Origin of the sequence: Rhizobium sp. R693, assembly GCF_002211315.1 — a bacterium.
Lineage (GTDB): Bacteria > Pseudomonadota > Alphaproteobacteria > Rhizobiales > Rhizobiaceae > Rhizobium.
Genome location: NZ_LOKY01000012.1, coordinates 280266 through 336304, shown reverse-complemented (window position 1 = coordinate 336304; position 56039 = coordinate 280266). Strand labels below are relative to the sequence as shown.

54 protein-coding genes, 1 tRNA gene and 3 pseudogenes (2 of these 58 cut by a window edge) are annotated in these 56039 nt (G+C 61.3%); 27 read left to right on the top strand and 31 right to left on the bottom strand.

Annotated elements, in window-relative coordinates; all coding sequences use genetic code 11:
• The 11 genes from ATY79_RS13570 to ATY79_RS13520 all read right to left on the bottom strand — a co-directional run.
• Positions 1 to 107, bottom strand: the beginning of a protein-coding gene (locus ATY79_RS13570; RefSeq protein ID WP_088704130.1) for an ABC transporter permease. Its footprint begins 2146 nt before the window's first position; only the first 107 of its 2253 coding nucleotides appear in the window; its start codon is at positions 105 to 107; its stop codon lies off the left edge, out of view.
• A gap of 78 nt (positions 108 to 185) precedes the next feature.
• Positions 186 to 1268 (bottom strand): substrate-binding domain-containing protein, encoded by a 1083-nt coding sequence (locus tag ATY79_RS13565; RefSeq protein ID WP_088690980.1) that lies wholly within the window; start codon positions 1266 to 1268, stop codon positions 186 to 188.
• Positions 1269 to 1568: 300 nt separating this feature from the next.
• Positions 1569 to 2894 (bottom strand): thymidine phosphorylase, encoded by a 1326-nt coding sequence (gene deoA / locus ATY79_RS13560; protein WP_088704129.1) that lies wholly within the window; start codon positions 2892 to 2894, stop codon positions 1569 to 1571.
• Position 2895: 1 nt separating this feature from the next.
• Complete coding sequence (deoC, locus tag ATY79_RS13555; RefSeq protein ID WP_088690982.1) at positions 2896 to 3672, bottom strand: deoxyribose-phosphate aldolase; 777 nt, start codon at positions 3670 to 3672, stop codon at positions 2896 to 2898.
• The gene (locus ATY79_RS13550; protein ID WP_088704128.1) at positions 3669 to 4472 is read right to left on the bottom strand and encodes a purine-nucleoside phosphorylase; all 804 of its coding nucleotides are present in this window, start codon (positions 4470 to 4472) and stop codon (positions 3669 to 3671) included. Before ATY79_RS13550 ends, deoC begins: the two co-directional genes overlap by 4 nt.
• Positions 4472 to 4858 (bottom strand): cytidine deaminase, encoded by a 387-nt coding sequence (locus ATY79_RS13545; RefSeq protein ID WP_088690984.1) that lies wholly within the window; start codon positions 4856 to 4858, stop codon positions 4472 to 4474. Before ATY79_RS13545 ends, ATY79_RS13550 begins: the two co-directional genes overlap by 1 nt.
• Before the next feature lie 4 nt (positions 4859 to 4862).
• Positions 4863 to 5834 (bottom strand): ABC transporter permease, encoded by a 972-nt coding sequence (locus ATY79_RS13540; RefSeq protein WP_088690985.1) that lies wholly within the window; start codon positions 5832 to 5834, stop codon positions 4863 to 4865.
• Positions 5835 to 5846: 12 nt separating this feature from the next.
• On the bottom strand, positions 5847 to 6950 hold the full coding sequence (locus ATY79_RS13535) for an ABC transporter permease (RefSeq protein ID WP_088704127.1): 1104 nt from the start codon (positions 6948 to 6950) through the stop codon (positions 5847 to 5849).
• Between the two features lie 7 nt (positions 6951 to 6957).
• Positions 6958 to 8469, bottom strand: a complete 1512-nt coding sequence (locus tag ATY79_RS13530) for an ABC transporter ATP-binding protein (protein WP_189637071.1) — start codon at positions 8467 to 8469, stop codon at positions 6958 to 6960.
• A 68-nt stretch (positions 8470 to 8537) separates the two neighbouring features.
• Entirely contained in the window at positions 8538 to 9530 is a 993-nt protein-coding gene (locus ATY79_RS13525) for a BMP family ABC transporter substrate-binding protein (RefSeq protein WP_088690988.1), read from the bottom strand.
• 305 nt (positions 9531 to 9835) lie between these two features.
• Positions 9836 to 10153: a hypothetical protein gene (locus ATY79_RS13520; RefSeq protein ID WP_088690989.1), complete on the bottom strand. Its 318-nt coding sequence runs from the start codon at positions 10151 to 10153 to the stop codon at positions 9836 to 9838.
• A 229-nt stretch (positions 10154 to 10382) separates the two neighbouring features.
• Between ATY79_RS13520 and ATY79_RS13515 the strand changes: the two genes are divergently transcribed.
• Positions 10383 to 10472 (top strand) — tRNA-Ser (locus ATY79_RS13515).
• 9 nt (positions 10473 to 10481) lie between these two features.
• On the opposite strand, the pseudogene ATY79_RS13510 reads toward ATY79_RS13515, so the two are convergent.
• From ATY79_RS13510 to ATY79_RS31535, 4 genes and pseudogenes are all read right to left on the bottom strand, one after another.
• A pseudogene (locus tag ATY79_RS13510) lies at positions 10482 to 11153 on the bottom strand (recombinase family protein); the annotation flags it as partial.
• Positions 11150 to 11665, bottom strand: a complete 516-nt coding sequence (locus ATY79_RS13505; protein WP_088690990.1) for a GNAT family N-acetyltransferase — start codon at positions 11663 to 11665, stop codon at positions 11150 to 11152. The gene ATY79_RS13505 and the pseudogene ATY79_RS13510, both read right to left, overlap by 4 nt.
• Positions 11662 to 11952, bottom strand: a complete 291-nt coding sequence (locus ATY79_RS13500) for a DUF1778 domain-containing protein (RefSeq protein WP_189637072.1) — start codon at positions 11950 to 11952, stop codon at positions 11662 to 11664. The genes ATY79_RS13505 and ATY79_RS13500 overlap by 4 nt, the downstream gene beginning before the upstream one ends.
• A 212-nt stretch (positions 11953 to 12164) precedes the next feature.
• Positions 12165 to 12329, bottom strand: a pseudogene (locus ATY79_RS31535) (IS481 family transposase); the annotation flags it as partial.
• A 485-nt stretch (positions 12330 to 12814) separates the two neighbouring features.
• Between ATY79_RS31535 and ATY79_RS13485 the strand changes: the two are divergent.
• Complete coding sequence (locus ATY79_RS13485) at positions 12815 to 13204, top strand: hypothetical protein (RefSeq protein ID WP_088690991.1); 390 nt, start codon at positions 12815 to 12817, stop codon at positions 13202 to 13204.
• Between the two features lie 58 nt (positions 13205 to 13262).
• On the opposite strand, the pseudogene ATY79_RS13480 reads toward ATY79_RS13485, so the two are convergent.
• The 10 genes and pseudogenes from ATY79_RS13480 to ATY79_RS13435 form a co-directional block, all read right to left on the bottom strand.
• Positions 13263 to 13543: pseudogene (locus ATY79_RS13480) on the bottom strand (recombinase family protein); the annotation flags it as partial.
• A gap of 166 nt (positions 13544 to 13709) precedes the next feature.
• Positions 13710 to 14231 carry a peptide-methionine (S)-S-oxide reductase MsrA gene (gene msrA / locus ATY79_RS13475; RefSeq protein ID WP_088690992.1) on the bottom strand — a complete coding sequence of 174 codons (522 nt, stop codon included), beginning with the start codon at positions 14229 to 14231 and terminating at the stop codon, positions 13710 to 13712.
• Between the two features lie 139 nt (positions 14232 to 14370).
• A complete protein-coding gene (gene pncB, locus ATY79_RS13470) occupies positions 14371 to 15675 on the bottom strand; it encodes a nicotinate phosphoribosyltransferase (RefSeq protein ID WP_088690993.1) in 1305 nt (434 codons plus the stop codon).
• Between the two features lie 171 nt (positions 15676 to 15846).
• Complete coding sequence (locus tag ATY79_RS13465) at positions 15847 to 16116, bottom strand: hypothetical protein (RefSeq protein WP_088690994.1); 270 nt, start codon at positions 16114 to 16116, stop codon at positions 15847 to 15849.
• A gap of 83 nt (positions 16117 to 16199) precedes the next feature.
• The gene (locus ATY79_RS13460) at positions 16200 to 17159 is read right to left on the bottom strand and encodes a glyoxylate/hydroxypyruvate reductase A (RefSeq protein ID WP_088690995.1); all 960 of its coding nucleotides are present in this window, start codon (positions 17157 to 17159) and stop codon (positions 16200 to 16202) included.
• Positions 17160 to 17167: 8 nt separating this feature from the next.
• Entirely contained in the window at positions 17168 to 18805 is a 1638-nt protein-coding gene (locus ATY79_RS13455; protein ID WP_088690996.1) for an ABC transporter ATP-binding protein, read from the bottom strand.
• On the bottom strand, positions 18802 to 19950 hold the full coding sequence (locus ATY79_RS13450; RefSeq protein WP_088690997.1) for an ABC transporter permease: 1149 nt from the start codon (positions 19948 to 19950) through the stop codon (positions 18802 to 18804). Before ATY79_RS13450 ends, ATY79_RS13455 begins: the two co-directional genes overlap by 4 nt.
• The gene (locus ATY79_RS13445; RefSeq protein ID WP_088704126.1) at positions 19950 to 21044 is read right to left on the bottom strand and encodes a microcin C ABC transporter permease YejB; all 1095 of its coding nucleotides are present in this window, start codon (positions 21042 to 21044) and stop codon (positions 19950 to 19952) included. The genes ATY79_RS13450 and ATY79_RS13445 overlap by 1 nt, the downstream gene beginning before the upstream one ends.
• A gap of 168 nt (positions 21045 to 21212) precedes the next feature.
• Positions 21213 to 23051, bottom strand: coding sequence for an extracellular solute-binding protein (locus tag ATY79_RS13440; protein ID WP_088704125.1), 1839 nt, complete (start codon positions 23049 to 23051; stop codon positions 21213 to 21215).
• A 113-nt stretch (positions 23052 to 23164) separates the two neighbouring features.
• Positions 23165 to 23779 (bottom strand): TetR/AcrR family transcriptional regulator, encoded by a 615-nt coding sequence (locus ATY79_RS13435; RefSeq protein WP_088704124.1) that lies wholly within the window; start codon positions 23777 to 23779, stop codon positions 23165 to 23167.
• 51 nt (positions 23780 to 23830) lie between these two features.
• Here ATY79_RS13435 and ATY79_RS13430 point away from each other — a divergent pair, with 51 nt between their 5' ends.
• From ATY79_RS13430 to ATY79_RS13400, 7 genes are all read left to right on the top strand, one after another.
• Complete coding sequence (locus ATY79_RS13430; protein ID WP_088704200.1) at positions 23831 to 24403, top strand: hydrolase; 573 nt, start codon at positions 23831 to 23833, stop codon at positions 24401 to 24403.
• Positions 24404 to 24520: 117 nt separating this feature from the next.
• The gene (gene mepA, locus ATY79_RS13425) at positions 24521 to 25591 is read left to right on the top strand and encodes a penicillin-insensitive murein endopeptidase (protein WP_088704199.1); all 1071 of its coding nucleotides are present in this window, start codon (positions 24521 to 24523) and stop codon (positions 25589 to 25591) included.
• Positions 25592 to 25683: 92 nt separating this feature from the next.
• Entirely contained in the window at positions 25684 to 26064 is a 381-nt protein-coding gene (locus ATY79_RS13420; RefSeq protein ID WP_088704123.1) for a methylglyoxal synthase, read from the top strand.
• A gap of 35 nt (positions 26065 to 26099) precedes the next feature.
• Positions 26100 to 27125, top strand: coding sequence for a glucokinase (locus ATY79_RS13415; RefSeq protein ID WP_088704122.1), 1026 nt, complete (start codon positions 26100 to 26102; stop codon positions 27123 to 27125).
• Positions 27126 to 27221: 96 nt separating this feature from the next.
• Positions 27222 to 29009 (top strand): ABC transporter ATP-binding protein, encoded by a 1788-nt coding sequence (locus ATY79_RS13410; protein ID WP_088691003.1) that lies wholly within the window; start codon positions 27222 to 27224, stop codon positions 29007 to 29009.
• Positions 29010 to 29026: 17 nt separating this feature from the next.
• A complete protein-coding gene (dapB, locus tag ATY79_RS13405) occupies positions 29027 to 29851 on the top strand; it encodes a 4-hydroxy-tetrahydrodipicolinate reductase (protein ID WP_088691004.1) in 825 nt (274 codons plus the stop codon).
• A gap of 21 nt (positions 29852 to 29872) precedes the next feature.
• A complete protein-coding gene (locus ATY79_RS13400) occupies positions 29873 to 30508 on the top strand; it encodes a 2,3-bisphosphoglycerate-dependent phosphoglycerate mutase (protein ID WP_088691005.1) in 636 nt (211 codons plus the stop codon).
• Between the two features lie 62 nt (positions 30509 to 30570).
• Here ATY79_RS13400 and ATY79_RS13395 read toward each other — a convergent pair whose 3' ends face one another.
• Complete coding sequence (locus tag ATY79_RS13395) at positions 30571 to 30984, bottom strand: helix-turn-helix domain-containing protein (RefSeq protein WP_088704121.1); 414 nt, start codon at positions 30982 to 30984, stop codon at positions 30571 to 30573.
• A gap of 87 nt (positions 30985 to 31071) precedes the next feature.
• Between ATY79_RS13395 and ATY79_RS13390 the strand changes: the two genes are divergently transcribed.
• A complete protein-coding gene (locus ATY79_RS13390) occupies positions 31072 to 31941 on the top strand; it encodes an oxidoreductase (protein ID WP_088691007.1) in 870 nt (289 codons plus the stop codon).
• A gap of 52 nt (positions 31942 to 31993) precedes the next feature.
• On the opposite strand, the gene phnF is transcribed toward ATY79_RS13390, so the two are convergent.
• Positions 31994 to 32725, bottom strand: coding sequence for a phosphonate metabolism transcriptional regulator PhnF (phnF, locus tag ATY79_RS13385; protein WP_088691008.1), 732 nt, complete (start codon positions 32723 to 32725; stop codon positions 31994 to 31996).
• 97 nt (positions 32726 to 32822) lie between these two features.
• Here phnF and phnG point away from each other — a divergent pair, with 97 nt between their 5' ends.
• The 7 genes from phnG to ATY79_RS13350 all read left to right on the top strand — a co-directional run bounded on the left by phnG (position 32823) and on the right by ATY79_RS13350 (position 38066).
• Positions 32823 to 33290, top strand: a complete 468-nt coding sequence (gene phnG / locus ATY79_RS13380; protein ID WP_088704120.1) for a phosphonate C-P lyase system protein PhnG — start codon at positions 32823 to 32825, stop codon at positions 33288 to 33290.
• Positions 33290 to 33913, top strand: coding sequence for a phosphonate C-P lyase system protein PhnH (gene phnH, locus ATY79_RS13375; protein WP_088704119.1), 624 nt, complete (start codon positions 33290 to 33292; stop codon positions 33911 to 33913). Before phnG ends, phnH begins: the two co-directional genes overlap by 1 nt.
• A 3-nt stretch (positions 33914 to 33916) precedes the next feature.
• Positions 33917 to 35026: a carbon-phosphorus lyase complex subunit PhnI gene (locus tag ATY79_RS13370; protein WP_088704118.1), complete on the top strand. Its 1110-nt coding sequence runs from the start codon at positions 33917 to 33919 to the stop codon at positions 35024 to 35026.
• Positions 35023 to 35904 carry an alpha-D-ribose 1-methylphosphonate 5-phosphate C-P-lyase PhnJ gene (locus ATY79_RS13365; protein WP_088691012.1) on the top strand — a complete coding sequence of 294 codons (882 nt, stop codon included), beginning with the start codon at positions 35023 to 35025 and terminating at the stop codon, positions 35902 to 35904. Before ATY79_RS13370 ends, ATY79_RS13365 begins: the two co-directional genes overlap by 4 nt.
• Positions 35901 to 36677: a phosphonate C-P lyase system protein PhnK gene (gene phnK / locus ATY79_RS13360; protein WP_088691013.1), complete on the top strand. Its 777-nt coding sequence runs from the start codon at positions 35901 to 35903 to the stop codon at positions 36675 to 36677. The genes ATY79_RS13365 and phnK overlap by 4 nt, the downstream gene beginning before the upstream one ends.
• A gap of 64 nt (positions 36678 to 36741) precedes the next feature.
• Positions 36742 to 37452 (top strand): phosphonate C-P lyase system protein PhnL, encoded by a 711-nt coding sequence (gene phnL / locus ATY79_RS13355; protein WP_088704117.1) that lies wholly within the window; start codon positions 36742 to 36744, stop codon positions 37450 to 37452.
• On the top strand, positions 37449 to 38066 hold the full coding sequence (locus tag ATY79_RS13350) for a DapH/DapD/GlmU-related protein (protein ID WP_088691015.1): 618 nt from the start codon (positions 37449 to 37451) through the stop codon (positions 38064 to 38066). The genes phnL and ATY79_RS13350 overlap by 4 nt, the downstream gene beginning before the upstream one ends.
• A 78-nt stretch (positions 38067 to 38144) precedes the next feature.
• On the opposite strand, the gene ATY79_RS13345 is transcribed toward ATY79_RS13350, so the two are convergent.
• A complete protein-coding gene (locus tag ATY79_RS13345) occupies positions 38145 to 38357 on the bottom strand; it encodes a hypothetical protein (protein WP_088691016.1) in 213 nt (70 codons plus the stop codon).
• 290 nt (positions 38358 to 38647) lie between these two features.
• Between ATY79_RS13345 and phnC the strand changes: the two genes are divergently transcribed.
• The 8 genes from phnC to ATY79_RS13305 all read left to right on the top strand — a co-directional run bounded on the left by phnC (position 38648) and on the right by ATY79_RS13305 (position 45977).
• A complete protein-coding gene (gene phnC / locus ATY79_RS13340) occupies positions 38648 to 39493 on the top strand; it encodes a phosphonate ABC transporter ATP-binding protein (protein ID WP_189638018.1) in 846 nt (281 codons plus the stop codon).
• 90 nt (positions 39494 to 39583) lie between these two features.
• Positions 39584 to 40489, top strand: coding sequence for a phosphonate ABC transporter substrate-binding protein (gene phnD / locus ATY79_RS13335; RefSeq protein ID WP_088704115.1), 906 nt, complete (start codon positions 39584 to 39586; stop codon positions 40487 to 40489).
• A 70-nt stretch (positions 40490 to 40559) separates the two neighbouring features.
• On the top strand, positions 40560 to 41528 hold the full coding sequence (gene phnE / locus ATY79_RS13330; protein WP_088704114.1) for a phosphonate ABC transporter, permease protein PhnE: 969 nt from the start codon (positions 40560 to 40562) through the stop codon (positions 41526 to 41528).
• An 8-nt stretch (positions 41529 to 41536) separates the two neighbouring features.
• Positions 41537 to 42877 carry a phosphonate ABC transporter, permease protein PhnE gene (gene phnE / locus ATY79_RS13325; RefSeq protein ID WP_088704113.1) on the top strand — a complete coding sequence of 447 codons (1341 nt, stop codon included), beginning with the start codon at positions 41537 to 41539 and terminating at the stop codon, positions 42875 to 42877.
• 131 nt (positions 42878 to 43008) lie between these two features.
• Positions 43009 to 43704 (top strand): DUF1045 domain-containing protein, encoded by a 696-nt coding sequence (locus tag ATY79_RS13320; protein WP_088704112.1) that lies wholly within the window; start codon positions 43009 to 43011, stop codon positions 43702 to 43704.
• Between the two features lie 13 nt (positions 43705 to 43717).
• The gene (locus ATY79_RS13315; RefSeq protein ID WP_088691022.1) at positions 43718 to 44857 is read left to right on the top strand and encodes an alpha-D-ribose 1-methylphosphonate 5-triphosphate diphosphatase; all 1140 of its coding nucleotides are present in this window, start codon (positions 43718 to 43720) and stop codon (positions 44855 to 44857) included.
• Entirely contained in the window at positions 44854 to 45453 is a 600-nt protein-coding gene (gene phnN, locus ATY79_RS13310; RefSeq protein ID WP_088691023.1) for a phosphonate metabolism protein/1,5-bisphosphokinase (PRPP-forming) PhnN, read from the top strand. The genes ATY79_RS13315 and phnN overlap by 4 nt, the downstream gene beginning before the upstream one ends.
• Positions 45454 to 45467: 14 nt before the next feature.
• Positions 45468 to 45977: a GrpB family protein gene (locus tag ATY79_RS13305; RefSeq protein ID WP_088704111.1), complete on the top strand. Its 510-nt coding sequence runs from the start codon at positions 45468 to 45470 to the stop codon at positions 45975 to 45977.
• Between the two features lie 431 nt (positions 45978 to 46408).
• Here the strand turns inward: ATY79_RS13305 and ATY79_RS13300 are convergent, their stop codons facing one another.
• Positions 46409 to 48757, bottom strand: coding sequence for a DNA translocase FtsK (locus ATY79_RS13300; protein WP_088704110.1), 2349 nt, complete (start codon positions 48755 to 48757; stop codon positions 46409 to 46411).
• 172 nt (positions 48758 to 48929) lie between these two features.
• Positions 48930 to 51929 carry a DNA polymerase I gene (polA, locus tag ATY79_RS13295; protein ID WP_088704109.1) on the bottom strand — a complete coding sequence of 1000 codons (3000 nt, stop codon included), beginning with the start codon at positions 51927 to 51929 and terminating at the stop codon, positions 48930 to 48932.
• Between the two features lie 422 nt (positions 51930 to 52351).
• Here polA and ATY79_RS13290 point away from each other — a divergent pair, with 422 nt between their 5' ends.
• Positions 52352 to 52768, top strand: a complete 417-nt coding sequence (locus ATY79_RS13290) for a MarR family transcriptional regulator (protein WP_088691027.1) — start codon at positions 52352 to 52354, stop codon at positions 52766 to 52768.
• 3 nt (positions 52769 to 52771) lie between these two features.
• Here the strand turns inward: ATY79_RS13290 and ATY79_RS13285 are convergent, their stop codons facing one another.
• A complete protein-coding gene (locus ATY79_RS13285) occupies positions 52772 to 55156 on the bottom strand; it encodes an EAL domain-containing protein (protein ID WP_088704108.1) in 2385 nt (794 codons plus the stop codon).
• Positions 55157 to 55357: 201 nt separating this feature from the next.
• On the opposite strand from ATY79_RS13285, the gene ATY79_RS13280 reads away from it, so the two are divergent.
• Positions 55358 to 56039, top strand: partial view of a M20/M25/M40 family metallo-hydrolase gene (locus tag ATY79_RS13280; protein WP_088691477.1) — the beginning only. The gene runs 707 nt beyond the window's last position; the window shows 682 of its 1389 coding nt (coding positions 1-682); its start codon is at positions 55358 to 55360; the stop codon falls past the right edge of the window.

The window sequence follows — 56039 nt, the reverse complement described above, 5'->3', positions numbered from 1 at the left end:
AGAGCCCCGCCGAGGTAGAGCAGAGCGAGAAATATCAGTAGCCCAGCCTCCCAGCCGCCGACGAGCTGAGGCGGTGCATGGCCTAGCGATGTCGTCGTTGGCGCCATGGTTTCTACCGATCAATCTTGCCGTCGCGATGCGGGAGGCTTTAGTGATCCCGCATCGATCTCAGGCGTTTCGAACCGTTAGTTCTCGAAGCGCTTGCCAACTTTTGCGACGTTCTCCTTCGTCACCAATTGGGCACGCGTGTCCAGGTTGGCGGCGGAAATGCCGCGATCGATCTGGAGATAAAGCTGCATGACAGGCCAGAAGCCCTGCAGGAAGGGCTGCTGTCCCAGCGATCCGGTCAGGTTTCCAGCGGCGATCCCCTCCTGCTGTGCCGGGCCGAGGTCGAAACCAAAGGCGCAGAACTTACCGGTCTTGCCCATCTGTGCGACTGCCTTAACGAGCGGTGGCGTGAAGACGTTGTTGGCCGTGAAGGCGCCGACTGCATCGCCGCGGGACTCAAAGAGCGAAACAAGCGCGTTGACGGGATCATTCGGATTCGTATCGATGCCGACATTCTCCGGCCCGGCATCGACCTTGAAGGCGTCGAGCTTGCCGGCATCCTTCAGCGTCTTGACGATGGCGTTAAAGGCGGCCGTCACGCGATTGTTGACCTCGATGTTGCCCATCGCGGTCGACGACGGCAGGAGGATCGAGCCGCTGGTCGCACCGCTGTCCAGCACGCACTTGGCAAGCGCCTCGCCGCCGATTGCCGCAGCTGACGCGTCCTGGCCGGTATGACTTATGCCACTGCGGTGCAGTATGGTCGCATCGAACGAGTTGGTTGTGGCGATCGGTATGCCGGCTTTCTCGGCAGCCTTGACGATGTCGTTGTAGGCGCCGACCTGCGGCGTCGTCATGATGATGCCGTCGATTGTCGGGTCCTGAACGATCTGGTTCAGGATCTCGATCTCGCGCGCCGGATCGTCGACCGGTGATTCCGAGCCGAGCAACAAAATCTTGGCACCGATCATGTTGCCGGCGACGGTTGCACCGACATAGACGGGGTCAAAAAAGCCATTGCCGGCCGTATGCGTCACGATCGCGAAGGTCAAATGACCATCAGCCGAATGGAAGTTTTTCGTCTCGGGCGCTTCCTTGGCAGCTGCGGCAAAATCGTAGCCGCCAACAGCTTTCTCAACGCCGCCCGACTGCGCAAATGCATGCGTAGCGCTCAGCGACAGTACCGCAGCCGACGCCGCGTACAGCAAAGTCCGCCTCATGATTAGTCCTCCCTTTGAGCAAAGGGAGGAAGCCGTTCGGGCGCAATTTATAGAGAGCAAAGGCCCGAAGGCTTCCTCCCATGCGCTAATATTCTGCGCAATTCCGATGCAAGTAAACGGCGAACTCATCGTAGAGGTGAATTTGTTCGCCTCGTAAGCACCTCAAGGTTGTTTTTGTTGGGAAATAGCCGCCGAAGTCGTGTTTGGCGCCTCCAAAGCGCCATAGGTGTAACTCCGGCACTGCCGTCTTGCTTTCCTGTTGAAGGAGGATGCTCTCGTTCACGCTTGCCAAGGAGGCTCTCAGCCTCGGGCAATAGCCACGATGCGCTCGCAAACGACAGCCGGGATTGCAGGCTCCTCTTCGCCGATCCTGTAGTTGGCAGAAAGGACAGCGATTGCCGCATCTGCCGCGTCCTCGCTGGCGGCATGCACCAACGCAATCGGATCACCTTTTTCGACGCGGGTGCCGAGCGGCAGGATGTCGGATACACCAACGCGGTGATCGATCCTGTCGTCGGGATGGCGTCGTCCGCCGCCGAGATCGACGACGGTCATGCCGATTTCCCGTACGTCGCAGCCGGAAAGCCAACCGGACTGAGGTGCCAGAACCGCTTTCGTTACTGGCGCTTTGACGAGGTATTTATCCGGCTCTTCTAAAAGATCCGAGGGGCCGCCGAGCAGGTGAACCATGCTGGCGAAATTTTCGGCCGCCTTGCCTGTGGAAATGGCATCCGCGGCCTTCGTTTCACCTTCCTGAAGCGACGAAACGACACCTGATTTCATCAGCATCTCGGCCGCGAAAGCCAGAACGGCTGCCTCGAGCCGCGTATTCTTTTTCCTGCCAGCCAGAAATTCCAGACAATTGCGGATCTCGACGGTGTTTCCCGCGGCATCGGCGAGTGGCTGGTTCATGTCCGTGATCAGCGCCGAGGTTTTCATGCCTGCGCTATTGGCGACATCGACGAGTGCCCGTGCCAGCATCTCTGCGTCTTTCGGCTCGGCCATGAATGCGCCCGTGCCGACCTTGACGTCGAGCACCAGGGTCTGCAACCCGGCCGCCAGCTTCTTCGAAAGAATGGAGGCGGTGATGAGAGGGATGGAATCGACTGTCGCCGTGACATCCCGAACCGCGTAGAGCTTGCCGTCCGCAGGCGCAAGGGCTCCGGTCTGGCCGATGATGGCGCAGCCCACATCCTTCACGACCTTGCGGAAGAGCATGGCGTCAGGGGTGATGGTATAGCCGGGAATAGCCTCGAGCTTGTCCAGTGTCCCGCCGGTATGGCCAAGACCACGACCTGATATCATCGGAACGGCCAGTCCGCAGGCTGCCGCGATCGGTGCCAGCATCAGCGAGACATTGTCGCCGACGCCACCTGTCGAGTGCTTGTCGGCGATCGGTCGGTCGGTGTCTGCCCAGCTCAGCATGTCGCCCGAGTGCGCCATCGCAAGCGTCAGAGCCACGACCTCGTCGCGCGACATGCCCTTGAACCAGACCGCCATGGCGAAGGCGCCGATCTGCCCCTCGGAGAGCTGACCGGACGCAAGCGCGGCAATGAACGATTGGATATCCTCTTTGGAAAGCGTTCCGCCGTTTCGTTTCTGGCGGATGATCTCCTGCGGGATCATCTCAATAGCTCGAAGCGACGGCGGCTGCGGATTGCGTGCCGCTGAGAACGGCAAGAATGTCGTCGAGCAACCCCGATGCGCCGAAACGGAAGGTGGATGGCATCGGCCAGTCGGGTGCCATGATCGTTTCTGCAAGGCTCAGATAAAGCGCTGCATCTGCCACCGAACCGATACCGCCTGCCGGCTTGAAGCCGACCTTTCGGCCACTCTGGCGGATGACCCGCAACATGATGTCGGCCGCTTCCAGGGTCGCATTGGTGGAGACCTTGCCCGTGGAGGTCTTAATGAAGTCGGCACCCGCCTCGATCGCGAGTTCGGAGGCGCGACGGATCAGCGCCGCGTCCTTGATTTCGCCGGTCTCGAGAATGACCTTCAGCACGATCGGATCCTTGCACTCGGCACGGACGGCGGCAACCATGTCGGTGACGGCCTTGCCGCTACCGGTCATGAACTTGCGATAGGGGATGACGAGGTCGATTTCATCGGCGCCATCGGCAATCGCCTCGCGGGTTTCGGCGGCAACGTCGGCCACCTCCATCTCGCCCGACGGGAAGTTGACCACCGTCGCAATCCGCACCGGATGGCCTGTGCCGAGTACGGCGCGAGCGCGAGCGACGAAGCGCGGCCAGATGCAGATCGCTGCCGTGTTGCCATAGGGGGTCTGGGCCCGGGCGCACAGCGCGTCGATCTGCGCCTCGGTGCAATCGTCCTTGAGGTTCGTGAGATCGAGGAGGGAGAGGGCGACGGCGGCCGTTTCCTTGCTGGAATGGTTGGTCATTGTTCGCGTTCTCCTGCAATCATTTCTTTCAGTATGGCGGCGAGGCGAGCTCCGCCGATCGGAGCCATATCCTTGGTCTCCTCATGGCTCAGTTCGCCGCCGGTCATGCCCGCTCCATAGTTGGTGATTACCGACGCTGCTGCAACCCTTAAGCCCAGCATTCGTGCGATAATGACCTCCGGTACCGTCGACATCCCGACCGCGTCTGCACCGAGGATGCGGGCCATGCGGATTTCGGCCGGTGTTTCGAAGCTCGGGCCGGAGAACCACATATAGACGCCTTGCGACAAGGGGATGCCAAGCGTCTCGGCGGCCTTGCGCATCCTGTCGGCAAGGTCCGTATCGTAGGCACTGGTCATTCCGACAAAGCGGCGGTCGCTCTCCTCGCCGATCAGCGGATTCATGCCGGAATAGTTTATGTGGTCGGTGATCTGCATCACCGAGCCGGGCGGCATGTCGTCCCGCAGCGAACCCGCGGAATTGGTCAGGATCAGGGTCCCGATACCGAGTTCCTTCAGGACTTCGATCGGCAGTCGCATCGCGCCTGCGTCACCTTTCTCGTAGAAATGAACTCGGCCGGACAACATCACCACAGGTACACCGCCAAGCGAACCGGCGACGACTTCTCCGGCATGGCCGGAGACAGCGCTGACCGGGAAGCCCGGCACGTCATGATAAGGGATGCGGTGCGCGTCCTTCAGCTCGCCGACCAGCGAACCGAGGCCCGAACCAAGCACGATGCCCACCCGAGGCGAAAGACCGCCGAGCTTGCCTGCAAGGACATCGAGAGCGACACTCATCAAAGTTCGGTCTCGAAGCTGAAGGGCAGTAGCTCTTCCATAGTCATCGTCTTCTTCACGCCGACCTCATCGCAAAGATAGATCTTCGTGTCCTTGGAAGCGAACTCCGAGATCTTCTGCCGGCAGCCGCCGCAGGGCGGGCAAAGCGGCAGTTTCTCGGCGATGACAGCCATTTCGACGATCTTCTTGGCGCCACCCATGATCATGGCACTGATGGCGGTCGGCTCCGCGCACCAACCCTGCGGGAAGGACAGGTTTTCGATGTTGGCGCCGGTATAAACCTTGCCGTCCTCGGCGCGGATCGCCGCGCCGACGGGGAACTTCGAGTAGGGAGCATGAGCGAAGGCCATGGCTCCGCGAGCGGCCTCGAAAAGATCGTGGGACATGTTCTCAACGCTCCTTCGTATAGGGGACACCACCCGCCTTCGGCGGGATCGCCACGCCGATGAAGCCGGCGAGCAGGACGCAGGTCAGGATATAGGGCAGTGCCTGGAAGATCTGCACCGGAACTTCGCCGATCAGAGGAACGTGCTTGCCTTGCATGAAGTTTGCCAGCGCATCGAGGAAGCCGAAGAGCAGGCAGGCGAACATGACGGGCACCGGCTTCCATTTCGCGAAGACCAGCGCCGCAAGTGCGATGTAGCCTTTACCGGCCGACATGTCCTTGATGAAGGCCGCCGACTGCGCGATCGCCAGATAGGTTCCGGAGAAGCCGCAGAGGATACCTGCGCACATGACAGCGCGATAGCGCAGCCAGCTTACCGAAATGCCCGCCGTATCGACCGCGCCCGGATTCTCGCCGACGGCGCGCAGTCGCAGGCCGAAGCGCGTGCGATAGAGAATCCACCAGGAAAGCGGGACCGCGAGGAAGGCGAGATAGGTCAGGATGTTGTTGCCCGAGATCACGTTGGCGTAAAGCGGACCGATGATCGGAACTTCGCGGATGGCATCGGCGCCAGGTAGCGCGATCGGCACAAAGCGAGCCTCGGGAAGCAGCTGCGGCGTGCGGCCGCCCTGGCCGAACCATGCGCCGCCGAGAACGATCGTGATACCGGCGACGAAGAAGTTGATCGCCACACCCGAGATGATCTGGTTGCCGCGGTTGGTGATCGAGGCGAAGCCGTGCACGAGGCTGAGCGCCACGGAGCAGACGATGCCGGCGCCGAGGCCGAGCCATGGCGAACCGGTCAGATAAGCGACGCAGGCCGCTGCAAATGCCGAGCCGAGCATCTTGCCCTCGAGGCCGATATCGAAGATGCCGGCCCGCTCGGAAAACAGCCCTGCCAGCGCCGTGAAGATCAGCGGGATCGACAGGCGGATCGTGGAGCTCAGGACGCTGATGAAGATGTCATAATAATCCATCGTCCGTTCCCCTCACGCGGCTTTGAACTGTTGGTAGACGCGAACCATCGCGGGGCGGAACATATATTCGAGCGCGCCGGCAAAGAGGATGACGAGCCCCTGGATCACCAGGATCATTTCGCGCGTGATGTTGGGCATCTCGAAGGAGATCCAGTCACCACCCTGGTAGAGGATGCCGAAGAGGATCGCGGAGAAGATGATCCCGACCGGGTGATTTCTCCCCATCAACGACACGGCAATGCCGACGAAGCCGGCGCCGCCGACGAACTCCACCTGCAGACGTGCAGAAGATCCCATGACCGGGTTCAGCGCCATCATGCCGGCCAGCGCGCCGGACAGCAGCATGGCGATCATGACGATACGGGCGTAGGGGATGCCGGCATAGGCCGCAGCGCTCTGGCTGACGCCGAGTGTGCGCATCTCGAAGCCGAGCTTGGTGCGCCAGATCAGCAGCCAGACGAAATAGGCGGCAGCAAGCGCGATGAGGAACGAGACGTTGAAGGGGGCTGCGCCAAGCTTGGCGCCGAACAGGTTCATCAGCCAGCCGAGCTTCGGCAACTGCCCGCCTTCGAGGAAGGTCCGGGTTTCCGGAGCCATTTTGCCGGGCACGATCAGCACATGCACCAGCAAATACACCATCAGCGCCGCGCCGATGTAGTTGAACATGATCGTGGTGATGACGATGTGGCTGCCGCGCTTTGCCTGCAGGAAGGCGGGGATGAAGGCCCAGGCGGCGCCGAAGAGGCCGGCACCCACCACGGCAACCGGCATTGTCACGTACCACGGGACATAGTGGTCGAGCGCCAGCGCCACCAGTGCGCAGCCGAGACCGCCAAGATAGGCCTGGCCTTCCGAACCGATGTTGAACAGGCCAGCATGAATGGCAACAGCAACGGAGAGGCCGGTGAAGATGAAGCTCGTCGCGTAGTAGAGCGTAAAGCCGATGCCTTCGCCGCTGCCGAGCGCGCCCTCGATCAGCAGTGACAGGGCCGCTAGCGGGCTCTCCCCGATCAGCCAGACGACGAAGCCGGAGATCAGGAAGGCGACGAGCAGGTTCAACAGCGGGATGAGCCCGTAGTTGATCCAATTTGGAAGTGGAACGGAAGCAGTGCTCATCAAGGCCTCACGCGGCAATGCCGGCCATCATCAGGCCGAGGGTCTGTTCACCGGCATCGGGCGTCTTCTCGCCGACGACGTGGCCGGCAAACATGACAAGGATACGGTCTGAAAGGGCGCGGATTTCATCGAGTTCGACAGAGACGAGCAGGATCGCCTTGCCAGCGTCGCGCATCTCGATGATCCGGCGGTGAATGAATTCGATGGCGCCAATATCGACGCCGCGGGTCGGCTGGCCGATGATCAGCGCCGTCGGATCGCGCTCGATTTCGCGCGCTACGACGATCTTCTGCTGGTTGCCGCCGGAGAAGTTAGCGGTCTTCAGCCGAGGATTCGGCGGACGGATGTCGTATTTTTCGATCTTCTCCATCGCGTCCTTGCGGATCGCGTCGAGGTCGAGCAGCGGACCCTTGCTGTAGCCGGGATTGCGATGGTAGCCGAGAACGGAATTCTCGTATTCCTCGAATTTCAGCACCAGCCCCATGTGATGCCGGTCTTCCGGAATGTGGGCAAGACCAAGCTCGCGCAGCCGCGCCGGATCGGCCTTGTCGATCGGATGACCGTCGAGGAAAATCTCGCCGGAATGCGGCTTGCGGATACCTGATATCGCCTCCAGTAGCTCGGACTGCCCATTGCCGGCGACGCCGGCAATGCCGACAATCTCGCCGGCGCGGACATCGAAGGACACGTTGTCGACCATGGTAACGCCGCGATTGTCCTTAACGGTCAGGTTACGGGCCGACAGGATCACCTTGCCCGGATTGGCTTCACCCTTCTGTACGCGCAAAAGCACGCGGCGGCCGACCATCAGTTCGGCAAGCTCCTCGACCGTCGTCTCGGATGTCTTGCGGGTTGCGACCATCTCGCCGCGGCGCATGACCGATACCGTGTCGGTGATCGCCATGATCTCGCGCAGCTTGTGGGTGATCAGAATGACGGTCTTGCCCTGGTCGCGAAGGACGCGAAGGATCTTGAAAAGATGGTCAGCTTCAGCAGGAGTGAGCACACCCGTCGGCTCGTCGAGGATCAGGATCTCGGCGCCGCGGTACATGGCCTTCAGGATTTCGACGCGTTGCTGCAGCCCGACCGGAAGCTCTTCGATCAACGCATCGGGATTGACTTCGAGGCCGTAGTCCTTCTCCAGGCGTCGCAATTCGGCGCGCGCGGAAGAAACGCCCCTGGCGAGCAGCGCGCCGCCCTCGGCGCCGAGCATGACGTTCTCTAGCACCGTGAAATTGTCGACCAGCATGAAGTGCTGGTGCACCATCCCGATCCCGGCCGCGATCGCAGCCTGGCTGTCCTTGATGGTGACGGGATTGCCGTTGACGCGGATTTCGCCGGCGTCGGCATGATAGAATCCGTAGATGATCGACATCAAGGTCGATTTGCCGGCACCGTTTTCCCCGATGATGCCGTGAATCGTGCCCTTGGCGACGGTAAGATTGATGTCCTTGTTGGCGTGAACGGCACCGAATTTCTTGTCGATGCCCACAAGTTCGATAGCGGGCGTGTCTGTCACAGCAGGCTCCAAATACGAAAAGGGCGTATGGCGAAAAAACTCCGCCATACGCCCGTCTCAGTCACGGATCACTTCGGGCAAGCGTTGTCCGTCGTGTAGTCGTGAACCTTGACGGTTCCCGCGATGATGCCTTCCTTGGCCTTGTCGAGCGCAGCCTGCATTTCAGGCGTGATCAGGGCCTTGTTGTTCTCGTCCACGGCGGCGGCGACGCCGTCTTCCTTGACGCCGAGCGCCAGGACGCCAGCCGTGAACTTGTCAGCCTTGACGTCGCTGAAGCCGTTGTAGACGGCGAGGTCGACGCGCTTGACCATCGAGGTGAGGACGGAGCCCGGGTGAAGGTGGTTCTGGTTGCTGTCGACGCCGATCGAGAGCTTCTTGTTGTCGGCAGCCGTCTGCAGGACGCCGAGGCCGGTGGCACCTGCTGCAGCGTAGATGACGTCAGCGCCCTGATCGATCTGGTTCTTGGTGAGCTCGCCACCACGGACCGGGTCATTCCAGGCAGCCCCCGTCGTGCCGGTCATGTTCTGGAACACCTCGATATCGGACTTGACGGAGCGTGCGCCCTGCTCATAGCCACATTCGAACTTGCGGATCAGCGGAATGTCCATGCCGCCGACGAAGCCGACCTTGCCGGTCTTCGAAGCGAGGCCTGCGAGAGTACCAACGAGGAAGGAACCTTCTTCTTCCTTGTAGACGACAGAACGGACGTTCGGCTTGTCGACAACGGCGTCAACGATGACAAATTTGGTGTCGGGGAATTCAGCTGCGACCTTCTCGATGGCCGAGGTCCACGCAAAGGAGACAGCGATAACTGGGTTGAAGCCGCGGCTCGCGAAGTTGCGGATCGCCTGCTCGCCCTGGGTGTCGCCGGTCGGCTCGAAGTCGCGATAAGCGATCCCGGTTTCTTTCTTGAATTTCTCAGCGCCATTGAAGGCTGCTTCGTTAAAAGACTTATCGAACTTCCCGCCGGTGCCGTAAACGAGCGCCGGCTTGACATCGGCGGCCAGCGCCGTCGTGGACATTGCAGCCACGCCCAGGAGAGTCAGAAGGGATTTTTTCATGAGTTGCAGCCCTATTGTTTCTATTTGTTTGGGTCCTCCCGCAAGCCTGTTTCAGGCGTGTCTGCGGAACCACCGACCTCCCCCCGGAGGCCTGGCTGGGCGCATCCTTGCATGGCTCAAAAAAAAATTCACGAGAAATTTTTCGGCTGGTAAAAATTTGCCGCAATTGCCAAAAATCAGCTCAGGCGGGCTGATTTTTGAACAAAATCATCGTTGGGTTGCGGTTTTTGTAGTCAGTCGGGCAGTCAAAATTGGTCTGATGCTGAGCCGAAGTCTTCGTTCAAATTCCGGGCCAAGGCCATTTGTTATGCCGCAAAGCGGCCGGCCACCGGCGACTTCTTGTAACCCGCCATCCACAACAGCAGCGACAGAACCAGAAACACGGCGAAGGCGGGCTGGAGCATCAGCCACTGGAAGGCAAGCGTGTAAAAGCGCGGATGGATATAGTAGGCGATGGTCGATTGCAGCGTTTCCAGCGAGGAAGGGCTGAGGTCCTGCCACGCGTCGCCCATCGGCGTGACGACAACGGAAGATGCGGCAACGGACTGGATGGAATCGATCGTTCCGGCAATGACGGCAACGGCCAGCGCAACAAGACTTGCCAAACGCAAAAGGAAACGCATCGATCTCTCCGGCTACCAAACGCGCCGAGCATTTTGCCCGACCAGCCGCGCCATTTGCACCTACAACAAATCATAGTAGCTGGCGGGTGGGACTGCAATGGAGGGCTTGGCCGCACTTTTACTGGAAGAAGTCAAAAAACTGTTAGATTTGGGTTGATCGGCAAAAATTCATCGGTATATATCGCGGCCGTTCCGACGATTTGCATCTTCGCAGATGCAGACCGCCAAAGGACAGGTGGCCGAGTGGTTGAAGGCGCACGCCTGGAACGCGTGTGTACGTGAAAGCGTACCGAGGGTTCGAATCCCTCTCTGTCCGCCATTACAATCAGACGATGTTCTTGACACCCATCTGGCCAGTGGTGCCGTCACCATGCACGGCCAGCCGGTTGATCAGCCGCACCGTGTCGCCGTGCAGCGGGTCTATCTCCAGCTTTTTCTTGGTTTTCGCTCCGCGCTGTTCTGCGGCGACGGTGCGATAGCCGATAGGCGGAAGCGAGCCGTTCCAGAAGCCTTGCCGGGCATTCTCTTTCAAGGCCCGGATGACGTGCTTGGCGTTTTCCTTGGACTGGTACTCATCGAACAGCGCCATGATCTGCCGCATCATGACGTGCATGGGGTCATCCCCCATTTCCTGCGTGATCGAAACCAGCTTCACGCCATTCTTCGCCAGCTTGCGGACATAGAACTCAAGCTCGAAGTGATCGCGGAAGAAGCGGCTGAACGAATGGACCACGACGACATCGAACGGCGCGGGCTTAGACGTGCCCGCCTCGATCATGCGCTGGAACTCGGGGCGGCGATCATTGGTCGCGGACGCGCCGGGTTCGATGAAGGTCTAGGCCAGTTGCAGGCCGCGCGCCTCGCAATAGGCTTCGCCCTGCCGCTTCTGGTCGGGAATGGAGACATCACGCTCGGCCTGCCGCGCCGTCGAGACGCGCAGGTAAAGGGCGGCGCGCAGCGCCACATGAGGTAGAGATTTGCCCTCGCTCGGAGATGTCATGGCGTTTCTCCCGACAATAATCGCTGCGCTGTCCCAACCGGCAGATAAAGCGTATTGGGTCGATCAATCAGCGCGGTGAACCCGAAGGCCGCGTAGAAGGCTGCGGCCTTCTCATCGATGGCATCGGCGAAGATGGCATGAGCGCCTATCGGTGCTTCGGCGACTGTCTTGATAGCGTCGAACAACAGGGCTTCGCCGAGTCCAAGCCCCGCATAGGACTGATCGCGGCCAAGCCAGCCGATCAGCACGGCCGGAACGGTAGGGTAGCGCGGCAATCGGCTCGCTAGCGGTTCCGGCACGGCCATGAGCGGCACGTTGCTCGATGAGAGCGTGTAGAAGCCCGCAACCCGGTCGGTCTCAAGGTCGCGGGCAACGAAGCAGGTTGCGTATCGACGTTTGATGTCCTGCGTGACGACCTCGCGGAAATAGCGGTCGATCCGTTCATTGCCACACGAGAACGCCTTACGCTGGTGAGCTTTGGCAAGCGGCTCTATAGCAAACCTTGCACTCACCGGGGCGCGATCAGATCAGCATGACGCTTTGCGGCGCGGGCGAGACGGGCGTTGGGCGCGGGCGGATCGATCAGGGCCTTGGCAAAACGCACCTGATCCTCGGCAGCCAGACGCAGCACGTCGGCTTCCTCGACAGTGCGGCGGGCATCCTCACCTGCCGTCGCGATAAGATAGCCGGTCAGGGTCATGCCGCGCAGCCGTGCGGCGCGCTGCATCTGCTCATAGACGTTGACGGGCACCCGCGCCTCAAGGCGGGCGGTTTCGACTTCACTCGTGGGTCTGGGCATGGCTGATCTCCTTGCCTTGATTATATACGGCATATTGCCGCATTTATCAAGGATCAGATGCGCCAAAGAGTTCATCGAACAGGTCCCGAACAATCGCTCGAACACCTCGATCTCGGCTTCCGTGACAGGAACTGGATCGGGCCAGTCATCGGTGACGGTCCATGTGCTGAGGTCGTGCTTGGGCGGTCTGTCGGGGAACGGCCACGAATAGCCAGGCCGTTGTCACTGCGGATTGCGTTCGGCAGGCCATGCTTGGCGAACAATCGGCCGAACGCCTCGAACACACCCACCTCCTTTGGCGATTCAAAGGCCTCGCAGGCAAGCAGGTGGCGTGACATCTGGTCGGTGACTGTCAGCGGGTAACAGCATCGGCCGTCAGGTCAGAACATCGGGGTGCGGCTGCCCTGCTGGCGTCGATGTGCGCTTACGGGATCGAATTGTTGGCGGACAACACATCTCGCATCAATGGGAATGCAGAATACAATCGGTTTCGAGGATGTGGAGCGCTTCGGTCAGCTTGACCCCGGTATGCCGCCGCCACCACTTTCCAGTATGCCGCATCCACTGGATGTCGAAGCGTCCGGTCCCGTCCGGTCGAGACGGGCGAAGGGCACATCTGAATATCAATCGCATAGTTCCACTCGGCCGGTCGGATCTCGGGCAGGAAGCGCGGCTTCAGGATGTCACGAATGAAGGTCTCGCGGGCCGTGACAATCGCTTGCTTCTCCAGGTCGTCGACCGCCGCCGGCTTTCCGGGCCGATGCCGCTTTCCGTGGGCCATGTCCTTGATCCATGCGCGCCGCTCTGGAACTCTATATACTGGATGGCGCAGATTCGTGAAGCGCGGAAAGGAGCAGCCGCTATGAAACTGGGCTGGCAGCCAAGGAAATGGCTCGAGAAAAAGGCCAAGCGAGGCGTCGGGGGTTATCCTGTTGGTACGATCGCCTTCTATGGTCCCGACAACCGCCGCGCCACCAAGGCGGCCGCCAGCATCATCCCGGCACCGCAATCCGATCCGTCCGAACTGCGCCGATGGTTCGTCGATTTCGGCGATGTGCGGACGAACGAAACGATCCTTGTCGAGATCGCAACGTTCCTGCGCGGTCACGAGGTGCGATCGGTGGCGATGACGGAGCAAATCCTGGGTTGCCCCCATGAGGAGGGGATCGACTATCCGAGCGGCGGGGCTTGCCCGAATTGTCCATACTGGGCAGGACGAAACCGTTGGACCGGCCAGCTTGAATCGGGCTGATGCGCCGCGGGTCGCGTTTCAATAATCTCGATCAGAGGGCTATGGCGAAAACGAATTGCCCGCTTTCATCGCTAGCGGTCCGCCATTTCGGAGGAAGCGAGCCGTTCCAGAAGCCTTGCCGTGCGTTCTCCTTCAAGGCGCGCATGATGTGCACGGGGTCATCGCCCATTTCCTGTGTGATCGAGACCAGCTTCACGCCGTGTTGGCGAGCTTGCGAGCGTAGAATTCCAGCTCGAAATGGTCACGGAAGAACCGGCTGAACGAATGGACCACGACGACATCGCAGGGCGTGGGCTTCGATGTTCCCGCTTCAATCATGCACTGGAACTCGGGGCGGCGGCCGGAGGAAAGGCCTTCGCAATACCATTCGGACCACCAAGACCATTACGGCGGACGCACCCGTGCAAGCTGCAGCCGCTGCAAAATGCCTTTGCCCGGAGGTAAGGCCTCTGTCAGTCAGATCCAATCCGGCGTTGAGAAAGGAGCGACGGAAGGATCGCCGGTCCTAGCCGCCAGCAGCTGCGCTCTGCTCGCGCTTCGGTAGCTTCCACCCCGGTCGGACAAAGTGACAGGTGTAGCCGTTCGGAATGCGCTCCAGATAGTCCTGGTGCTCCGGTTCGGCCTCCCAGAAATCGCTTACCGGAACCACTTGGGTAACGACCTTGCCGGGCCACAGGCCTGATGCGTTCACATCAGCGATGGTGTCTTCGGCGGTTAGCCGCTGTTCGTCGTTGGCGTAGAATATCGCCGATCTGTAGCTGGCGCCGAGATCATTGCCTTGCCGGTTGAGTGTCGTGGGATCGTGTATCTGGAAGAAGAACTCGAGAATGTCGCGGTAGCTGATCTTCGCGGGATCGAACATGATCTCGATCGCCTCGGCGTGGTTTCCGTGATTCCGGTAAGTAGCGTTCGCTACTTCACCACCGGTGTAGCCTACGCGAGTGGAGACGACGCCCGGATAGCGCCTGATGAGATCCTGCATGCCCCAAAAGCAACCGCCCGCCAGTACCGCACGCTCTACAGTCATTGGATCGTCCTTTCAGCGAAATGATGCGCGTGAACCATCGGCAGCCCGCGCCTTGCCTCCTAGATGGGGACCGTGACCGCGTTTTGCCAGCTTGTATCTCGCTCCCGGCTCGGCTCTGAAGAGATTGCGCAGGCAGCGCCTAGACAAGCACCGCCTGATCGACGCGATCTTCGGATCCGAAGAACTTCAGGTACCGCTGAACCTCGGCCGGGTCGCCGGTCGCCTTCTGCGGATTGTCTGACAGTTTGACGGCGGGGCGGCCGTTGGCGTCGATGACCTTGCAGACGACAGAGATGGGATTGAGCCCGGAGATCTCGGTCGGCGCGCAGCCGGCAAAATCGTTGGTGAGGTTGGTGCCCCAGCCGAAGCTCATGCGCACCTTGCCTTCGAAGTGCTTGTAGGTGTCGATGATGGCATCCACATCAAGCCCGTCCGAGAAGATCAGCAGCTTCTGGCGCGGATCGCGGCCCATCTTCTTCCACCATTCGATAATCTTCTCACCGCCTTCGATAGGCGGCGCGCTATCCGGGCGGAAACCCGTCCAATCAGCGACCCATTCGGGCGCATCGCGCAGGAAGGCGGTGGTGCCGAAGGCATCCGGAAGGACGATCAGCAGGTTTCCGCCGTAGAGCTTGTTCCAGTCTCGCAACACCTTATAGGGCGAACGACGCAGTTCCTCGTCGGTTTGGGCAAGTGCCGCGGCCACCATCGGCAGCTCGTGGGCGTTCGTGCCCACGGCTTCGAGATCGGAATCCATGGCGAGCAGGACGTTGCTGGTGCCCGTGAAGGCGGGACCAATGCCTTCCTTCAGCGCCTCGACACACCAGCGCTGCCACAGGAAGCTGTGGCGGCGGCGCGTGCCGAAATCGGAGATGCGTAGCCCCGGCAATGCGCGCAGGCGCTCCACCTTTTCCCACATCCGTGCCTTGGCACGGGCATAGAGCACATCGAGCGTAAACGGCCCGAGCGCCTTCATGGCGGAGCGCGACCGAAGCTCGTTGACAATCGCGAGTGCTGGAATTTCCCACATGGTCGTGTCCTTCCACGAGCCGTGGAAGTCGAGTACATATTGGCCATCGCGCTTCGACAATTCGTATTCGGGCAGCTGGAAATGCGAAAGCCAGGCCAGGAATTCGGGCTCGAAGATCTGCGCGCGCCCGTAGAAGCTGTTACCCGCGAGCCAGATCATCTCTTTCTTGGAAAGGCGCAACGAACGCGCATGATCAAGTTGCTCGCGCAGCTCGCCCTCATCGATCTCTTCGGCCAAAAGCACGCGTTTGGTGCGGTTGATCAGCGTGAATGTGGCGTTGACGTCAGGATAGAGCTTCCAGATCATCTGCAGCATGAGCAGCTTGTAGAAATCTGTGTCGATCAGGCTGCGAACAATCGGATCGAGCTTCCAGGTGTGATTGTAAACGCGCCTTGCGATATCGGTCTTGGCCATGAACTCCGCCCATTCCCAAACCGGACACATCGCGTCATAAGCCGACGCACGAAGACCGGCTCGTGCGCTTTCTTATCGAAAAATCAGCCGGTAAAGTCCAGAGCAATCAGAAAAGCATCCCGCCGGCCGTCCGGCAGGATGCCTTTTGTGACCGCCTGACCCGCCCCGTTCCTATTGCGCGGGGGCATTCGGCGTAGCCGGTGCCGGCTGTTGCGATTGAATCTGCTGTCCAGGTTGCTGCGAAACGACCTCCGCGGCCTCCTTCTTGCCCCAGATTTCAACGGGGATCCATACGATGAAGGCAAGCGCCAACGCGACGATCAGAACCATGAGAACTCGGGTGCCCATGCGACCTTGCCTTGCCTTGACTGGCGAAATCGTCTCTTCGGCGTGGAGCTTGCCGTCGGGCTTTTCCCAGCGCGCTTCCGTCTGCTGAGCCATGCCTTCCTCCTTCCGCGTGAGCTTTATCAGCCCTGCGCTTCATCTCGGAGGAAAACGAACGGCACGCGGCATGGTTCCTGCCGTCAGTAACCTCTCTGCCGGTCGACGACGAATTGCAGAGGCTCACCGCTCTCGTAGCGGGCGATTTGGCGCTCGACGTGCCGGAAGAGTGCTGTCTCATCGGATACCGCCGCATCGTGCGGCGTGATGAACACATTCTCCAGCCCCCAGAGCGGATCATCGGAGGGCAGCGGCTCGACGGCGAAGACGTCGATCGAGGCGCCACCGAGCACGCCGCCCTGAACCGCGGCGACAATGTCGCTCTGCACCTGGCTCTTGCCGCGGCCGGCATTGATGAACACCGGTTTGCCGAGCGCGCCGCCCTGCCGCAGCTTTGAAAACAGCGCCGCATTATAGAAGCAACTGGTCTCGGGCGTTAGCGGCAGAAGGCCGACGAGAACATCCGTCCTGGACAGGAAATCGTCGAGCTGACCGAAATCGAATGTCTCGACGCCGTCGATCTCCTTGCGGCTGCGCGACCAGCCGATGACGTTGAAACCCATCACCTTCAGCTTGTAGGCCGCATCCTGTCCGAGCACGCCGAGGCCCATGATGCCGACGGTGATCTCGGCAGCTTCCGGCGGAACCAGCTTGCCCCAGATGCGCGCGCGCTGATCTTTGTCGTGCTGATGCTGCTGCCGGAGATGCATGAGGCACTGCATCACCACCCATTCGCTCATTCGTGTCGTCAGGCTGCGGTCGGAGAAGCGAACGATCGGGACGTCAGGCAAGCCCGGCAGGTTCATGAAGCTGTCGACCCCGGCGCCACCCGAAAAGATGACCTTGAGATTGGGGGCGCGGCTGAAAAGATCCGCGTCCGGCTTCCAGAGAAGCGCATAGTCGATGTCGGTCAGATCGCGATCCCTGTTTGTGGGATCGGCGAGATTGATGCTGCCGCGATCCAAAAAGGACGTCTTGAGGATGCGGGCAACGGTGTCGGGGTCGAACTTCAGATCGACGAGAATGGGTGGTTTTGCGGACATGATAGTCTTTACTGTTGGACGGCGGGTGTCGGAACCGCCTCGATGTTGAAGGCAGCAGCCATCAGCGCCTTGGTATAGTCGTCCTTGGGCGCACTGAAGATCTTGGCGGAAGGTCCTTGTTCGACGACCTTGCCGAAGCGCATGACGATGACGTCGTTCGCCAGCGCCTTCACCACCTTCAGATCGTGGCTGATGAAGAGGTAGGCGAGATCATGCTTCTTCTGCAGGTCGCGCAAGAGGTCGACGACCTGCGCCTGGACGCTCATGTCGAGCGCGGACGTCGGCTCATCCAGCATCACGAAGCGGGGTTTCAGCACCATGGCGCGGGCAATGGCGATGCGCTGGCGCTGTCCGCCGGAAAACTCGTGCGGATACCGCCAGCGGGTCAGCGGATCGAGCCCGACTTCCTCCAGCGCCCAGCAGACCCGCTGGTCGCGTTCCTCGTAAGAGAGCGACCGCTCATGCACCTTGAGCCCCTCGGCGATAATGTCGCCGACGGACATGCGCGGGCTGAGCGAGCCATAGGGATCCTGGAAGACGACCTGCAGCTGGTTGCGGAGAGGCCGCATTTCCGTAAACGAATAGCTGGCTATATCCTTGCCGACGAAGCTGATCCGGCCCTGTGACGAAATCAGCCGTGTCAGCGCAAGGCCGAGCGTTGTCTTGCCGGATCCGGACTCGCCGACGACGCCGAGCGTTTGGCCGGCGCGCAGCTGAAGGTCGATGCCGTCGACGGCCTTTACATGATCGACGACCTTCCGCATGAGCCCGGCCTTGATCGGAAACCAGACGCGGATATCCGATCCCTGCATCACGATGGGCTTCGAGGGATCGGTACGCGGCGGCTCGCCACGCGGCTCGGAGGCCAGGAGATGCCGGGTGTACTCGTGCTGCGGATTGCGGAAGACCTCTTCCACCGTGCCGGTCTCGACGATCTTGCCCTTGGTCATCACGCAGACCCGATCGGCGAACTTGCGCACGATGCCGAGATCGTGAGTGATGAACAGCATGGACATGCCATGCTGGCCCTTGAGCTGTCGCAGCAGTTCGAGGATCTGCGCCTGCACGGTGACGTCGAGCGCCGTCGTCGGCTCATCCGCGATCAAAAGCTCCGGCCGGTTGGCGAGCGCCATGGCGATCATCACGCGTTGCCGCTGGCCGCCGGAAAGCTCGTGAGGATAGGCCTTCAGCCGCTTTTCCGGCTCGCGAATGCCGACCTGATTGAGGAGTTCGAGAATCCGCGTGCGTGCGGCCTGTCCTGTCACGCCCTGATGCAGCTCGAGAATCTCGGCGATCTGCTTCTCGATCGTGTGCAGCGGGTTGAGCGAAGTCATCGGCTCCTGAAAGATCATCGTGATGTCGTTGCCGCGCACCTCGCGCAACGCCTTGTCGGATGCCTTCAGGAGGTCCTTGCCCTTGAACAGGATTTCGCCAGAGGGATGGCTGGCCGCGGGGTAGGGGAGCAGCCGCAGGATCGAGTTGGCGGAGACCGACTTGCCCGACCCGGATTCGCCCACCAGCGCCACGACCTCGCCCTTTCGGATATCGAAGGAGACGTGATCGACAGCAATCGATGTATCGCCGCCCTGGTGGAATGCTACCGAGAGATCGCGAACGGACAGCAGTGTTTCGGCAGCGTCACTCATTGAAACGTCTTCCTGGGATCGAATGCATCACGAACCGCCTCGCCGATGAAGATCAAGAGCGACAGCATGATCGACATGGTGAAGAACGCCGTCAGCCCGAGCCACGGCGCCTGCAGGTTGGCCTTGCCCTGCGCGATCATCTCGCCGAGCGAAGGGGAGCCCGGCGGCATGCCGAAGCCGAGGAAGTCGAGCGAGGTCAGCGTCGTGATCGAGCCCGACAGGATGAACGGCAGGAAGGTCAGCGTCGCCACCATCGCGTTCGGTAGCAGGTGGCGCCACATGATCGTCCGGTTGCCGACGCCCAGCGCTCGCGCCGCCCTGACATATTCGAAATTGCGGGCCCGCAGGAATTCGGCGCGCACCACACCGACGAAGCCGACCCAAGAAAAGAGCAGCATGATACCAAGCAGCACGAAGAATCCGGGTGGCAGGATCGCCGCGATGATCAGGAGAATGTAGAGCACCGGCATCGACGACCAGATCTCGATGAAACGCTGCAGCAAGAGGTCCGTCCAGCCGCCGAAATAGCCCTGGATCGCGCCGGCGGTGACGCCGATGACGGCCGAGCAGATCGTCAGCACCAGGCCGAACAGCACGGAGATGCGGAAGCCGTAGATGACGCGGGCAAGCACATCACGCGCCTGATCGTCCGTGCCGAGCCAGTTGAGATTGCCGAAGTTGCAGCCTGGATCGGCCGTGCCCTGCGGATATCCGGAGCAGCGCTTTTCCTTGCTCATCAGCCAGAAGGGCGCGGTCGGCGCAGAATGCGGGATATTCGAGTTGACGGAGCGATAGGAGTAGTGGATCGGCGGCCAGATCATCCAGCCATTGGCGTTGATCTCGTCCGTGATGACGTCGGAGCGGTAATCGGTCTCGGCCAGGAAGCCACCAAACTTCTCTTCCGGATAGTTGACCAGGACAGGGAAGAGGATCTCGCCCTTGTAGGAAGCGATGATCGGCCGGTCGTTGGCGATGAACTCGGCAAACAGGCTGAGCACGAATAGGACAAGGAACAGCCACAAGGACCAGTAGCCACGGCGGTTCGCCTTGAAGTTCTTCCAGCGGCGGACGTTGGTCGGCGACAGCAGTCCCTTGCGCGGCGGCTTGGCCGGCGTTGCGGTCGTCGGATTGGCGGCGGTGTCCATCAGACGTCCCTCCGCTCGAAGTCGATGCGCGGATCGATCCAGGTGTAGATCAGGTCGGAAATCAGGCTGACGAACAGGCCAAGCAGCGAGAAGATGTAGAGCGTCGCAAACACGATTGGATAGTCGCGGTTGACCACCGACAGATAACCGAGCCGCCCCAGGCCATCGAGCGAGAAGATGTTCTCGATCAGCAGCGAGCCGGTGAAGAAGGCGGAGATGAAGGCGCCGGGGAAACCGGCGATGATGATCAGCATGGCGTTGCGGAACACGTGGCCATAGAGGACCTGCCGTTCGTTCAGCCCCTTCGCGCGGGCCGTCACCACATATTGCTTCTTGATTTCTTCGATGAAGGAATTCTTGGTGAGCAGCGTCGTCGTTGCAAAGGCGGCAAGCGAAAGCGAGATCAGCGGCAGCGTCAGGTGCCAGAAATAATCGAGCGGCTTCTGCCACCAGGCGAGCTGGCCGAAATTGTCGGAGACGAGGCCGCGTAGCGGGAACCAGTCGTAGAAGGATCCGCCGGCAAAGAGCACGATCAGCAGGATACCGAACAGGAAACTCGGGACCGCATAGCCGATGATGATGACGCCCGAGGTCCAGACGTCGAAAGTCGAGCCGTCCTTGACAGCCTTGCGGATGCCGAGCGGGATCGAGATGCCGTAGGAGAAGATCATGATCCAGACGCCGAGCGAGGCCGAAACCGGCAGCTTCTCCTTGATCAGGTTCAGCACCGAGGTGTTGCGGAAGAAGCTTTCGCCGAAATCGAAGCGGATGTAGTTCCACATCATTTCGCCGAAGCGCGTCAGCGGCGGCTTGTCGAAGCCGAACTGCTTTTCGAGCTTGGCGATCAATTCAGGATCGAGCCCCTGGGCGCCGCGGTATTTCGAGCCGCCTTCATCAAGGCCTCCGCCGCCGAGAAGATCGCCGCCGCCACCCGAAAGCCGCGAGTCCGCACCCTGCGCATCGCCGGTCAGCTGCGCAATTACCTGCTCGACCGGACCGCCGGGGGCGAACTGGATGACGGTAAAGGAGATGGCCATGATGCCGATGATCGTCGGGATCATCAAAAGCAGGCGGCGAAGGATATAGGCACCCATCAGTAAAGGCCCTTCCGGGAGAGCTTGCGTCTTGCGCTGTCCAGTCTATCGCCGTTCAATCCGTGCGGTCTCCTTGTCGTGTGGCCAGGCGCGCTACGCCTTGCCCTGATTCGCATCGTTCATTTGGAGCCCACTCACACCGGCAATGCAAGCCTGCTCGCCGGCCGCCTATTTCGCGTCTTTCGACCACCAGACATCAGGGAAGCCGGTCGCGTAGGTCGGATATTCGGTCGGCCGCGTGATGGTGTCCCAATAGGCGATCGACTGCGTGCCGCGATAAAACAGTGGCACCACATAGTGCCCCGCCAGGAGCACGCGGTCGAGCGCCTTGATCGCCGCCACCTGTTCGTCGCGGTTGGGGGCGAAGATCACCATGCGGATCAGCGCATCGATCGCCGGATCGGCGATGCCCGCATAGTTGCGTGAGCCCTGCTGGTTGGCCGATCCCGATCCCCAGTAGTCGGCCTGCTCGTTGCCGGGGTTCATCGTCTCCGCCCACACGTTCCAGATCATGTCGTAGTCGAAGCTGCGCACCCGGTTGGTGTATTGCGAGGCATCCACGGTCCGCACACGCGCATCGATGCCGATCTTCTTCAGATTGTTGGTATAAGGCACTGCCCAGCGTTCCAGCATCGGGCTGGACAGCAGGATCTCGAAGCTCATTGGCTTGCCGGTCTTGGTGTTGACCATACGGTTGCCCTTGATCTCCCAGCCGGCTTCCTTGAAGAGCCCGATCGCCTTGCGCAGGTTGTCGCGGCTCTTTTGCGGATCACCGCCGACCGGATTGGTATAGGGCGTGGTGAAGACCGCAGGCGACAGCCTGTCCTTCAGACTTTCAAGGATTTCAAGCTCGCGGCCTTGGGGCAAGCCGGAGGAGGCGAGCTCGGTGTTCCAGAAATAGCTGTCGATGCGCTTGTAGGTGTTGAATGCAACGGTGCGGTTCAGTTCCTCGAAGTCGAAGCCGTAGTTCAGCGCCTCGCGAACCTTTTCATCCTTGAAGATATCGCGGCGCGTGTTCGGTACCAGGGCTTGCATGATGCCGGTGGCGCGCAGTGCGTTGGGGACGTCTTCCTTCTTCACGCGCCCGTCCTTGACGGCCGGGAAATCATAGCCGGTCGCCCAGCGTGCCGCCTGCGTTTCCTGCCAATAGTCGCTATTGCCGGCCCTAAAAGCCTCGAACTCCACGTCCCGGTCGCCGTAATAGGTGTAGGTGATCGAGCCGAAATTGTTCTGGCCGACATTCACGTTGAGATCCTTGCCCCAATAGTCGTCGCGCAACTCGTAGCGGATCGTCGCGCCCGGCGCGAAGGCAGCGATCTTGTAGGGGCCGGATCCCATCACAGGCTCGAGCGTCGTCTTGGAAATGTCACGCGGCTTGCCGTCCGGCCCCGCGCCCTCCCACCACCAGTGCTTAGGCACGACGGTCAGCTGTCCCAAAATATTGGGAAGCTCCTTGTTGTTTTTCTCGTCGAAGGTGAAGGTCACGTCGCGTTCGCCCGTCTTCTCGGCCTTTGCGACATGCTTGTAGTAGTTGGACAGGAGCGGATTGAGCTCCTTCGATTTGTCGAAACTGAAGACGACGTCATCAGGCGTCACCGGGCTTCCATCGGCCCACTTGGCTTCCTTGCGCAGCCGGAAGGTCGCGCTCGATACGTCCTCGGGAAAAGAAACGCCTTCCGCCAATAGCCCGTAGGAGGCGAGCAACTCGTCGTCGGCCGATTTCATCAGCGTTTCGAAAGGCAGCGTCAGGCCGACCGCCGCTTCCCCCTTCGCAAGCAGCGGATTGAAGGTGTCGTAGGTGCCGGAAGCGGAAAGCCGCAGATTACCGCCCTTCGGCGCATCCGGATTGACGTAGTCGAAATGCTTGAAGCCCGGCTTGTATTTCAGCTCGCTGATGACCGAACTGCCGATCTGGAAATTTGGCTCCTGGGCGACAGCCTGCAAGGGCAGGGCCATTGCGCCGAGAAGAGAAAGGACCACACCAAGTTTCGACCACGTAAGCGCCATTCGCCAACCCCGATTGTTTTTCTGCTTTCGCCGACAATAGGCGAAAAGCAGGCGAAAAACAGGTGAGCCAACAGTTTTTGTCCGGCTCGCGGGATCGTGACCAATGCTCCCCGTCAGGTCGTCGTTTCCTCCAGCCTTTTGCGCAGCATTCCGCGCAGTTCCGCCACCATGCGTGGGTCGCCTCCGATATCCGGATCGTGCGCGGCAGTCACGATGATCCGAAGGAGTTCGAGCACCAGCGCCGCCAGCAGGTCCACGTCGTCGCCAATCGACGGCACGGCCTTCCTCAGCAGTGCCGTGATATTGCCGCGCAGTTCAGCCCGCGATTGCACCTTGCGTTCCTTGGGAATGTCCCTGCGCGCCGCCAGCACCGGAAATTCGCGATGCTCCTCCAGAAAGGCGCCAAGTCGGGCGAATATCGCGTCGCCGATCTCCGCCGCGCATTTGCCGTCCACCTTTGCATGCAGATCCACCAGCGCCGCATTGAGCTGCCGCAGCCGTTCGAGATGCAGCGCTTCCGCCAGAAGCATCTTGGTCGGGAAGAACTGGTAGAGCGAGCCGATCGAGGATTTCGCCTCAGCGGCGATCTCGGTCATCGTCGCGGCTTCGTAGCCTCTATCGAGAAACACCTTGGCCGCCGCCTCGGTCAGAACGGCGACGCGTTCCCGCCCGCGCTTCTGTTTCGGCGAACGGCTCATCGGATCGGGGCTTGATTTTTGTGAGGTCATCCTCATATTTCCAATTGTGAGGATTTCCTCATGTTTATTCCGGAGTCTTTCATGTCCCTCTACGATCCCAAGACCACGGCCCTGATCTCCATCGATCTGCAGGGCTTTATCATTTCCAGGCCCGTGACACCCCATTCCGCCCAGCAGGTGATCGAAAATACGGCCGCAATCGCGAAGTCGCTGAAATCCGCCGGCGGCACCACGATTTTCGTGACGGTCGGATTTTCCGCAGACTATGCCGATGCTGTCAACCAGCCGACCGACGAGCCGGCGGCCTTCCCACAGGGTGGACTGCCGGCCGAAGCCCTGCGCGAGCCGCCCGAGATCGCGGCCCTTGCGCCCGACGTGCGCATCACCAAGCATCAATGGAGCGCCTTCTACGGGACTGAAATGGACCTGCAACTGCGCCGGCGCGGCATCAAGACCGTTATTCTCACCGGCATCGCCACCAATTTCGGTGTTGAAGCCACCATCCGCGATGCCTTCGCGCATAACTATGCGGTCATCGCCGTCGAGGATGCGATGACGACGTTCTCAGGTGAGATGCAGACCTTTGCCTGTGAGCGCATCTTCCCGCGCCTTGCCCGGGTGCGCAAAACCGCCGACATTCTCGCGAACGCCTGAGCCTCACACGCTGCCCGAGCTGGCATGGGTGAAAACATCGATTCACCAAAATTGCTTTTCACGATAGATTCGATCGCAAATCACTCGGCCGCGCGCCGCAGACGCTCAGGACATGGCATGGCTCTCCATACCACCAGGACTTTTCAGACATTTTTGAAATTGGCATTTGCCGGCATGCTCGGTGCAAGTCTCGTCGCCGGCGATGCCGGCGCCGAAGATAAGCAGCCGAGTCCCGGGAGCGCCAAGGCCATTTTCGGCTCCGTCTCTCTGCCGAGCCAGGGCGCAGCTCAGCCTTATGGCTTCTACGCGAAAGGTTGCATGTCCGGCGCCGTGGCGCTGCCGATCGATGGACCCACATGGCAGACCATGCGGCTTTCGCGCAATCGCCGTTGGGGCAATCCCGCCATGATCTCGCTGCTGGAACGGCTGTCCCGTGACGCGGCAAAGTATGACGGATGGCCGGGCCTGCTCGTCGGCGACATCTCGCAGCCGCGCGGCGGGCCAATGTTTAACGGCCATGCGTCGCACCAGATCGGACTTGATGCCGACATTTGGCTGACGCCAATGCCCGCTCATCCGCTGAGCGTCGAGGAACGCGAAACGCTGCCCTTCACGACGATGCTGCAGAAGAATGCGTTCCTGACCATCAATCCCAATGTCTGGACCGAATCGCGTGCCAGGCTGTTGATGCGTGCGGCGAGCTATCCCCAGGTGGAACGGATCTTCGTCAATCCTGCCATCAAGAAGAAGATGTGTGACACCTGGACGGGCGATCGCACCAATCTCGGCAAGCTGCGCCCGATCTACGGCCACGACTCGCACTTCCACATCCGCATCAAGTGCCCGCCGGGCGCAACCGCCTGCAAGCCGCAAGCGCCAGTGTCCGCCGACGATGGATGCGGCAAATCGCTGGCATGGTGGTTCACGAAGGAACCATGGGCTCCGCCGAAGCCACCAAAGCCCGGCACGAAGCCCGTCAAGCCGCGCGAAGTGATGGTCTCTGATCTTCCGAACGCCTGCTCGGCGGTCCTCGCAGCACCGTCCGTTGACTCCATCCAGGCGGCGACGTTCGGTGGTGCCGCCGAGGCCCCGGCGGTCGCGCCGATGGCGGTGATGCCTGCCGCGGCGTCCGACGAGGGACTGCCTGCCATCGGGCCGGTGCCGGATGACAAGCCGTCCGTCGAGTGACGCATTGCCAGTGCTGGCGGCGGTCTTTCAAAAGACGGGCGCTTCGTATAGAAGCAGTCAAATCGATTGAATTTCAGGCGGAGGTCCTTTTCATGGCCGGCGGCAAGTGCCTTGCATTGATTGCGCATGACCAGAAGAAGGACGACATGGCGGAGTTCGCACGCCGCAACCGTGAGACATTCGCGAAATGGAAGATCGTTGCCACGGGCACGACCGGCGGCCGGGTTCTTGAGGCCGCTCCGAACCTCGATGTGACCCGCCTGAAAAGCGGCCCGCTGGGCGGCGACCAACAGATCGGCGCACTGATTGCCACCGGCGAAGTCGATGCGCTGATCTTTTTTGTCGATCCTCTGACACCGATGCCGCATGATGTCGATGTCAAGGCTTTGATGCGGCTTGCAATCGTCTACGATATCCCGATGGCGCTGAACGAAGCGACCGCCGACAAGCTTATTGCCACCCTTCACGCGTAACCGGCGCTTGATTGCGCGCACGTACGGAACCTGCCATGCCCCAGCTCGATACCAGCGACACCGCCATGCCTTTCCCAATCCTGATTGGCGATATCGGCGGCACGAATGCCCGTTTTGCGATCATCCCGGACGCCGCGGCAGAGCAGATCCATTTTCCGAATGTCCGCACCGCCGATTTCGAGACGATCGACGATGCGATCCGCAGCTGCATTCTTGAAAAGAGCAGCTTGCGACCGCGCTCGGCAATCCTTGCTGTCGCTGGCCCGATCAGCCGGGACGAGATACCGCTGACGAACTGCGACTGGGTTGTCCGCCCACGCACGATGATCGACGGCCTCGGCATTGAGGACGTGCTCGTCGTCAACGACTTCGAGGCGCAGGCACTGGCAATTGCCAACCTCTCTGACGAGAACCGCGAGCGCCTTGGCAATGCATCGGGCGAGATGGTCGCATCCCGTGTCGTCCTTGGTCCGGGTACCGGTCTCGGCGTCGGGGGGCTTGTTCATGCACGAGGCTCCTGGATTCCCGTGCCGGGCGAGGGTGGCCACGTCGATCTCGGGCCGCGCACCGCGCGCGACCTTCAGATCTTCCCGCATGTGGAGACGATTGAGAGCCGGGTTTCTGCGGAGCAGATTCTGTGCGGCCGGGGTATCGTCAACCTCTACCGGGCAATCTGCACGGCGGATGGTGTCGAGCCCGTCTACTCCGACCCCGCAGACATCACCTCACACGCGCTTGCCGCTACCGACAAGGTTGCCGTTGAGACGATCAGCCTGTTCTCGACCTACCTCGGCCGCGTTGCAGGCGACATGGCAATGATCTTCATGGCGCGCGGTGGCGTCTTCCTGTCAGGGGGTATCTCGCAGAAGATCCTGCCCGCGCTCAAGAAGCCGGAATTCCGGGCTGCGTTCGAGGACAAGGCGCCGCATTCGGCGTTGCTTGCGACGATCCCGACTTATGTCGTCACACACCCGCTTGCGGCGCTTGCGGGCCTTTCATCTTATGCCCGCAAGCCCGAGAGCTTCGGCGTCTTGACGGACGGCCGTCGCTGGCGGGCGTAGCGGTACTGGTCAAAACGCCGTCAACTCTTTATAGAGCCGGGCGAGAACGCGCAGCCATGACGACATGCGTGTCCTGACACACAGGAAGACTGATTTTTGCAAGCACCGGACATCCAGCAGAAGCCTCTAACGAGCGACAGCATCACCGGCATTTTGAAGCGCATTATCGCGGAAAACGGCCGTGAGCATCTGTGGGGCTATGTTTTTGCCATAAGCTGCCTCGTCATCGTTGCCCTGTCGACGGCGTATACTGCCTGGATCATGAAGTCGGTGATCAACGAGGCATTCGCAAATCGGCGTGCGGATATCGTCTGGGCGATCTGTTTTACCATCTTCATTGCCTTCGTCGCGCGCGGTTTTGCGAGCTACGGCCAGGCCGTGGTTCTGTCCAAGATCGGCAACAACATTGTCGCGCAGTATCAGCAGCGTGCCTATTCGCACCTGATGAAGCTGTCGCTCGGTTATTTCAACCAGACGCGATCGGCCCATGTTGTTGCGCAGCTCAACCAGAACATCAGCGGCATCCGCGATGTGATGAACCTGACGATCACGTCGACGGTGCGCGATCTCCTGACGTTCATCTCTCTGCTCGCCGTGATGATCATTCAGGATCCGCTGCTCAGCCTGGCGGTTTTCGTTCTGGCGCCACCTCTTCTTTACGCGTTGCGATACGTGTCGAAGCGGCTTCGCGTGGCAACCAAGGATGCGATCCACGTCAACAGCCACGTTGCCGGTGCGATGCAGGAGACCATCCAGGGTATCGCTATCGTCAAGGCCTTCACCATGGAAGCCCAGTTGGAGGACAAGGTTGACAGGCTCGTCGTGAGCGCCGAACGGCGTGCGAACCGGATCGCGCGACTGTCCGAACGAACGGCCCCGCTCACGGAAAGCTTCGCCGGTCTTGCCGTCGCCAGCGTTCTCGCCTACGCCGCTTACCGCACCATCTACAACAATATTCCGCCGGGCGCCTTTTTCTCGTTCGTAATGGCCTTGCTGCTGGCCTACGATCCCGCGCGCCGTCTTGCTCGCCTTCAGGTGCAGATGGAGCGTGCCGTCGTCAACGCCCGCATGATCTATGAATTCCTCGATACTGTGCCGCATCAGCGCGATGTGCCCGGCGCAAAGGCGCTCGTCGTCACACAAGCCAGGATAGAATTCCGTAACGTCTCCTTCGCCTACGGTGACGATGAAGTCCTGCGCGATGTCAGCCTCGTCGCCGATGGCGGCAAGACAACGGCGCTAGTCGGACCGTCGGGTGCGGGCAAATCGACGATCATTACGCTCATTCCGCGTTTCTACGATCCGAAGGCCGGGCAAATCCTGATCGACGGCCAGGACATTGCGCATGTGACGAAAAAGTCGCTGCGGGAGCAACTGGCCTATGTTTCCCAGCAGCCATATCTTTTCGAAGGGACGATCCGCGACAACATCCGTTATGGCCGCCAGGAGGCGACCGACGCGGAAGTCGAACGCGCCGCGCGTCTCGCCTATGCGCACGACTTCATCCTGGCGCAGCCGCAAGGCTACGACACGCCGGTTGGCGAAAACGGCGTGACGCTTTCAGGCGGTCAGCGCCAACGCCTTTCGATCGCCCGCGCTCTGGTGCGCAATGCTCCGATCCTGCTCCTCGACGAAGCGACCTCGGCGCTCGACACGGAGTCGGAAGCGGCCGTTCAGAAGGCGCTCGATGAGGCCATGGTTGGTCGGACCGTGGTCGTGATCGCCCACCGCCTGTCCACCGTTGTCCGCGCCGACAAGATCGTGGTCATGCAACAGGGCCGGATCATCGAAGAGGGCAATCACGACAGCCTTGCGCAGCGTAGCGACGGTCTTTACGCTCGCCTCAACAATCTGCAGAGGCCAGCCGCCTCGGATGCCCGCTGATAGGATGATCGACTGACATGAGCGATGCTGCGATGAAACTGGTTGTGGTTGGCGCGGCAGGGCGCATGGGGCAAACGCTTATCCGTCTCATCCACGCCATTGATGGCGTAACGCTGCATGCCGCGGTCGAGCGCACCGGCTCGCCCTTCGTTGGCAGGGACGCCGGCGAGATCGCCGGTCTTGGCGCGAATGGCGTGATCATCGGGGATGATCCGCTGGCCGCGTTTCTCCATGCCGAAGGGGTTCTCGATTTCACGTCGCCCGCCGGCACGGTGGAGTTCGCGGCGCTGGCCGCACAAGCGCGTATTGTTCACGTGATCGGTACGACCGGCTGCTCTGTCGAAGACGATATGAAGATCGCGGCCGCCGCCCGTCACGCCCGGGTCGTCAAATCCGGCAATATGGGGCTCGGCGTGAACTTGCTCAGCGTCCTTGTCGAACAGGCCGCACGTGCGCTGGATCCGACCGATTGGGATATCGAAGTCCTTGAAATGCACCACAAGCGCAAGGTCGATGCGCCCTCGGGCACGGCGCTGCTGCTAGGCGACGCGGCGGCCAAGGGCAGAGGCATCGACCTCGCCTCGAAGTCCGTGCGCGTGCGCGACGGCCACACCGGTCCACGCGAGCAGGGCACCATCGGCTTTGCGACACTGCGCGGCGGCTCGGTTGTCGGCGAGCATTCGGTGATCTTCGCCGGCGAGGGCGAAACCGTGACGATGTCGCACAGCGCCACCGATCGCTCGATCTTCGGCCGCGGCGCCGTCAAGGCAGCGCTCTGGGCACGCGACAAGAAGCCCGGTCTCTATTCCATGCTCGACGTGCTCGGGCTTTCTTCAAAGTAATCTTTTTCGGAGGCATTTTTCATGAGCGGCACTCTCGTCCTCGTTCGTCACGGCCAGAGCGACTGGAACCTCAAGAACCTTTTCACCGGCTGGAAGGACCCTGACCTGACCGAGCTCGGCATTCAGGAAGCCAACACCGGCGGCAAGGCCCTCGTCGACTACGGCATCAAGTTCGACGTCGCCTTCACCTCGGATCTCAAGCGCGCTCAGGACACGCTGAAGATCATTCTCGACAACGTCGGTCAGCCGGACCTCAAGACCTTCAGGGATCAGGCGCTGAACGAGCGCGATTACGGCGATCTCTCCGGCCTCAACAAGGACGACGCCCGCGCCAAGTGGGGCGAAGAGCAGGTTCACATTTGGCGCCGCTCCTACGACGTTCCGCCTCCGGGCGGCGAAAGCCTGCGCGACACCGGCGCCCGCGTCTGGCCTTACTACCTGACGGAAATCCTGCCTCGCGTCCTGCGCGGCGAAAAGGTGCTGGTCGCCGCCCACGGCAACTCGCTGCGCTCTCTGGTCATGGTCCTCGACAAGCTGACCAAGGAACAGATCCTCGGCGTCAACCTCGCGACCGGTGTGCCCATGGTCTACAAGCTCAACGCCGACTCCACCGTCGCTTCCAAGGAAGTGCTCGGCGACATGTCCGGCGCTCACTGATATCGATTGCGCCGCGCATCGTTTGCTGCGCGGCGCTTCGCCGGCCTTGTTGGCACCGGCTTTCAGCCTTTAGACGTGTCCGTAGCCTGAGGCGCCTTTTTTCGCGCCGCCTCGAAATCCGGCAGACGGTTGGCGATCCACTGCCAGAGCGTCACCACCTCCACCAGAAGCTCTCCGCCGAGCGGCGTCAGTTCATATTCCACCCGTGGCGGCACCTGCGGGTAGAGCGTTCGCGTCACCAGCCCGTCGCTCTCAAGCGTCCGCAGCGTCTGCGTCAGCACCTTCTGGCTGATCCCCTCGACCCGTTCCAGAACCCGCGAAAACCGTAAAGGCCCCTTTGCCTCCGCCAGGATGTGCATGACGCGCAGGGGCCATTTGGCGCTGGCGCGTTCCAGCATCTCACGGGCCAACGCATCCTGCGCATCGGTCAGCGTCTCGCAGAAATCGAATGTATCATCGCTCAGGTCAGTTACCATCAGGTATGTATAGCTCTCACGGGTACCTTCTTTCAAGATGAAACCGACTTGCCTATATGGTCTTGCGACGGATCAAGGAGATTTCGGATGTCACAGGTTTGGTTGATTACAGGCAGTTCGCGTGGCCTGGGCAGGGCCCTTGCGCAAGCGGTTCTGGCGGCAGGGCACAAGCTGGTCGCGACCGCGCGCGATCCCTCGCAGCTTCAGGATATCAAGCAGCGCTACGCCGACAATGTCTTGACGATTCCTCTTGATGTGACCGACGAGCAATCGGCTGCATCAGCCGTGAAGGCCGCAGTGCAGACGTTCGGCCGGCTCGACGTGCTCGTCAACAATGCCGGTTATGGCGATGTCGGATCGATCGAGGACACCAGCCTTGCCGATTTCCGCGCCCAGATCGAAACCAACCTGTTCGGAACGATCATCGTCACCAAGGCGGCCCTGCCGTTGATGCGCGAGCAGGGCACCGGTCACATCATCCAGTTTTCCTCCGTCGGCGGCCGCATCGGCCCGGCCGGCCGCGCTCCCTATGCGGCGGCCAAGTGGGGCGTCGAGGGTTTTTCCGAAGTGCTCTCCAGGGAAGTCGGCCCGCTCGGGATCAAGGTGACGATCATCGAGCCCGGCGGCTTCCGGACCGATTTCGCCGGCGCCTCGACCACGCTCCGCGAAGGACGCCCGGAATACGAGGACACCGTCGGCAAGATGGCTCGCTACCAGCGCGATTACAACGGCAAGCAGCCGGGCGATCCCGCAAAGGCAGCCGCTGCGATCATCCATTTGGCCGTTGTCGCAGAACCGCCACTACGCCTGCTGCTTGGCAGCGATGCGGTGCGTGGTGTCGAACAGAACGACGCGGTACGAGCCGAGGAGCATGCGGTCTGGCGCGACCTCAGTGTCTCCACGGATTTCGAGCCCGGCGCCGGCGCCGGAAAGTTCCCTTGGGAAGCGGGGAGATAGCCGCCGGTCTCGTGATCGATGCCGGGGAGCGCTCCTCCGGCATCGGACTGACCTAATTCTCGATCGTGAACTGCACGCGGTCGGCCGCAAACCGACTGATCGCATATTGGACCGGCACGCCTTCGAGGTCGGTGTTGACAGCCTTGGTGATCAGCAGGATCGCGCCGGGCGCCAGATCGAGCGCTGCCGTATCCGCCTCGTCGGCATGGACGGCGGTGATCTCGGTGGTCGCGCGCACATAGTCGGATAATCCAAGCTCGGCAAAGGCCTTGGTGATGGATTCTGTCCGCTGGTAGGCATCGGGCATGCCGCCGAAGCGCCCAGCTGGAAACCACGCCGTCGCGCAGGAGACCGGGCGGCCATCCGCCTTGCGAACCGTTTCCATGCGGATGACAGGCTCGCCTGGCCGAATCTGCAGCCCGCGCGCCACGTCCGCGTCGGCCTTCTCCTCCGAATAGGAAAGCAGCAGCCCGCGCATCTCGCGCGCCTGCTCGCCGATCCCGGCGGTAAAGCGGGTGCGCTTGGTGATCGGAAAGTTCAGGCGCTCCTTGCGCTCGATCAGCGTGCCGCGTCCCTGCACGGCGCGCACGATGCCTTCCTGCGCAAGGGCGGCGATCGCGCTTCTGACTGTATGCCGGTTGACGCCGAACTGCAGCGCCAGAACCGTCTCGGGCGGCACCATGCCGGTCTCGTCATAGGCGCCGGCGCTGATCGCCTGGCGAATGCGGTCGGCGATCTGCCGCCACAGCGCCACGCCCGTCTGTCTTTGTACCTGCCCAGCCATTTTACCCCTTGATGTCACACGCTTGTCATGTCGCCGATTTAAGCGTAACCATATCTTGTATAGTTGTCTATATCAATAGACATTTAAGGATGTGGCGATGACCTTAGCGGAAAAGAATGAGCCGGGGGCAGGGGGGCGCAAGCGCGTCGTCGACCTGCTTGCGCGTGCGGAGCGACAGGAGCTGGTCGAGGCATGGGACAAGCTGGCGGAAAAACCTGCGGCCCAGCCGGTGCGCGGACCGGAAACGGGCCTCGTCATGGTCCGCGGCCGCATGGGCGGCGGCGGTGCGCCGTTCAACCTCGGTGAGGTGACGGTCACCCGCGCCAGCGTGCGCCTTGCATCAGGCACCGTGGGTCACGCCCAGGCGCTCGGCACAAATCGAGAGAAGGCCCGGTTTTCCGCCATCTTCGACGCCCTCTGGCAGGAGCAGGCGACACAATCCTTCGTCGAGCATGCGCTTCTGCAGCCGATCGCCGCACGCGTGGCGGATGCCGATCGCCGCAAGGCCGATGAGACTGCGGCAACCCGCGTCGATTTCTTCACCATGGTTCGCGGAGACGACTGATGAGCCTCAAGACGGAAGCCCCCAGGAATGATGCGTTGGCCGGCGGCTTTGCCGAGCCGGTCTTCCACGCCCAGAGCGTCTTCAAGCTGATGATGGATGCGATGGCCCGTCCGGGCACGATCCAGACGGTCGCCCCCGACGCCCTGCCGCCGGCGCCCCTCGGCGTTGCGGGCGGCGCGATCGCGCTGACGCTCTGCGATCACGACACCCCGGTCTGGCTGTCATCAGGGCTCGCAAAATCCGCCGTGCCGCAATGGCTTGGCTTCCACACCGGTGCGCCTGTCACGCCGGAGAAGGCCGAAGCGCGCTTCGCCTTCGTCGACGCCGGAACGCCGCTGTCGTCCTTCGGTCTCTTTGCCGCCGGCACCCAGGAATATCCGGACCGTTCGACGACGCTGGTCATCGAACTGGCTGATATCGAAGGTGGCCGCAAGCTGGCGCTGATGGGTCCCGGCATCAAGACCGTGACCGACATCGCGCCGCTTGGCCTGCCCGATACCTTCTTGCGCCTCTGGACGGAGAACCGCGCCCTCTTCCCGCGCGGCATCGACATCGTGCTGACCTCGGGCAGCCGTTTTCTCTGCCTGCCCCGCACCACCAAGATCACCGCAACGGAGATGTGACCCATGTATGTTGCTGTCAAAGGGGGCGAGGCCGCCATTGCCAACGCTCATCGCCTGCTGGCGGATCGCCGTCGCGGCGACCGTACGTTGCCGGCTATCGGTATCGACCAGATCGTGGCGCAGCTGGCGCTGGCCGTCGATCGCGTCATGGCCGAAGCCTCGCTTTACGATCGCACGCTTGCCGCTCTCGCCGTCCGCCAGTCGCGTGGCGACGTGATTGAAGCGATCTTCCTGCTCCGCGCCTACCGCACGACGCTGCCGCGCTTTGGCTATAGCAAGCCGATCGACACCGCCCATATGAAGATCGAGCGCCGCGTCTCTGCCACCTACAAGGATCTGCCCGGCGGCCAGCTGCTCGGCCCGACCTTCGACTACACGCATCGCCTCCTAGACCCATCGCTGCTATCAGACGAAGCCGTCGAGGAACCGACGCTTCGCGAAGCGGAAACCGGCCGCGTCATGCGCGTTTCGGAAATCCTCGAGCAGGAAGGCCTGATCGAGGGCGATGGCGAAATGCCCGAGGATCACGAGATCGGTGACCTCACGCGCGAGCCTATGGAATTCCCGATGACCCGCGATCTGCGCCTGCAGGCGCTGGCCCGCGGTGATGAAGGTTTCCTCCTGGCGCTCGGCTATTCCACGCAGCGCGGCTACGGTCGCAACCATCCCTTCACCGGCGAGATCCGCATCGGTGAGGTCGAGGTCGAATTCGATGTTCGCGAACTCGGCTTCGCTGTCTCGCTCGGCACCATCCAGGTCACCGAATGCCAGATGGTCAACCAGTTCAAGGGTTCGTCCAAGGCGCCGCCGCAGTTCACCCGCGGCTACGGCCTCGTCTTCGGCCAGAGCGAGCGCAAGGCAATGTCCATGTCGCTCGTTGATCGTGCACTGCGCGCCGAAGAACTCGGCGAGGACATCACCGCCCCGGCGCAGGACGAGGAATTCGTCATCTCGCATGCCGACAACGTGCAGTCGACCGGCTTCGTCGAGCATCTGAAGCTGCCGCACTACGTCGACTTCCAGGCGGAACTCGATCTGGTCCGTCGCATGCGCCACGAATTCGAAGCCAACCGCACCGGCGGCGACGATACCATCAAGGAGGCTGCGGAATGACCGATCTGGCCACGTACAATTTCGGCTATCTCGACGAACAGACGAAGCGCATGATCCGCCGCGCGATCCTGAAGGCGATCGCCATCCCCGGCTACCAGGTGCCCTTCGCCTCGCGCGAAATGCCGATGCCTTACGGCTGGGGCACCGGCGGCGTGCAGGTCACGGCCTCGATCATCGGCCCGGATGATGTGCTGAAGGTCATCGACCAAGGCGCCGACGATACGACCAACGCGGTCTCGATCCGCGCCTTCTTCCAGAAGGTCGCCAATGTCGCGGTGACGACGCACACCAAGGAAGCGACGATCATCCAGACCCGCCACCGCATCCCGGAAGAAAAGCTCGGGACCAATCAGGTGCTGGTCTACCAGGTGCCGATCCCCGAGCCGCTGCGCTTCCTCGAGCCGCGCGAGATCGAAACCCGCAAGATGCACGCGCTTGAGGAATACGGCCTCATGCATGTGAAGCTCTACGAGGACATCGCGCACAACGGCCGCATCTCCAAGACCTACGCCTATCCGGTCAAGGTCGCCGGCCGCTACGTCATGGATCCGTCGCCGACGCCGAAGTTCGACAATCCGAAAATGCACATGTCGGATGCGCTGCAGCTCTTCGGGGCAGGGCGCGAGAAGCGCATCTATGCCGTTCCGCCCTATACCGAAGTCGTCAGCCTCGATTTCGAGGATTATCCCTTCGAGATCCAGCGCTTCGGCAAGCCGTGCGCGCTCTGCGGCGCAGAAGAGGTCTATCTCGACGAGGTCATCCTCGACGACAAGGGCGGGCGCATGTTCGTCTGCTCTGACACCGACCATTGCGAAGACCGCCGCGCCCGCGGGCATGCCGGCGAGATGTTGGCACCCAGTCAGGAGGCCGCCGAATGAGCGACACCCCGCTTCTCAAAGTCAATGACGTCTCGAAGTTCTACGGCAACCGCATCGGCTGCCGCAACGTCTCCTTCGAGCTCTGGCCCGGCGAAGTGCTCGCCATCGTCGGTGAATCCGGCTCAGGCAAGACCACGCTGCTCAACTGCATCTCGACTCGCCTGATGCCGACAACGGGCAGCGTCGAATATCACATGCGCGACGGCGCCTATCGCGACCTCTACCGCATGAACGAGGCCGAGCGCCGCTTCCTGATGCGCACCGACTGGGGTTTCGTGCATCAGAATCCGGCTGACGGCCTGCGTATGACGGTCTCGGCCGGTGCCAATGTCGGCGAACGCCTGATGGCGATCGGCGACCGTCACTACGGCAACATCCGCTCCACGGCCATCGACTGGCTGCAGCGCGTCGAAATCGACGAAGGCCGTATCGACGATCAGCCGCGTGCCTTCTCCGGCGGCATGCGTCAGCGCCTGCAGATTGCTCGCAACCTGGTGACCGGCCCGCGCCTGGTCTTCATGGACGAGCCGACCGGCGGCCTTGACGTCTCGGTGCAGGCCCGCCTGCTCGATCTTGTGCGCGGCCTCGTCAATGATCTCGGCCTTGCCGCGATCATCGTCACCCACGACCTCGCCGTCGCGCGCCTGCTGTCGCACCGCATGATGGTGATGAAGGATGGTCATGTCATCGAGCACGGGCTGACCGATCGCGTCCTCGACGATCCGCGCGAGCCGTACACGCAACTCCTCGTTTCCTCCATCCTGCAGGTCTGATCGCGAATGCTGTTCCGACTCCGGCTACCGGTGTCGGCGGCAAGCGAAACTAAGGAAAGAAATCATGGCAACGCCACTCGTTGTTTCTGAAGTCGTCAAGAGCTTCACCATGCACCTGCGCGACGGCATCAAGCTGCCGGTCGTTTCGGATGTATCCTTTTCCGTCGCATGCGGGGAATGCGTCGTCCTCGAGGGCCCGTCGGGCATCGGCAAGAGCTCGCTGCTGAAGATGATCTACGGCAACTATGCCGTGGATAGCGGCCAGATTCTCATTAAGCATCACGACAAGATCGTCGATCTGGCAACGGCGGACCCGCGCACGGTGATCGACGTGCGCCGTCATACGCTCGGCTATGTCAGCCAGTTCCTGCGCACCGTTCCGCGTGTCGCGGCCATCGACGTGGTGGCCGAGCCGCTGGTCGCCCGCGGTGAGAAAGCTGAAACGGCGCGCGAGAAGGCGGCAAACCTTCTCTCGAAGCTGAACCTGCCGGAAGCGCTCTGGCAGCTTCCGCCCGCCACCTTCTCCGGCGGCGAGCAGCAGCGCGTCAACATCGCCCGCGGCTTCATCACCGAGCACACCGTCCTGCTGCTCGATGAGCCGACCGCCTCGCTCGACGCCAGGAACCGCGCCCTCGTCGTCGGCATGATCGAGGAAAAGAAGAAGGCGGGCGTCGCCCTTCTCGGCATCTTCCACGATGAAGAGGTGCGCGAGGCCGTCGCCGACCGCATTCTCGACGTCCAGAAATTCTCGCCGCGAAATGCGATCGCCGCATGAGCCGCAAGATTGGCCTCGAGCCCTATTTCCACGAAACAGCATCGGTGAAGAACGCCACCTTCGGTCGCTTCACGGAGGTCTCGGAGCGTTGCCGCATGGAGGAAGTCGAGTTCGGCGACTATTCCTATGTCATGCAGGACGGTGCGATATGGTGCGCGACGATCGGCAAGTTCGTCAACATCGCCGCCTCGGTGCGGATTAATGCCACCAACCATCCGACCTGGCGCGCAACGCTGCATCACTTCACCTATCGCGCCGCCGATTATTGGCCGGATGCCGATATGGAGGCCGACTTCTTCGAATGGCGCCGCTCCAACCGCGTCGTCATTGGCCATGACGTCTGGATCGGCCACGGGGCCACCATCCTGCCCGGCGTCAAGGTCGGCAACGGCGCCGTCATCGGTGCCGGCGCGGTCGTCTCCAAGGATGTCGCTGCCTACACCATCGTCGGCGGCGTCCCCGCCAAGCTGATCCGCGAGCGGTTCCCGAAAGAGGTCGGCGAACGCATGGACAAGCTCGCCTGGTGGGATTGGGAGCATGATCGCCTGCGGGTCGCCCTGCAGGACTTCCGGAACCTCAGCGTCGAAGATTTTCTCGCCCGCTACGAGCAGTGACCGAAGCCCTTGAGTTCGCTCAGGGGCTTTTCTCTTCGGTCCACGAAGGCAGCCCCACGCGAAAAGCCAGGCTTTGGTCTACGGATTTGGGTTCTTCGCCAACTGCCATTCACCGGTCTCGTCCGGCTCGACGCGTTTGTTGCCGCGGTAGAAGATCGGCTGTCCGGTCTTCTTGTCCATCGAGAAGCGGCTCGGCGTGAACTTTTCGCTCTCGTGTCCACGGATGGCGAGACTGAGCGCCTCTTTGAACTTCCCGTCTTTGCACAGGCTTTTGAAGAGTGCCTGATCCATCGCTTTACTCCAGTATCCCCGATATCCGTTGAATTGCCTGCCATCGACCGGTGATCGGGTCAACTGCAATGACGATACCTCGCGTACCGACTTCGTGTGCAATCGCTCAGCCCCAGCTGCGATTGGCAGGTTCTCGTCGCTATTGTTTATCCGGCACACGACCGCGGCTGGATCCGATGTCCGTCAAAGGCTCGATTATGACAGTCCTTACACAAAACTGACATTGGAGCTTCATCAAGCAGGACTAATGCACTCCCTCATATCGCCTTTGGACTATGAGGAAGAGCATGATGTTCGAGCTGAAGAATGTCACCCGCCGTTTCGGAAAGAAGACCGCCGTCGATTCCGTTACGCTCGACATTCCTCAGGGCCAGATGGTCGGCATCATCGGACGTTCCGGTGCGGGCAAGTCCACGCTTCTGCGCATGATCAACCGCCTGCAGGAGCCGACATCGGGCTCGATCCATTTCGCCGGTGTCAAGGTATCCAGCCTTGGCGGCCAAGCGCTACGCAACTGGCAGCGCGATTGCGCGATGATCTTCCAGCAATTCAATCTCGTTCCGCGTCTCGACGTGCTGACAAACGTCATGCTCGGCCGTCTCAATCATCGCTCCACCGCGATGAGCCTGCTTGGTCTCTTCAGCCGCGAGGAGCGCATCCACGCGATTGCCGCCCTTGAGCGCCTCGGCATCGAGCAGACGGCCTTGCAGATGGCGGGCACACTGTCGGGTGGCCAGCAGCAGCGCGTGGCGATTGCCCGCGCCCTGATGCAGAACCCGAAGATGGTGCTCGCCGACGAGCCGATCGCCTCGCTTGATCCGCTCAACGCCAAGATCGTCATGGACGCACTGCGCGACATCAACGAGCGCGAAGGCATCACCGTCATCACCAATCTTCATACACTCGATACCGCCCGCAACTACTGCGAACGCATCGTCGGCATGGCTGCTGGCCGCGTCGTGTTCGACGGCAAGCCCTCCGAACTGACGGCTGAAGCCGTCAAACAGATTTACGGCACCGACAAGGATGGCGCCGGCATCGACGAGACGATGACCTCGACCTCGATCAACATTCCCGCGGCTGCCGCCGCCAATCAATCCGCCGGCTTGCAACCGCTGGCGCTGGCCGGTCTCTGAGAGGGGCGGCCTCGATCGTAAGCCCGCGTTATGGGCGCACGTCTTCTTAACCAGGGATCGCCGGGAAGACCGGTCAATCAGGAGAGTACCATGTTGAAGAAAGCACTCTTTGCCGCGACGGCGCTGTTTGCGCTTGCCGGCGTTTCGCATGCTGCAGACCTCAAGGAATTCCGCATTGGTATTCTCGGTGGCGAAAACGAAGCCGATCGCCTGCGTAACTACGCTTGCCTGGCTGACCACCTGAAGACCGAATTCGGCTTCGAGAAGGTTTCGCTCTTCCCGGCTGCCGACTATGACGGCGTTATCCAGGGTCTTCTCGGCGGCACGCTCGACTTCGCAGAACTCGGCGCTTCGGGCTACGCTGCGATCGCCATCAAGAACGACAAGGCTGTCACCCCGATCCTGACGACCGTTCAGAAGGACGGTTCGACGGGCTACCACTCGATCGGTCTCGCTCTGAAGTCCTCGGGCATCAAGGACATCAAGGACGCCAAGGGCAAGAAGCTCGGCTACGCCGATCCGGACTCCACCTCGGGCTACCTGATCCCGCTGACGCAGATCCCGAAGGACACTGGCATGCCGAATGACCAGTACTTCGCTTCCACGCAGTTCAACGGCGGCCACGAGAACAACCTTCTCGCTGCCTATGACGGCAAGGTCGATATCGCTGTTGACGACTCCTCCGGCATCGGCGATTTCAAGGACGGCTACACGTCCGGCACCTTCCGCAAGGCTGTCGACAAGGGCACCGTAGATCCGAACAAGCTCGTCGAAGTCTGGCGTTCGCCCCTGATCCCGAACGGCCCGCTCGTTGTTCGCAACGAACTCGGCGCTGATTGGCAGGCAAAGCTCACCGACTTCTTCATGAAGCTCCCGGCAAAGGACGCCAAGTGCTTCGCAGCCATCGAAGGCGGCGATTACCAGGGCTACACCAAGGTTCAGCCTGACTTCTACAACGCCATCATCGATGCTCGTAAGGCTGCCATCGGCGGTTGATCGATCCTGACGGTTGAAGGGCGGCCGTAACAAGCCGCCCTTTTTGTTGCGAAGAAAGCGGACATCGTTCATGACTTTTGCCGATCCCAACGCACACGCGCCGGCCCAGCAAAGCGCCCGTGAAATCGGTGACGCCTGGAGCAAGATGGTGGCCCGCCGCCGCTTCTATACCGGCCTTGGGCTGGTGATCCTGCTTGCCGCTTTCATCGCCTCCGTGCGGTTTGCCGATGAAAGCAATGCCGGCCATTTCCTCGAGCGCCTGCCGCATCTCTTCGATTTTTTGAGCTGGCTCATTCCCAAGGATTGGAATGACGTCTGGCGCGCCCTGTTGGATATCGCAAACGCGACCCAGAAGACCGGTGAAGAGTATAATTTCGCCCAGGGTCGCGTCTATGTCTGGGACGGCTTCTATATCCCCGAATATTTCGAGCTGATGATCATCACGATCAACGTCGCGCTCGTTTCGACGATCATCGGCTTCATCTTCGCCGTGCCGCTGAGCTTTCTCGTGGCCCGCAATCTGGCGCCGTCCAATCCGCTGCGCATCATCGCCAAGCGTCTGACGGAACTCCTCCGCGCGTTCCCCGAGATTGTTATCGCAGGCCTGTTTTCCGCCATCCTGTCGATCGGTCCGGTTGCCGCGATCATTGCAGTCGGCCTGCACACCATCGGTGCGCTCGGCAAACTTTTCTATGAAGTTGTCGAAAACATCGACATGAAGCCGGATGAAGGCATGAAAGCCGTCGGCGCCAGCTGGTCGGAGCGCGTCCGCTTCGCTGCCCTGCCGCAGGTCATGCCGAACTTCGTCTCCTACGCGCTGCTGCGCCTGGAGATCAATGTCCGCGCCTCCACCATCATCGGTGCGGTCGGCGGCGGCGGTATCGGTGAGGAGTTGAAGCTCTCCATCTCGCGCGGTTTCGGCGCCAAGACGATGGCTCTCGTTCTCCTGCTCTTCATCACCATCGTTGCGGTCGACCAGTTCTCCGCATGGCTGCGCCGCCGCCTCGTCGGTGAGCACGCCTTCCTTTTGCAGCATTGAGGTCCGCCATGACGGTGATCGACGCCAACCGGATGCACGAGATCGAGCAGCGTTATCCGGAGTATTTCAAACGTTCCTTCCGGCAGCGCTTCGGCGGCCTGATGATCGTGATCGCGACGCTTGTCTATGGGCTTTACGCAACCTGGTTCTTCGACCTGCCGAAGCTGCTTGCCGATGCCCATTGGGAGCGTGTCGGCCTCTATCTCAGCCAGTGGGTAAGCTATGACGTGCAGCCCGAATTGCGCATTGGCGATGACGGCATCACGGTCAAATATCCGCGTTTCTCGCCGCTCGGCGACAACCCGCATCCGGATTGGGTCATCAACAATCCGGATGGCAGCGTCACGGTTTCGGTCAGCGGCACAAGCCGCAGCGTTACCATCTCCAAAACGGAGACGACGGTGACCGCCCACGGCATCAGCGTGCCGGTGGAAGTCTCCAGCGGCGCACCGAAGCTCGTCGGCCCCGTGCCGAGCTGGATGACGGTCTACGACGACAACGTCCTAGCCGACCTGGGCTTTGCCGGCGACGTCAGCATTTCGGTCGATCGCGTCAAGGTGCGCAAGCGCTTCCTCGGCTGGGCGAATTTCGTTTTCGACACCCAATCGCCATTCTTCGGCAAGCCGGCGAGCAAGGTCATCAGCCTGATCGTTTCGGGACCGGAACTGAAGCCCGGCCAATCCAACCTGTCGCTTGCCTTCGATAATATCTGGCACAACAGCGCCTGGCAGCACGGCGACGTCTGGACAAAACTGTTCCAGACCATCGTGATGGCTTTCCTGGGGACGCTGCTCGGTGCATTGTTCGCTTTTCCGCTGGCGTTTCTTGCAGCGCGCAACATCACCCCGAACAAGGTGCTGAATCAGGTCCTGAAGCGCTTCTTCGACTTTCTGCGCTCGGTCGACATGCTGATCTGGGCACTCTTTCTGACCCGCGCCTTCGGTCCCGGTCCTCTGGCTGGGTCCGGCGCGATTTTCCTCACCGAAACGGGCACGCTCGGCAAGCTCTATTCAGAAGGCCTGGAGAACGTCGACAACAAGCCGCGCGAAGGCATCAAATCGACCGGTGCGTCCACCGTACTCACGCATCGCTACGGCATTATTCCACAGGTCGTCCCTGTTTTCGTCAGCCAGACCCTCTACCAATGGGAGTCGAATGTTCGTGGCGCCACCATTATCGGCGCGGTTGGCGCGGGTGGTATCGGCCTCAAGCTTTGGGAAGCGATGCGCACCAACGCCAACTGGGAAAACGTCGCCTATATGGTGCTGTTGATCCTCATTGTCGTCTTCCTGTTCGACATGGCCTCGAACGCGCTGCGCCATCGATTGATGGGCACCAAGGCACACTGAAAAAGCGCAGGATCGTTCCGGATCATCATCATTCTGTCACGGAAATCTTTTAGCCGGAAGCCAGCTTGCGGTGGCGGTCAAATCACTGAACACTACAATCCGCATTCGGAACGATTCCCAGGATACGAGCCTTGCGCTACGCACTCTATTTCACGCCGCCGAAGGACGATCCTTTGAACGGCACGGCCGCGCTCTGGCTCGGCCGCGATGCCTTCACCGGCGAAACTTACCCGGCTCCTGATCATCCGGACCTGCCGGCCGCCGAGCAGTTCGAGCTGACCGCCGATCCTCGCCGCTACGCTTTCCACGCGACGATCAAGGCGCCCTTCCATCTGGCAGCCTCCGTCACCGAGAAGGACCTGATCCAGGTTGTTGAGGATTTTGCCGCCCGCACGTCGGCCTTCGAGATTCCCGAGCTGGTGCTTGGGCAACTGGGTAAATTCTTTGCGTTGGTGCCCGCTTTTCTGCATCCGCCGCTTCAGGATTTTGCTGCCACGGTGGTAAAATCCTTCGAGCCGTTTCGCGCCGCCTTGTCGGATGCCGATGTCGCGCGCCGCAATCCGGAAAGACTAAGCGAGAGCCAGAGGACCAATCTGTTGCGCTGGGGCTATCCCTATGTGATGGATGACTTCGGGTTTCATATGACGCTGACCGGCCAGGTGCCGCAGGAGCGTGCCGGCATAATGAAGGCCATTCTGGCGGAGCGTTTCGCCGCCTTTACTGGCCGGCCGCTCCCGATCACCGGCCTTGCCGTTTTCGTTGAGGAGGCGCGCGGCGCTCCGTTTACAGCCCATTCCTGGTGGCCGCTTGCCGGCGCGAAAAACTGAGAGACCATATTCAATGACCAAAGAAACCGTCTTCTCCAACGCTCGCATTGTCCTCGAGGATGAAATCATCGAAGGCTCGGTCCTCGTCCGCGACGGCAAGATTGCCGATATCTCGACAGGCAACTCGCATGTCGGTGAGGATTTCGAAGGCGACTACCTGATCCCTGGTCTCGTCGAGCTCCACACCGACCATCTCGAAGGCCACTATTCGCCGCGCCCGGGCCTGCGCTGGCACAAGACGGCGGCGATCCAGGCGCATGATGCCCAGATCGTCACATCCGGCATCACCACGGTCTTCGATTGCCTGCGCATGGGCGCAGACGAGGATGGCGGCTTCGAGCACGGCGAGATGCGCGAGATGGCCGATGCGATCCAGAAGGCCGAGCAGGAAGGCCGTTTGCGGGCTGAACATCTGCTTCACCTGCGCTGCGAGGTCTCCGCTGACAACGTGCTGCAGCACTTCTCCGATTTCGAAAACGATCCCTACGTCCGTCTTGTCTCGCTGATGGACCACGCGCCTGGCCAGCGGCAGTTCCAGACGATGGACCAGTACATCTTCTACTACCAGAAGAAGCGCGGTCTCTCCGATGCCGAGTTCGCCAAGTTCGTCGATCGCCGCGTGACGGAGTCCGAGCGCAACTCGACGCCGCATCGCGCGGCCATTTCCAGGGTCTGCGCTGAGCGTGGCATTACCGTCGCCAGTCACGACGACGCAACGCTCGCCCATGTCGACGAAGCCATCGAAAATGGCGTTCGCCTCGCCGAATTCCCGACCAGCTTCGACGCTGCCAAGGCGTCGCACGAGCATGGCATGAGCGTGCTGATGGGCGCCCCGAACATCGTTCGCGGCAAGTCGCACTCCGGCAACATTGCCGCCCGTGATCTCGCCGAACACGGCGTTCTCGACGTGCTGTCCTCCGACTACGTCCCGCTCAGCCTCCTCTACGCGCCCTTCCTGATCGCCGACGAAGTCGAGAGCATTTCGCTGCCGAAGGCGATCGCCATGGTCACTGCTACTCCGGCCCGCGCCGTCAGCCTCAACGACCGCGGCCGCATCGCCACCGGCCTGCGCGCCGATCTCGTCCGGGTCTTCCGTGACCACGGCGTGCCGGTCACCCGTTCTGTTTGGCGTGAAGGGCGCCGTGTCGCATGAACCCGTCGCACGAACCTCACATCGTTCCGGGCACCGAACGCGGCATCATGGTCGTGGTCGTTGGTCCGAGCGGTGCCGGCAAGGACACGTTGATGGCGCTGGCCGCCAAGCACTTCCGGGGTCGTCCAGAGGTGCATTTCGTCCGCCGCGTCATCACCCGTCACACCCATGCCGGCGGCGAGCAGCATCTCGCCGTGTCGGACCAGGGCTTTGCGTCGATGGAACAGGCCGGAAGTTTTGCGGTCTGGTGGGAAGCACACGGCCTGAAATATGGCATTCCAGCCGAGGTGTCGGTGTCGCTCGCTCAGGGAAATTTGGTTATCGCCAATGGTTCGCGCTCGGCGCTTCACCATTTCAAGGCCGCTTTCCCGCGGCTCAAGGTCATCAATGTGACGGCGACCGCCGAGGTGCTGGCCAGCCGTCTGGAAGCGCGCGGCCGCGAGACGCATGAAGACATCATGGCGCGTCTCGCCCGTGGCCCGCTGACGGTGCGTGGCGATTACGACGTGACCGACGTCGACAACAGCGGTTCGCTGGAAGACGGCGAGCGCAGGATCGTGGATGCGCTGAACGGCTTCCTCGCGGAAGTGGCATAGGATCGGGAGGTACGATGGCCATCGTTGTCGTTGCTTACAATCCCGAGTGGCCACAGCTTTTCGACGAGGTCAAAGCAGAGCTGCATCCGGTACTATCCGATTTGGCACCGGTTTTTCATCATGTCGGTAGCACATCGGTCCCTGGTCTTGCCGCGAAGCCCAAGATCGATCTGCACGCTGCTTTCCGCAATGAGGATGGGTTGCTGACCGCGATCGAGCGGGTAAAAGACCTCTCCGCCTACACGTTTCACGGTGACAAATACAACGACCAGAGCTGGACCTTCACCAGCGGCAAGGGCTCCTACGGCGCGCGGCTCTATCTCTGTTCATCCGATAACCACGTGCTCCGCGATCGCATCGTTTTCCGCGACTACTTGCGGGCGCATCCCCAGCGGGCGCAAGCATACGCCGCGCTGAAGCTTCGCCTGATGAGCGAGGCGAACGACGATTGGGCCTACTACACCGGCGGCAAGACCGACTTCGTACGCGAGACCTTACGTCTCGCGGCTGGCGAGGCGGACTGATCCGCGGTGCAATTTTGTTGTGCGTGGAAAAAATCGAATGAACTTTCAGTGATTTGAACAAACTGTTCTTCCCCGCCGATCCCCGCGCAAATGATCTGCGGCACACTGATGACGTCATTGGACAGGGAGCCGGGTCGCGAACCGGATCTGACAAAATTGGTCGAAATCCGGCGTTCGATAATCATTGCAGGAGAGGGATCGTAGGCCGTCAGGACCGGCGATCCACCGCAACGGAAGGGCCGAGAGACGCTCCTGTCGGCCTGGAAGAGTGGGGACTCGATGCGATCGGGCAGGCGGCGCCGCCTGACAATCCACATCTACCACGACGTCGCCTGCCCATTCCCAGCAAGCCCAAGCCGTACCGGATCACTCTTCGGCGCGGACATCACTGCTGGCGGCGGCACCCGTTCTGGGATGTCACAGCCACTGCGTTATTCGCCTTCGCCGCGTCCAGCCACGATCTCGCGCTTGCCGACATGATTTGCCGGGCCAACGAGACCTTCCTTTTCCATGCGCTCGACGAGCGAAGCCGCACGGTTGTAGCCGATGCCAAGACGGCGCTGGATGTAGGAGGTCGAGCACTTCTTGTCACGCATCACGACCTTGACCGCCTGCTGGTAAAGCTCGTCGCCGTCTTCGGAGCCCATGGCGCTCTTGTCGAAGACTGCGTTGTCCTCTTCTTCGCCGGCCTCGTCTTCCTCGTCAGCTGTAACGGTGTCGAGATACTCCGGCCGACCCTGCGTCTTCAGGTGCGCGACGACCTTCTCCACCTCGGCATCCGAAACAAATGGTCCGTGTACGCGCGAAATCCGCCCGCCGCCCTGCATGTGCAGCATGTCGCCCTGGCCGAGCAGCTGTTCGGCTCCCTGTTCGCCAAGAATAGTGCGGCTGTCGATCTTCGACGTCACCTGGAAGGATATCCGCGTCGGGAAGTTCGCCTTGATGGTGCCGGTGATGACGTCGACCGACGGGCGCTGCGTCGCCATGATCAGGTGGATGCCGGCGGCGCGCGCCATCTGCGCCAGGCGCTGGATCGCCCCTTCGATTTCCTTGCCGGCGACCATCATCAGGTCGGCCATCTCGTCGACGATGACGACGATGTAAGGCATCGGCGTCAGATCCATCTCCTGTTGCTCCTCGATCGGAGCGCCCGTGCTTCTGTCGAAGCCGGTCTGGACCATGACGTGGATGGTCTCGCCCTTGTCGCGCGCCTGCGCCACGCGGCTGTTGTAGCCGTCGATATTGCGCACGCCGAGGCGCGACATCTTGCGATAGCGATCCTCCATCTCGCGTACCGCCCACTTCAGCGCCATGACGGCCTTCTTCGGGTCGGTGACGACAGGTGTCAAAAGGTGCGGGATGCCGTCATAGACGGAGAGTTCCAGCATCTTCGGATCGACCATGATCAGGCGGCACTGTTCCGGCGACATGCGGTAGAGCAGCGACAGGATCATCGTGTTGATGGCGACGGACTTGCCCGAACCGGTGGTGCCGGCGACGAGCAAATGCGGCATCTTCGCGAGCTCTGCGATGACGGGTTCGCCGCCGATCGTCTTGCCGAGGCCGAGCGCAAGCTTGTAGCCGCTTTTCTCGAAATCCTGGCTTTCGATCATCTCACGGAAGTAGACGGTTTCGCGCAGCGCGTTCGGCAGTTCGATACCGATGACGTTGCGGCCGGGAACCACGGCAACACGCGCCGACAGCGCCGACATCGAACGGGCGATATCGTCGGCCAAGCCGATGACGCGGGAGGACTTGACGCCCGGTGCCGGCTCGAACTCGTAAAGTGTGACGACGGGGCCGGGGCGGACATGGATGATCTCGCCCTTGATACCGAAATCCTCGAGCACGCTTTCGAGAAGGCCGGCATTCTGCTCCAGCGTCTCCTGCGACATGATCTCGCCGACACGCTCCGGCGGTTCCTGCAGCAGCGAATGTGAGGGGAATTCGTAGCCGGAGGCATCGACCCTCGAGGGCACGATCTTCGGCGCGGCAAAGCGCGGCGCCGGAGCGAGCGGCTGGGGAGCCTGCGCGCGAACCGGCAGCGGAGCGATCGGCTGCGTCTTCGGCTGGACTGCCGCCGCTTCTTCTACGCGGGTCCGCTCGGTCGCGACCGGGCTCTGTGTTGCGCGGCCGCGCGTCAAACTGCCAGCCGGCGCGACGGGTGGCGGGGCGACCGGCTCAGGCATCGGTGCAACGGCGATTGCCTGATGTTGCCGACCTGGTCGCCACTCCATGACGCGGAACCGGCTGATGATCGATTCGGGGCTGACTTCCGGCCGCGGCAATGAAATCTGAGGCAGTAGGATCGGTTCGGCTACCGCTTCCTCGAAGGCCATGACCTCCCAGAACGCGAAGTCCGAGATGGCAGCCAGTTCAGTGGATGCACGGACAATAGTCTCGGTTTCAGGCTCGACCGACATCACTGGCGATACAGCCACAGCCGGCGGCACTTCGATCGTAAGGGGGATCTCGGCTTCATAGACCTCGAGTGGGACGTTGGCGACAACAGGCGCCGCCGGCGCCACGCTCGCGCCGATTTCGGCCGCAACGCGTTCCTGCAGCGCAAGAGGCGGCGTGTGGACGGCTGGCGCCGGCACGCGCTTCGGATTGATCAGATTCTCGGGCGTGCGGGTGAACCGCACATTCGGAGCCAGTGAAAAATTGCTCTGCCAGATTGGTGCCGTAGGCTTCTCGCCTGCGTATTCCTGCAGCTGTTCACCTTCGACTTCCGCGGAAATCTCCTCGGCCCCTGTCAGATTGGTTCTAGGAAAGCGCATACGACCGCTACTCACTCATGATTAGCAACTAATATCCGCTCTCGAATTAGGAAATGAAGGTTAATAAGTTCCTTCCATCCACACCATCGGTCGATGAAAAATATAAAGAAAAATGTTCAATATCAATTATTTGAAACGTGGAGAAAATTTTAATGGATTTTCGACGAAGCGCTCAGTGCGCTTCGTCCCAGTTGGTCGCCGAACGCGCGTCGACCCTCAGCGGCACGCGCATTTCAAGCGCCGGCATGGTGGCGTTTTCCATGACCGAGACGATGATCGGCGTGGCCTTTTCGACGTCTGCATCCTCGACCTCGAAGATCAGTTCGTCATGGACCTGCAGGAGCATGCGCACGCGGTCGCCAAGTCCCGCTTCGGCGAGCGCCGGCTCCATCTTGATCATTGCCCGGCGAATGATATCGGCCGCCGATCCCTGGATCGGTGCGTTGATCGCCGCGCGCTCGTTGAAGGCACGAACCGACGGGTTGGAGGAGCGAATCTCAGGGTAGTTGATTCGCCGCCCGAAGATCGTTTCGACGTAGCCCTTGTCGCGCGCCATCTGCTTGCGGCTGTCCATGTAGTCACGAATGCCGGGGAAGCGCTCGAAATACTTCTTGATGTAGTCGCCCGCTTCCGAGCGCTCGATCGAGAGCTGATTGGCGAGGCCGAACGCGGATATGCCGTAGATGATCCCAAAGTTGATTGCCTTGGCGCGACGCCGCACCTCTGACGGCATGCCCTCGACCGGAACGCCGAACATCTCGGACGCGGTCATGGCATGAATGTCGACGCCGTCGGCAAAGGCTTGCGTTAGCTGCGGGATCTCCGCGACGTGCGCGAGCACGCGCAGTTCGATCTGGCTGTAGTCGGCCGAAATCAGCTTGTGGCCCGGCGACGAAATGAATGCCGTGCGGATCTTGCGGCCTTCCGCCGTCCGCACCGGAATGTTCTGCAGGTTGGGTTCCGAGGAGGACAGCCGGCCTGTCGTCGTCGAGGCCAGCGAATAGGAGGTGTGGACCCGCTTCGTCTGGGGGTGAACGTATCCCGGCAGCGCATCCGTATAGGTCGACTTCAACTTGGTCAGCTGGCGCCAGTCGACGATCTTGCGTGGTAGTTCGAAGCCCGCGGCTGCGAGGTCTTCGAGCACGCTTGCCGAGGTGGACCACTGGCCGGTCTTCGTCTTCGTACCGCCGGCAAGTCCCATCTTGCCGAACAGGATGTCGCCCAGCTGCTTCGGCGAGCCGATGGTAAAGCGAACGCCCGCGAGCTTGAAAATTTCGTCCTCGAGCGCGGCGGCGCCCTGTGCGAGATCGCCGGACAGGCGCGAGAGGATCTGCCGGTCAACGGTGATGCCGCGCTCTTCCATATGCGCCAGAACGGGCACCAGTGGGCGCTCAAGACGTTCGTAAACCGTCGTCAGTTTCTCGGCCGCAAGGCGCGGCTTCAGGACCAGCCAGAGCCGCAGCGTGATATCGGCATCCTCTGCGGCGTAGTGCGTCGCGCGATCGATATCGACGAGGTCGAATGTAACGTTCGACTTACCACTGCCGGCCACGTCCTTGTAGGCAATGGGTGTATGGCCGAGGAACTTCTCCGACAGCGGATCCATGCCGTGCGCGCCGGGTCCGGCGTCCAGCACGTAGGAGATCAGCATCGTATCGTCGAAGTTCTTCGTTTCGACGCCATAGCGCTTCATCAGCAGGTAGTCGTATTTGAGGTTCTGGGCGACCTTCAGGATCGACTCGTCTTCCAAAAGCGCCTTCAGCCGGGGAAGGGCGTCCCGCATCGGGATCTGGTTGTCTGCAAGCCCGCCGCCGAGCAGATCGCCGACGCCGGTCTTGTGGCCGATCGGGACATAGGCGGCGCGGATGCTGGTGCCGGTGGGGTTCTTGTCGTTGTCTGCGATCGCCATCGAGAACCCGACGAGCTCCGCCTGCATCGCGTCGAGCGACGTTGTCTCGGTGTCGAAGCCAACCAGACCCGTCTCGCGCGCATCGGCAATCCATTTGTCGAGCGTCGCGACATCGCGAATGGTGACATAGCGCGAGTGATCGAACGGGAGCGAGGCAAACGCTTCTGCGCGCGCCTTGGCAAAATCAGCCGGCAAGAAGGTGCCTTCGCGACCATTCGCGCCGTTCGCCTTTGCCGGAACAGGCACCGCCTCGCCGGCGACCTCGGGAATTCCACCGGCAACCGGCTCCGGCTCGGCGGCATCGAGGTCCGGCCCGCGCGCTGCTGCACCCCACTCGACCGGCACATCGACCGCATCGATGGCGCTGGCATCGCAATCGCAAGCCTCGGCCACCCGCCGCGTCAGCGAGGTAAACTGCATGGCCTTCAGGAAACCGATCAGCTTTGGCCCGTTTTGCGGCTCGAGGATCAGGTCTTCGACCTTGAGTTCAAGCGGAACGTCGATGCGCAGCCGCACCAGCTCACGCGACAGGCGGGCCTTGTCGGCATTCTCGATGATCGTTTGCCGGCGCTTTTCCTGCTTGATCTCGGTCGCGCGTTCGAGGAGCGCGTCGAGATCGCCGTATTCGGCAAGCAGCTGCGCCGCCGTCTTCGGGCCAATGCCGGGAATGCCAGGCACGTTGTCGACCGAGTCGCCGGTCATCGCCTGAAGATCGATCATTTTCTCGGGTGGAACGCCCCATTTCTCAATGACATCAGGGATACCGATCTGCTTGTCCTTCATGCTGTCGTACATGTGGACAGCAGGCGTCACCAGCTGCATCAGATCCTTGTCCGAAGACACGATCGTCACGTCAGCGCCGAGGGCCTCGGCCTGGCGCGCATAGGTCGCAATGATGTCGTCGGCCTCGAAGCCTTCAGTTTCGATGCACGGCAGATTGAAGGCCCGCGTGGCTTGGCGGATGAGCCCGAATTGGGGGATCAGTTCCTCCGGCGGCGCCGAGCGGTTGGCCTTGTAGGCGTCGTAGAGATCCTTGCGGAACGTCCTTGCCGAGTAGTCGAAGACGACCGCCAGATGCGTCGGCGTCACGCCGACCGATGTGTCGCGCGCATCCGTCAATAGCTTCCACAGCATGTTGCAGAATCCCGAAACCGCTCCCACCGGCAAGCCGTCGCTTTTGCGGGTGAGTGGGGGGAGTGCGTGAAAGGCTCGAAAGATGAAACCGGAGCCGTCGACAAGGAAAAGATGATCGCCTTTTTTCATGGCGTCATGGATAGCGCGGCGACCTTGGAAGGTCCATATAAAGTTCGGAGGGAGAAAAGATTCTGCCTCACCAAACTGTTACTAATTTGTAATAGTCAATCCTCAGCTTTCCCTTGAAAAGCCACATTCCCGATCACAAATGATTACTACCGACGTTTGATCGTGTTGATCGCGTCGAGGGTCTGATAGCTGGCTTGTCCCCCGCCGCATCGGACTTGGACAAAGGCCTTATCCCCTCTCCGGGCCTTTGTCCCCATTTTAGAGCCGCCATAGCCAGACCTCCAGGCTATGGCGGCTTTGTTTTTCTGCTCTATCTTTCCAAGGACAACCTGCGATGAAGCGTTTGTGATCCATCGTATGAGATTTGTTGCATTGTTTTGTCGAGTTTTTTGCGACTAACTGAAAAGATGGGAATTAATCGTATGGACTCGGGGGCTTACCTTGCCAGCCAGCTGGCCAAGGGCTTCGCTCGTTCGCTCCAGCAGCGCGCGGCAAGGCTCGGCTTTTCGCCAGGGCAGTTCCCGGTTCTTCTCGAACTTTGGGCCGAGGACGGGCTGACGCAGAAGCAGTTGCTGGCCCGCGTCGACATCGAACAGGCGACGATGGCAAACACCCTCGCACGCATGGCGCGAGACGGGCTCATCGACCGCCGCCCGCATCCGTCCGACAAGCGCGCCCAGCTGATCTTCCTGACGGACAAGGCCAAGGGCATGGAAGACGACGCGATCGAGGCGGCGCGTGAAGCGGATCTAGCGCTGTTTGAGGGCTTCAAGAGCTTCGAACGCGAGCTGACCCTCGAATATATCCGTCGCCTTCTCGACAACGCCAAGAAGCTCTGAGTTCTATTCCGCCGCCGTTATGGTGGCGGAAGCGAGCGGCCGATCCAACTCGCCGTGGGTTGTGAGGAAGCTCTCACGCGCTGCCAGCTTGACGCTCGGCTCGATGTCCGGCTTGCCGAGAAGCAGGCCCTGCATCTGCTCGCAGCCTTCCTCGATGACGATCTGCCGCTGAAGTTCCGTTTCGACGCCTTCGGTCACGACCTGAATTCCCAGGCTGTGACCAAGGCCGATGATGGCGCGCACAATGGAACGGGCGGCGGCGTCATGTTCGAGAATGCCCGTGAAGCTGCGATCCACCTTGATTTTGTCAAATGGCAAAGCGCGCAGGTTCGAAAGCGATGAGAAGCCCGTTCCGAAGTCGTCCATGACGATGCGCACGCCTAGTCCATGCAGACGCATCAGCGTTGCGATGACATTGCTTCGGTCGCGCACGAAGGCAGCTTCGGTAATTTCCAGTTCCAGCCTCTCCGGGGCCAACCCGGTCTCTTCGAGGATCGCCGCAACCCGCTCGCAAAGGTTCGGGAGCATGAACTGCACCGGCGAGACGTTGACGGCAATGGACAGTGGCTGCGGCCACCGCGCCGCTTCGGTGCATGCCTGGCGCATCACCCACTCTCCAAGCTGCACGATCACGCCGCTTTCCTCGGCTATGCCGATAAAGACCTCCGGTTCACTCATGCCATGTCCCGGCCGATTCCACCGCATCAGGGCTTCATAGCCGGTGACGGTATCCGTCCTGCTGTCGAGGATCGGTTGGTAGCTTACGGAGACCTGATTGCGCGTGATCGCATGCCGCAGCTCTGCCTCGATCTGGCGGCGGGCGCGCACGGCCTCGTCCATTTCCGCGTCGAAGAAGCAGGCCTTGCCGCGCCCGCCGTGCTTGGCACGGTAAAGCGCCGTATCGGCGTTATCGCTCAGCTCCTCCGCCGTGTGTCCGTCCGTAGGATAAACAGCGATACCGACACTGATGCCGACGGCGGTCGGATCGCGGGCGATATCCATTTCAGCGGCGAGCCCGTCAAGAATAAGCCCAGCGAGCTTGCGCGCGGCGTCCGGCTGCTGCTTGCCCGTCTGGATGATCGCGAACTCATCGCCTCCAAGTCGGGCGACCGTGTCGCCGTCGTCGGCCACGCGCTGCAGGATTGTCGAGACCTTGCAGAGGATGCGGTCGCCCTCCGCATGCCCGAAGATGTCGTTGACGGCCTTGAAGCGATCGAGATCCAGGCAGAAGACGGCGATCTGCGCGTGCTTGCGCTGGGCCAGTTGAAGAGCGTGGCGGATGCGCGTGTCGAACAGCGAACGGTTCGGCAGGCCGGTCAAGACGTCGTGCTGCGCCAGATGTTCGATCATTTTCTCGGCGCGCTTGCGCTCGCTGAGATCGCGAATCACCAGGACGTCACAGTTGCGCCCGCGATAGACCATGCGACGGGACAGAATTTCTACCGGGATCTCGCTGTCGTCTTTGGTGGTCAGCTGCGTTTCCTCTCGGAAGGCTATCGTACTGCCATCCATGCTCATCAGAAGGGAGGTCGGATCACCCCCGAGCAACTCGGCCAATTGCCAGCCCGACATTTGCTGGAACCGTTCGTTGGCGTCGACGATCTTTCCCTCGCGCAGAACGAGAAGCCCCTCCATCGAGGCGTTTGCGAGGCCGCGCAGATCGGTCAGATGGCTTTCGAGAAACACGGCGCCGAGAGCGACGAGGATCAGGGCCGTGGACACCACCACGATGATCGCTGCCAGCGCTTTGGGCTCCAGAACGGTCGTTGTCACGCTTCGTCCGGGCTCGGGAATGAGCGTAATACTGCTCATGGAAATGAAATGCATCGCTGCGATGGCGAGCACCATGGCAATCGCCGACACCAGCAGCCGTTTCGTTCCCTTGAGCCTCTCGAAGGAGAGAAACGCCATGCTCGCGAGTGTCGCACCAATCAACAGCGCGATCAGCGTTGCCTGGAGATCGTAGACGATATCAACCTGGGCTTCGATCGCCCGCATGCCGGTCAGATGCATCGAACCGATGCCGAGTGCCATCAAGATGCCGCCGGGCACGAAGGAATATTCACTCGAACCCTCCACGGAAACCAGGATGGCGAGCCACGAGACGCATATCGCCAGTATGACGGAGAGTGTTGTCAGGCCAAGGCCATAAGTGATCGTGAAGCCGCCATCGTAGGCCAGCATGGAGATGAAGTGCGTGGCCCAGATGCCGACGCCGCAGGCAAATGCCGATGCCATGATCCAGTGCCGTTGCTGTCCGGGGTCGCATTCCTGAGCGCGGAACAATAGCAGCATGGAGGCAAGGTTGCCGATCAGGCAAACAATAACGGCGGCAACAATCAGACGCCAGTCATGGTTCTCGCGAATGCAGGTGACTACAGAGAACATATCTCACCTCGAACTCATTGTCGGTATACTATTTATCCTTCCCTAAATAACCGTAAATTGTATATGCGATTTCATGCATTCGTCTTGCGGTATATCTGACGCGCCCATCCGTCGTGATCGCCTCCTCTCTCGATCTTTTTTCAACTCGAAAGCGATTTACCTTTGGTCTATCGTCCCGCGGAATTTCGAAAGGAGTCGAAAATGACTGACGTAACGCCGGTGCTTTCGCGCGCAGATCAGAATCTGCCATCAAGCCTCGACAAGCTGTTTGAACTCTTGAGGATCAAATCGATCTCCACTGACCCGGCCTTCAAGGTCGAGTGCCGCAAGGCGGCCGAATGGCTGGTTTCCTATCTCGAGACGCTGGGTTTCGATGCTTCCGTGCGCGATACGCCCGGTCATCCCATGGTTGTCGCCCATCATGCCGGTGCGAGCGCCGACGCGCCACACGCGCTGTTTTACGGCCATTACGACGTGCAGCCGGTCGATCCCATCGAGCTTTGGGAGAATGATCCGTTCGAACCGTCGATCAAGGATGTCGGCAATGGCCGGAAGATCCTTACGGGTCGCGGCACCGCCGACGACAAGGGCCAGTTGATGACCTTCGTCGAAGCCTGCCGCGCCTACAAGGACGTCAACGGTGCTTTGCCCTGCCGCATCACAATTCTTTTCGAAGGCGAAGAGGAATCCGGTTCACCGTCGCTGAAGCCCTTCCTCGAAGCCAACGCCGCGGAATTGAAGGCGGACTACGCCCTCGTGTGCGACACCGGCATGTGGGACCGCGATACGCCGGCGATTGCTGCGGCGCTTCGGGGTCTCGTCGGCGAAGAGGTCGTCGTGACGGCAGCCGACCGCGACTTGCACTCCGGCCTGTTCGGCGGTG

What these genes read in the sequence shown, in the direction of transcription:
- ATY79_RS13465 (WP_088690994.1), bottom strand. Translation starts at nt 16,116, where the DNA reads ATGGCTCAGCAGACGGAAGCGCGCTGGGAAAAGCCCGACGGCAAGCTC.
- ATY79_RS13415 (WP_088704122.1), top strand. Translation starts at nt 26,100, where the DNA reads ATGCCCCAGCTCGATACCAGCGACACCGCCATGCCTTTCCCAATCCTG.
- ATY79_RS13550 (WP_088704128.1), bottom strand. Translation starts at nt 4,472, where the DNA reads ATGAGTGTCGCTCTCGATGTCCTTGCAGGCAAGCTCGGCGGTCTTTCG.
- deoA (WP_088704129.1), bottom strand. Translation starts at nt 2,894, where the DNA reads ATGATCCCGCAGGAGATCATCCGCCAGAAACGAAACGGCGGAACGCTT.
- ATY79_RS13440 (WP_088704125.1), bottom strand. Translation starts at nt 23,051, where the DNA reads ATGGCGCTTACGTGGTCGAAACTTGGTGTGGTCCTTTCTCTTCTCGGC.
- ATY79_RS13365 (WP_088691012.1), top strand. Translation starts at nt 35,023, where the DNA reads ATGACCGATCTGGCCACGTACAATTTCGGCTATCTCGACGAACAGACG.
- ATY79_RS13485 (WP_088690991.1), top strand. Translation starts at nt 12,815, where the DNA reads ATGAAACTGGGCTGGCAGCCAAGGAAATGGCTCGAGAAAAAGGCCAAG.
- deoC (WP_088690982.1), bottom strand. Translation starts at nt 3,672, where the DNA reads ATGACCAACCATTCCAGCAAGGAAACGGCCGCCGTCGCCCTCTCCCTC.
- ATY79_RS13520 (WP_088690989.1), bottom strand. Translation starts at nt 10,153, where the DNA reads ATGCGTTTCCTTTTGCGTTTGGCAAGTCTTGTTGCGCTGGCCGTTGCC.
- phnC (WP_189638018.1), top strand. Translation starts at nt 38,648, where the DNA reads ATGTTCGAGCTGAAGAATGTCACCCGCCGTTTCGGAAAGAAGACCGCC.
- ATY79_RS13535 (WP_088704127.1), bottom strand. Translation starts at nt 6,950, where the DNA reads ATGAGCACTGCTTCCGTTCCACTTCCAAATTGGATCAACTACGGGCTC.
- ATY79_RS13315 (WP_088691022.1), top strand. Translation starts at nt 43,718, where the DNA reads ATGACCAAAGAAACCGTCTTCTCCAACGCTCGCATTGTCCTCGAGGAT.
- ATY79_RS13445 (WP_088704126.1), bottom strand. Translation starts at nt 21,044, where the DNA reads ATGGGTGCCTATATCCTTCGCCGCCTGCTTTTGATGATCCCGACGATC.
- phnE (WP_088704113.1), top strand. Translation starts at nt 41,537, where the DNA reads ATGACGGTGATCGACGCCAACCGGATGCACGAGATCGAGCAGCGTTAT.
- msrA (WP_088690992.1), bottom strand. Translation starts at nt 14,231, where the DNA reads ATGACTGTAGAGCGTGCGGTACTGGCGGGCGGTTGCTTTTGGGGCATG.
- ATY79_RS13420 (WP_088704123.1), top strand. Translation starts at nt 25,684, where the DNA reads ATGGCCGGCGGCAAGTGCCTTGCATTGATTGCGCATGACCAGAAGAAG.
- ATY79_RS13455 (WP_088690996.1), bottom strand. Translation starts at nt 18,805, where the DNA reads ATGAGTGACGCTGCCGAAACACTGCTGTCCGTTCGCGATCTCTCGGTA.
- phnH (WP_088704119.1), top strand. Translation starts at nt 33,290, where the DNA reads ATGAGCCTCAAGACGGAAGCCCCCAGGAATGATGCGTTGGCCGGCGGC.
- ATY79_RS13285 (WP_088704108.1), bottom strand. Translation starts at nt 55,156, where the DNA reads ATGTTCTCTGTAGTCACCTGCATTCGCGAGAACCATGACTGGCGTCTG.
- phnL (WP_088704117.1), top strand. Translation starts at nt 36,742, where the DNA reads ATGGCAACGCCACTCGTTGTTTCTGAAGTCGTCAAGAGCTTCACCATG.
- ATY79_RS13565 (WP_088690980.1), bottom strand. Translation starts at nt 1,268, where the DNA reads ATGAGGCGGACTTTGCTGTACGCGGCGTCGGCTGCGGTACTGTCGCTG.
- phnG (WP_088704120.1), top strand. Translation starts at nt 32,823, where the DNA reads ATGACCTTAGCGGAAAAGAATGAGCCGGGGGCAGGGGGGCGCAAGCGC.
- ATY79_RS13430 (WP_088704200.1), top strand. Translation starts at nt 23,831, where the DNA reads ATGTCCCTCTACGATCCCAAGACCACGGCCCTGATCTCCATCGATCTG.
- phnE (WP_088704114.1), top strand. Translation starts at nt 40,560, where the DNA reads ATGACTTTTGCCGATCCCAACGCACACGCGCCGGCCCAGCAAAGCGCC.
- ATY79_RS13525 (WP_088690988.1), bottom strand. Translation starts at nt 9,530, where the DNA reads ATGAAAAAATCCCTTCTGACTCTCCTGGGCGTGGCTGCAATGTCCACG.
- ATY79_RS13390 (WP_088691007.1), top strand. Translation starts at nt 31,072, where the DNA reads ATGTCACAGGTTTGGTTGATTACAGGCAGTTCGCGTGGCCTGGGCAGG.
- phnN (WP_088691023.1), top strand. Translation starts at nt 44,854, where the DNA reads ATGAACCCGTCGCACGAACCTCACATCGTTCCGGGCACCGAACGCGGC.
- ATY79_RS13350 (WP_088691015.1), top strand. Translation starts at nt 37,449, where the DNA reads ATGAGCCGCAAGATTGGCCTCGAGCCCTATTTCCACGAAACAGCATCG.
- dapB (WP_088691004.1), top strand. Translation starts at nt 29,027, where the DNA reads ATGAGCGATGCTGCGATGAAACTGGTTGTGGTTGGCGCGGCAGGGCGC.
- ATY79_RS13460 (WP_088690995.1), bottom strand. Translation starts at nt 17,159, where the DNA reads ATGTCCGCAAAACCACCCATTCTCGTCGATCTGAAGTTCGACCCCGAC.
- mepA (WP_088704199.1), top strand. Translation starts at nt 24,521, where the DNA reads ATGGCTCTCCATACCACCAGGACTTTTCAGACATTTTTGAAATTGGCA.
- ATY79_RS13400 (WP_088691005.1), top strand. Translation starts at nt 29,873, where the DNA reads ATGAGCGGCACTCTCGTCCTCGTTCGTCACGGCCAGAGCGACTGGAAC.
- ATY79_RS13300 (WP_088704110.1), bottom strand. Translation starts at nt 48,757, where the DNA reads ATGCGCTTTCCTAGAACCAATCTGACAGGGGCCGAGGAGATTTCCGCG.
- ATY79_RS13500 (WP_189637072.1), bottom strand. Translation starts at nt 11,952, where the DNA reads ATGCCCAGACCCACGAGTGAAGTCGAAACCGCCCGCCTTGAGGCGCGG.
- ATY79_RS13450 (WP_088690997.1), bottom strand. Translation starts at nt 19,950, where the DNA reads ATGGACACCGCCGCCAATCCGACGACCGCAACGCCGGCCAAGCCGCCG.
- phnD (WP_088704115.1), top strand. Translation starts at nt 39,584, where the DNA reads ATGTTGAAGAAAGCACTCTTTGCCGCGACGGCGCTGTTTGCGCTTGCC.
- pncB (WP_088690993.1), bottom strand. Translation starts at nt 15,675, where the DNA reads ATGGCCAAGACCGATATCGCAAGGCGCGTTTACAATCACACCTGGAAG.
- ATY79_RS13345 (WP_088691016.1), bottom strand. Translation starts at nt 38,357, where the DNA reads ATGGATCAGGCACTCTTCAAAAGCCTGTGCAAAGACGGGAAGTTCAAA.
- ATY79_RS13395 (WP_088704121.1), bottom strand. Translation starts at nt 30,984, where the DNA reads ATGGTAACTGACCTGAGCGATGATACATTCGATTTCTGCGAGACGCTG.
- ATY79_RS13545 (WP_088690984.1), bottom strand. Translation starts at nt 4,858, where the DNA reads ATGTCCCACGATCTTTTCGAGGCCGCTCGCGGAGCCATGGCCTTCGCT.
- ATY79_RS13290 (WP_088691027.1), top strand. Translation starts at nt 52,352, where the DNA reads ATGGACTCGGGGGCTTACCTTGCCAGCCAGCTGGCCAAGGGCTTCGCT.
- phnF (WP_088691008.1), bottom strand. Translation starts at nt 32,725, where the DNA reads ATGGCTGGGCAGGTACAAAGACAGACGGGCGTGGCGCTGTGGCGGCAG.
- ATY79_RS13370 (WP_088704118.1), top strand. Translation starts at nt 33,917, where the DNA reads ATGTATGTTGCTGTCAAAGGGGGCGAGGCCGCCATTGCCAACGCTCAT.
- polA (WP_088704109.1), bottom strand. Translation starts at nt 51,929, where the DNA reads ATGAAAAAAGGCGATCATCTTTTCCTTGTCGACGGCTCCGGTTTCATC.
- ATY79_RS13435 (WP_088704124.1), bottom strand. Translation starts at nt 23,779, where the DNA reads ATGACCTCACAAAAATCAAGCCCCGATCCGATGAGCCGTTCGCCGAAA.
- ATY79_RS13540 (WP_088690985.1), bottom strand. Translation starts at nt 5,834, where the DNA reads ATGGATTATTATGACATCTTCATCAGCGTCCTGAGCTCCACGATCCGC.
- ATY79_RS13305 (WP_088704111.1), top strand. Translation starts at nt 45,468, where the DNA reads ATGGCCATCGTTGTCGTTGCTTACAATCCCGAGTGGCCACAGCTTTTC.
- phnK (WP_088691013.1), top strand. Translation starts at nt 35,901, where the DNA reads ATGAGCGACACCCCGCTTCTCAAAGTCAATGACGTCTCGAAGTTCTAC.